Annotated in this window: 56 protein-coding genes and 3 pseudogenes (1 of these 59 cut by a window edge); 34 read left to right on the top strand and 25 right to left on the bottom strand. The window is 71.6% G+C overall.

The window, feature by feature from the left end; all coding sequences use genetic code 11:
• Positions 1 to 1,874: MMPL family transporter (locus ABD127_RS01110; protein ID WP_344196822.1), on the top strand; the 1,874-nt coding region annotated here is incomplete at its 5' end.
• A 4-nt stretch (positions 1,875 to 1,878) separates the two neighbouring features.
• On the opposite strand, the gene ABD127_RS01115 is transcribed toward ABD127_RS01110, so the two are convergent.
• Positions 1,879 to 2,382, bottom strand: a complete 504-nt coding sequence (locus ABD127_RS01115; RefSeq protein ID WP_344196824.1) for a MarR family winged helix-turn-helix transcriptional regulator — start codon at positions 2,380 to 2,382, stop codon at positions 1,879 to 1,881.
• Positions 2,383 to 2,569: 187 nt separating this feature from the next.
• On the opposite strand from ABD127_RS01115, the gene ABD127_RS01120 reads away from it, so the two are divergent.
• From ABD127_RS01120 to ABD127_RS01135, 4 genes are all read left to right on the top strand, one after another.
• Positions 2,570 to 3,739 (top strand): acyl-CoA dehydrogenase family protein, encoded by a 1,170-nt coding sequence (locus ABD127_RS01120; RefSeq protein WP_344196826.1) that lies wholly within the window; start codon positions 2,570 to 2,572, stop codon positions 3,737 to 3,739.
• Positions 3,740 to 3,801: 62 nt separating this feature from the next.
• Complete coding sequence (locus ABD127_RS01125; RefSeq protein ID WP_344196828.1) at positions 3,802 to 4,713, top strand: haloalkane dehalogenase; 912 nt, start codon at positions 3,802 to 3,804, stop codon at positions 4,711 to 4,713.
• Complete coding sequence (locus tag ABD127_RS01130; protein WP_344196830.1) at positions 4,710 to 5,924, top strand: acyl-CoA dehydrogenase family protein; 1,215 nt, start codon at positions 4,710 to 4,712, stop codon at positions 5,922 to 5,924. Before ABD127_RS01125 ends, ABD127_RS01130 begins: the two co-directional genes overlap by 4 nt.
• A gap of 17 nt (positions 5,925 to 5,941) precedes the next feature.
• Positions 5,942 to 7,276: an LLM class flavin-dependent oxidoreductase gene (locus tag ABD127_RS01135; RefSeq protein WP_344196832.1), complete on the top strand. Its 1,335-nt coding sequence runs from the start codon at positions 5,942 to 5,944 to the stop codon at positions 7,274 to 7,276.
• Positions 7,277 to 7,289: 13 nt separating this feature from the next.
• Here the strand turns inward: ABD127_RS01135 and ABD127_RS01140 are convergent, their stop codons facing one another.
• Together ABD127_RS01140 and ABD127_RS01145 are read right to left on the bottom strand one after the other, a co-directional pair.
• Entirely contained in the window at positions 7,290 to 7,607 is a 318-nt protein-coding gene (locus ABD127_RS01140) for a helix-turn-helix domain-containing protein (RefSeq protein WP_344196834.1), read from the bottom strand.
• A gap of 1 nt (position 7,608) precedes the next feature.
• Positions 7,609 to 7,905: pseudogene (locus tag ABD127_RS01145) on the bottom strand (type II toxin-antitoxin system RelE/ParE family toxin); the annotation flags it as partial.
• A gap of 224 nt (positions 7,906 to 8,129) precedes the next feature.
• Here ABD127_RS01145 and ABD127_RS01150 point away from each other — a divergent pair.
• From ABD127_RS01150 to ABD127_RS01160, 3 genes are read left to right on the top strand one after another with little or no spacing between them, the layout of a single operon-like run.
• Positions 8,130 to 8,516 (top strand): VOC family protein, encoded by a 387-nt coding sequence (locus ABD127_RS01150; protein WP_344196836.1) that lies wholly within the window; start codon positions 8,130 to 8,132, stop codon positions 8,514 to 8,516.
• Complete coding sequence (locus ABD127_RS01155; RefSeq protein WP_344196838.1) at positions 8,513 to 8,878, top strand: SRPBCC family protein; 366 nt, start codon at positions 8,513 to 8,515, stop codon at positions 8,876 to 8,878. The genes ABD127_RS01150 and ABD127_RS01155 overlap by 4 nt, the downstream gene beginning before the upstream one ends.
• A gap of 29 nt (positions 8,879 to 8,907) precedes the next feature.
• Positions 8,908 to 9,120, top strand: coding sequence for a hypothetical protein (locus ABD127_RS01160; RefSeq protein WP_344196840.1), 213 nt, complete (start codon positions 8,908 to 8,910; stop codon positions 9,118 to 9,120).
• 29 nt (positions 9,121 to 9,149) lie between these two features.
• Here the strand turns inward: ABD127_RS01160 and ABD127_RS01165 are convergent, their stop codons facing one another.
• Both ABD127_RS01165 and ABD127_RS01170 read right to left on the bottom strand, forming a co-directional pair.
• Positions 9,150 to 9,764 carry an MBL fold metallo-hydrolase gene (locus ABD127_RS01165; protein WP_344196842.1) on the bottom strand — a complete coding sequence of 205 codons (615 nt, stop codon included), beginning with the start codon at positions 9,762 to 9,764 and terminating at the stop codon, positions 9,150 to 9,152.
• Positions 9,764 to 10,864 (bottom strand): S-(hydroxymethyl)mycothiol dehydrogenase, encoded by a 1,101-nt coding sequence (locus ABD127_RS01170; RefSeq protein WP_344196844.1) that lies wholly within the window; start codon positions 10,862 to 10,864, stop codon positions 9,764 to 9,766. The genes ABD127_RS01165 and ABD127_RS01170 overlap by 1 nt, the downstream gene beginning before the upstream one ends.
• Positions 10,865 to 11,007: 143 nt before the next feature.
• Here ABD127_RS01170 and ABD127_RS01175 point away from each other — a divergent pair, with 143 nt between their 5' ends.
• The 3 genes and pseudogenes from ABD127_RS01175 to ABD127_RS01185 all read left to right on the top strand — a co-directional run.
• On the top strand, positions 11,008 to 11,403 hold the full coding sequence (locus ABD127_RS01175; protein WP_344196846.1) for a hypothetical protein: 396 nt from the start codon (positions 11,008 to 11,010) through the stop codon (positions 11,401 to 11,403).
• The gene (locus ABD127_RS01180) at positions 11,396 to 11,785 is read left to right on the top strand and encodes a phage holin family protein (protein ID WP_344196848.1); all 390 of its coding nucleotides are present in this window, start codon (positions 11,396 to 11,398) and stop codon (positions 11,783 to 11,785) included. The genes ABD127_RS01175 and ABD127_RS01180 overlap by 8 nt, the downstream gene beginning before the upstream one ends.
• A pseudogene (locus tag ABD127_RS01185) lies at positions 11,782 to 11,880 on the top strand (DUF3618 domain-containing protein); the annotation flags it as partial. The gene ABD127_RS01180 and the pseudogene ABD127_RS01185, both read left to right, overlap by 4 nt.
• 7 nt (positions 11,881 to 11,887) lie before the next feature.
• Here ABD127_RS01185 and ABD127_RS01190 read toward each other — a convergent pair.
• Positions 11,888 to 12,862 carry an EamA family transporter gene (locus ABD127_RS01190; RefSeq protein WP_344196850.1) on the bottom strand — a complete coding sequence of 325 codons (975 nt, stop codon included), beginning with the start codon at positions 12,860 to 12,862 and terminating at the stop codon, positions 11,888 to 11,890.
• A 78-nt stretch (positions 12,863 to 12,940) separates the two neighbouring features.
• Between ABD127_RS01190 and ABD127_RS01195 the strand changes: the two genes are divergently transcribed.
• Positions 12,941 to 13,807: a LysR substrate-binding domain-containing protein gene (locus ABD127_RS01195; protein ID WP_344196852.1), complete on the top strand. Its 867-nt coding sequence runs from the start codon at positions 12,941 to 12,943 to the stop codon at positions 13,805 to 13,807.
• A gap of 39 nt (positions 13,808 to 13,846) precedes the next feature.
• Entirely contained in the window at positions 13,847 to 14,278 is a 432-nt protein-coding gene (locus ABD127_RS01200; protein ID WP_344196854.1) for an SRPBCC family protein, read from the top strand.
• Between the two features lie 136 nt (positions 14,279 to 14,414).
• On the opposite strand, the gene ABD127_RS01205 is transcribed toward ABD127_RS01200, so the two are convergent.
• The 3 genes from ABD127_RS01205 to helR all read right to left on the bottom strand — a co-directional run bounded on the left by ABD127_RS01205 (position 14,415) and on the right by helR (position 17,627).
• On the bottom strand, positions 14,415 to 14,591 hold the full coding sequence (locus ABD127_RS01205) for a hypothetical protein (protein ID WP_344196856.1): 177 nt from the start codon (positions 14,589 to 14,591) through the stop codon (positions 14,415 to 14,417).
• Positions 14,592 to 14,617: 26 nt separating this feature from the next.
• Positions 14,618 to 15,382, bottom strand: a complete 765-nt coding sequence (locus tag ABD127_RS01210; RefSeq protein WP_344196858.1) for a sigma-70 family RNA polymerase sigma factor — start codon at positions 15,380 to 15,382, stop codon at positions 14,618 to 14,620.
• A 103-nt stretch (positions 15,383 to 15,485) separates the two neighbouring features.
• Complete coding sequence (gene helR / locus ABD127_RS01215) at positions 15,486 to 17,627, bottom strand: RNA polymerase recycling motor ATPase HelR (RefSeq protein ID WP_344196860.1); 2,142 nt, start codon at positions 17,625 to 17,627, stop codon at positions 15,486 to 15,488.
• 208 nt (positions 17,628 to 17,835) lie between these two features.
• Between helR and ABD127_RS01220 the strand changes: the two genes are divergently transcribed.
• Both ABD127_RS01220 and ABD127_RS01225 read left to right on the top strand, forming a co-directional pair.
• Positions 17,836 to 18,405 carry a type 1 glutamine amidotransferase domain-containing protein gene (locus ABD127_RS01220; protein ID WP_344196862.1) on the top strand — a complete coding sequence of 190 codons (570 nt, stop codon included), beginning with the start codon at positions 17,836 to 17,838 and terminating at the stop codon, positions 18,403 to 18,405.
• Between the two features lie 118 nt (positions 18,406 to 18,523).
• Positions 18,524 to 18,826, top strand: a complete 303-nt coding sequence (locus ABD127_RS01225) for a GIY-YIG nuclease family protein (RefSeq protein WP_344196864.1) — start codon at positions 18,524 to 18,526, stop codon at positions 18,824 to 18,826.
• Between the two features lie 65 nt (positions 18,827 to 18,891).
• On the opposite strand, the gene ABD127_RS01230 is transcribed toward ABD127_RS01225, so the two are convergent.
• The 3 genes from ABD127_RS01230 to ABD127_RS01240 form a co-directional block, all read right to left on the bottom strand.
• Entirely contained in the window at positions 18,892 to 21,231 is a 2,340-nt protein-coding gene (locus ABD127_RS01230; RefSeq protein WP_344196866.1) for an ATP-dependent DNA ligase, read from the bottom strand.
• 1 nt (position 21,232) lies between these two features.
• Positions 21,233 to 22,174 (bottom strand): non-homologous end joining protein Ku, encoded by a 942-nt coding sequence (ku, locus tag ABD127_RS01235; protein ID WP_344196868.1) that lies wholly within the window; start codon positions 22,172 to 22,174, stop codon positions 21,233 to 21,235.
• Between the two features lie 73 nt (positions 22,175 to 22,247).
• The gene (locus tag ABD127_RS01240) at positions 22,248 to 22,454 is read right to left on the bottom strand and encodes a hypothetical protein (RefSeq protein ID WP_344196870.1); all 207 of its coding nucleotides are present in this window, start codon (positions 22,452 to 22,454) and stop codon (positions 22,248 to 22,250) included.
• 116 nt (positions 22,455 to 22,570) lie between these two features.
• Between ABD127_RS01240 and ABD127_RS01245 the strand changes: the two genes are divergently transcribed.
• On the top strand, positions 22,571 to 22,789 hold the full coding sequence (locus tag ABD127_RS01245; protein WP_344196872.1) for a hypothetical protein: 219 nt from the start codon (positions 22,571 to 22,573) through the stop codon (positions 22,787 to 22,789).
• A gap of 42 nt (positions 22,790 to 22,831) precedes the next feature.
• On the opposite strand, the gene ABD127_RS01250 is transcribed toward ABD127_RS01245, so the two are convergent.
• Positions 22,832 to 23,299 (bottom strand): MarR family winged helix-turn-helix transcriptional regulator, encoded by a 468-nt coding sequence (locus tag ABD127_RS01250; protein WP_344196874.1) that lies wholly within the window; start codon positions 23,297 to 23,299, stop codon positions 22,832 to 22,834.
• 83 nt (positions 23,300 to 23,382) lie between these two features.
• Between ABD127_RS01250 and ABD127_RS01255 the strand changes: the two are divergent.
• Positions 23,383 to 24,864 (top strand): annotated as a pseudogene (locus ABD127_RS01255) (MFS transporter); the annotation flags it as partial.
• Between the two features lie 71 nt (positions 24,865 to 24,935).
• Complete coding sequence (locus tag ABD127_RS01260; protein WP_344196876.1) at positions 24,936 to 26,501, top strand: LPXTG cell wall anchor domain-containing protein; 1,566 nt, start codon at positions 24,936 to 24,938, stop codon at positions 26,499 to 26,501.
• Here the strand turns inward: ABD127_RS01260 and ABD127_RS01265 are convergent.
• On the bottom strand, positions 26,498 to 27,151 hold the full coding sequence (locus ABD127_RS01265; RefSeq protein WP_344196878.1) for a dihydrofolate reductase family protein: 654 nt from the start codon (positions 27,149 to 27,151) through the stop codon (positions 26,498 to 26,500). The two genes, ABD127_RS01260 and ABD127_RS01265, sit on opposite strands and share 4 nt — an antisense overlap.
• Before the next feature lie 89 nt (positions 27,152 to 27,240).
• On the opposite strand from ABD127_RS01265, the gene ABD127_RS01270 reads away from it, so the two are divergent.
• Positions 27,241 to 28,413, top strand: coding sequence for a YibE/F family protein (locus tag ABD127_RS01270; protein WP_344196880.1), 1,173 nt, complete (start codon positions 27,241 to 27,243; stop codon positions 28,411 to 28,413).
• A 26-nt stretch (positions 28,414 to 28,439) separates the two neighbouring features.
• On the opposite strand, the gene ABD127_RS01275 is transcribed toward ABD127_RS01270, so the two are convergent.
• Positions 28,440 to 29,168, bottom strand: a complete 729-nt coding sequence (locus ABD127_RS01275; protein ID WP_344196881.1) for a DUF429 domain-containing protein — start codon at positions 29,166 to 29,168, stop codon at positions 28,440 to 28,442.
• Positions 29,169 to 29,243: 75 nt separating this feature from the next.
• Between ABD127_RS01275 and ABD127_RS01280 the strand changes: the two genes are divergently transcribed.
• From ABD127_RS01280 to ABD127_RS01290, 3 genes are all read left to right on the top strand, one after another.
• On the top strand, positions 29,244 to 30,035 hold the full coding sequence (locus ABD127_RS01280) for a nuclease-related domain-containing protein (RefSeq protein WP_344196883.1): 792 nt from the start codon (positions 29,244 to 29,246) through the stop codon (positions 30,033 to 30,035).
• Between the two features lie 73 nt (positions 30,036 to 30,108).
• A complete protein-coding gene (locus tag ABD127_RS01285; protein ID WP_344196885.1) occupies positions 30,109 to 31,383 on the top strand; it encodes an HNH endonuclease signature motif containing protein in 1,275 nt (424 codons plus the stop codon).
• 45 nt (positions 31,384 to 31,428) lie between these two features.
• Positions 31,429 to 32,100 (top strand): type 1 glutamine amidotransferase domain-containing protein, encoded by a 672-nt coding sequence (locus ABD127_RS01290; protein ID WP_344196887.1) that lies wholly within the window; start codon positions 31,429 to 31,431, stop codon positions 32,098 to 32,100.
• Here the strand turns inward: ABD127_RS01290 and ABD127_RS01295 are convergent.
• Entirely contained in the window at positions 32,097 to 33,989 is a 1,893-nt protein-coding gene (locus ABD127_RS01295; RefSeq protein ID WP_344196889.1) for a linalool dehydratase/isomerase domain-containing protein, read from the bottom strand. The genes ABD127_RS01290 and ABD127_RS01295 overlap by 4 nt on opposite strands.
• A complete protein-coding gene (locus ABD127_RS01300; RefSeq protein ID WP_344196891.1) occupies positions 33,986 to 34,363 on the bottom strand; it encodes a hypothetical protein in 378 nt (125 codons plus the stop codon). The genes ABD127_RS01295 and ABD127_RS01300 overlap by 4 nt, the downstream gene beginning before the upstream one ends.
• Before the next feature lie 239 nt (positions 34,364 to 34,602).
• Here ABD127_RS01300 and ABD127_RS01305 point away from each other — a divergent pair, with 239 nt between their 5' ends.
• Together ABD127_RS01305 and ABD127_RS01310 are read left to right on the top strand one after the other, a co-directional pair.
• Positions 34,603 to 35,208, top strand: coding sequence for a TetR/AcrR family transcriptional regulator (locus ABD127_RS01305; RefSeq protein ID WP_344196893.1), 606 nt, complete (start codon positions 34,603 to 34,605; stop codon positions 35,206 to 35,208).
• A 24-nt stretch (positions 35,209 to 35,232) separates the two neighbouring features.
• The gene (locus tag ABD127_RS01310; RefSeq protein ID WP_344196895.1) at positions 35,233 to 36,069 is read left to right on the top strand and encodes a sulfurtransferase; all 837 of its coding nucleotides are present in this window, start codon (positions 35,233 to 35,235) and stop codon (positions 36,067 to 36,069) included.
• Here the strand turns inward: ABD127_RS01310 and ABD127_RS01315 are convergent.
• Together ABD127_RS01315 and ABD127_RS01320 are read right to left on the bottom strand one after the other, a co-directional pair.
• Positions 36,066 to 36,932: an alpha/beta hydrolase gene (locus tag ABD127_RS01315; RefSeq protein ID WP_344196897.1), complete on the bottom strand. Its 867-nt coding sequence runs from the start codon at positions 36,930 to 36,932 to the stop codon at positions 36,066 to 36,068. The genes ABD127_RS01310 and ABD127_RS01315 overlap by 4 nt on opposite strands.
• Positions 36,933 to 36,941: 9 nt before the next feature.
• The gene (locus ABD127_RS01320; RefSeq protein ID WP_344196899.1) at positions 36,942 to 37,874 is read right to left on the bottom strand and encodes an AEC family transporter; all 933 of its coding nucleotides are present in this window, start codon (positions 37,872 to 37,874) and stop codon (positions 36,942 to 36,944) included.
• A gap of 140 nt (positions 37,875 to 38,014) precedes the next feature.
• Between ABD127_RS01320 and ABD127_RS01325 the strand changes: the two genes are divergently transcribed.
• Genes ABD127_RS01325 through ABD127_RS01335 form a run of 3 tightly spaced genes read left to right on the top strand, consistent with a single transcriptional unit; the run spans position 38,015 to position 40,485 of the window.
• Complete coding sequence (locus ABD127_RS01325; RefSeq protein WP_344196901.1) at positions 38,015 to 38,911, top strand: 2-hydroxyacid dehydrogenase; 897 nt, start codon at positions 38,015 to 38,017, stop codon at positions 38,909 to 38,911.
• Positions 38,908 to 39,657, top strand: a complete 750-nt coding sequence (locus ABD127_RS01330; protein WP_344196903.1) for a sulfite exporter TauE/SafE family protein — start codon at positions 38,908 to 38,910, stop codon at positions 39,655 to 39,657. The genes ABD127_RS01325 and ABD127_RS01330 overlap by 4 nt, the downstream gene beginning before the upstream one ends.
• A gap of 9 nt (positions 39,658 to 39,666) precedes the next feature.
• Positions 39,667 to 40,485 (top strand): alpha/beta fold hydrolase, encoded by an 819-nt coding sequence (locus ABD127_RS01335; RefSeq protein ID WP_344196905.1) that lies wholly within the window; start codon positions 39,667 to 39,669, stop codon positions 40,483 to 40,485.
• Here the strand turns inward: ABD127_RS01335 and ABD127_RS01340 are convergent.
• Positions 40,482 to 41,825 carry an enolase C-terminal domain-like protein gene (locus ABD127_RS01340; protein WP_344196907.1) on the bottom strand — a complete coding sequence of 448 codons (1,344 nt, stop codon included), beginning with the start codon at positions 41,823 to 41,825 and terminating at the stop codon, positions 40,482 to 40,484. The two genes, ABD127_RS01335 and ABD127_RS01340, sit on opposite strands and share 4 nt — an antisense overlap.
• Positions 41,826 to 41,896: 71 nt before the next feature.
• On the bottom strand, positions 41,897 to 42,772 hold the full coding sequence (locus ABD127_RS01345; RefSeq protein ID WP_344196909.1) for a LysR family transcriptional regulator: 876 nt from the start codon (positions 42,770 to 42,772) through the stop codon (positions 41,897 to 41,899).
• Positions 42,773 to 42,897: 125 nt separating this feature from the next.
• Here ABD127_RS01345 and ABD127_RS01350 point away from each other — a divergent pair, with 125 nt between their 5' ends.
• Genes ABD127_RS01350 through ABD127_RS01370 form a run of 5 tightly spaced genes read left to right on the top strand, consistent with a single transcriptional unit; the run spans position 42,898 to position 47,347 of the window.
• Positions 42,898 to 43,899, top strand: coding sequence for a Bug family tripartite tricarboxylate transporter substrate binding protein (locus ABD127_RS01350; protein WP_344196911.1), 1,002 nt, complete (start codon positions 42,898 to 42,900; stop codon positions 43,897 to 43,899).
• A gap of 8 nt (positions 43,900 to 43,907) precedes the next feature.
• Positions 43,908 to 44,432: a tripartite tricarboxylate transporter TctB family protein gene (locus ABD127_RS01355; RefSeq protein ID WP_344196913.1), complete on the top strand. Its 525-nt coding sequence runs from the start codon at positions 43,908 to 43,910 to the stop codon at positions 44,430 to 44,432.
• Positions 44,433 to 44,441: 9 nt separating this feature from the next.
• Positions 44,442 to 45,947, top strand: a complete 1,506-nt coding sequence (locus ABD127_RS01360; RefSeq protein ID WP_344196915.1) for a tripartite tricarboxylate transporter permease — start codon at positions 44,442 to 44,444, stop codon at positions 45,945 to 45,947.
• Complete coding sequence (locus ABD127_RS01365) at positions 45,944 to 46,333, top strand: universal stress protein (protein WP_344196917.1); 390 nt, start codon at positions 45,944 to 45,946, stop codon at positions 46,331 to 46,333. The genes ABD127_RS01360 and ABD127_RS01365 overlap by 4 nt, the downstream gene beginning before the upstream one ends.
• Before the next feature lie 6 nt (positions 46,334 to 46,339).
• Complete coding sequence (locus ABD127_RS01370; RefSeq protein WP_344196919.1) at positions 46,340 to 47,347, top strand: zinc-dependent alcohol dehydrogenase; 1,008 nt, start codon at positions 46,340 to 46,342, stop codon at positions 47,345 to 47,347.
• A gap of 377 nt (positions 47,348 to 47,724) precedes the next feature.
• On the opposite strand, the gene ABD127_RS01375 is transcribed toward ABD127_RS01370, so the two are convergent.
• Genes ABD127_RS01375 through kdgD form a run of 3 tightly spaced genes read right to left on the bottom strand, consistent with a single transcriptional unit; the run spans position 47,725 to position 51,381 of the window.
• Positions 47,725 to 48,921, bottom strand: coding sequence for an L-talarate/galactarate dehydratase (locus ABD127_RS01375; RefSeq protein ID WP_344196922.1), 1,197 nt, complete (start codon positions 48,919 to 48,921; stop codon positions 47,725 to 47,727).
• Between the two features lie 2 nt (positions 48,922 to 48,923).
• A complete protein-coding gene (locus ABD127_RS01380) occupies positions 48,924 to 50,462 on the bottom strand; it encodes an aldehyde dehydrogenase (NADP(+)) (protein ID WP_344196924.1) in 1,539 nt (512 codons plus the stop codon).
• A gap of 4 nt (positions 50,463 to 50,466) precedes the next feature.
• Entirely contained in the window at positions 50,467 to 51,381 is a 915-nt protein-coding gene (gene kdgD / locus ABD127_RS01385; RefSeq protein ID WP_344196926.1) for a 5-dehydro-4-deoxyglucarate dehydratase, read from the bottom strand.
• A 139-nt stretch (positions 51,382 to 51,520) separates the two neighbouring features.
• Here kdgD and ABD127_RS01390 point away from each other — a divergent pair, with 139 nt between their 5' ends.
• Entirely contained in the window at positions 51,521 to 52,396 is an 876-nt protein-coding gene (locus tag ABD127_RS01390; RefSeq protein ID WP_344196928.1) for a DUF817 domain-containing protein, read from the top strand.
• On the opposite strand, the gene soxR is transcribed toward ABD127_RS01390, so the two are convergent.
• A complete protein-coding gene (gene soxR / locus ABD127_RS01395; protein ID WP_344196930.1) occupies positions 52,350 to 52,817 on the bottom strand; it encodes a redox-sensitive transcriptional activator SoxR in 468 nt (155 codons plus the stop codon). The two genes, ABD127_RS01390 and soxR, sit on opposite strands and share 47 nt — an antisense overlap.
• A 37-nt stretch (positions 52,818 to 52,854) precedes the next feature.
• On the opposite strand from soxR, the gene ABD127_RS01400 reads away from it, so the two are divergent.
• Positions 52,855 to 53,732 carry the 5' portion of an alcohol dehydrogenase catalytic domain-containing protein gene (locus tag ABD127_RS01400; protein ID WP_344196932.1) on the top strand. Its footprint extends 40 nt past the window's final position, so 878 of the gene's 918 nt are visible here — the first part of the coding sequence; the start codon lies at positions 52,855 to 52,857; the stop codon falls past the right edge of the window.

Consider the following 53,732-nt stretch of genomic DNA (forward strand, 5'->3'; position numbering starts at 1 on the left):
TCGCCTCGGCGACGCCGCTGTCGGAGGACGGCCGGATCGGCACGATCTCCTTCACGTTCGACAAGCCCTCGGCGCTCGAGGTCACCCCGGCGATGCAGGACGAGGTCGTCGACCTGATGGACACCGCGCGCGACGCGGGCCTGACGGTCGAGGTGTCCGGCACCGGCATGCAGGTCATGGAGCAGCACGGCGCGTCGTCCGAGCTCATCGGCATCGCCCTCGCGCTCGTGATCCTCGCGCTGACGTTCGGCTCGCTGGTCGCGGCCGGCATGCCGATCTTCACGGCGGCGATCGGCGTGGGTATCGGCATCACCGGCATCACCGCGATGACGGCGTTCGCCGAGGTGCCGTCCAGCACGACGGCGCTGGCGAGCATGCTCGGCCTCGCGGTCGGCATCGACTACGCGCTGTTCATCCTGGCCCGGTACCGAGGCGAGCTCGAGCACACCGACGACCGCGCGGAGGCGATCGGCGTCGCCGTCGGCACCGCCGGCTCGGCGGTCGTGTTCGCCGGCCTGACCGTCATCATCGCCCTCGTCGCCCTCAGCGTCGTCGGCATCTCGTTCCTGACCGCGATGGGCATCGGCGCGGCCGTCACCGTCGCGGTCGCCGTCCTCGTGGCGCTGACGCTGCTGCCCGCGATCCTGGGCCTGCTGAAGTCCAAGGCCTTCGGTGGCACGTTCCGCCGCTACCGTCCGCGCCGTGAGGCCGACGGCAAGATCCTCAACAACGGCGTCCGCTGGGCGCGGCTCCTGGGCAAGGCGCCGATCGCCGCGGTCGTCATCGTGGTCGTCGGCCTCGGTGCCCTCGCGATCCCCGCGAAGGACATGCACCTGGCACTGCCGTCGGACAGCACGGCAGCCCAGGGCACCACGCAGCGCGAGGCGTCCGACCTCGTGACCGAGGCGTTCGGCCCCGGCCGTCTCTCGCCCATGCTGATCGTGGTCGACGCCCGCGACGTTGCCTCGCCCGAGCAGCAGCAGGCCGCGTACCAGGCGGTCGCCGCCTGGGCCGGATCGCAGGACGACGTCACCACCGCGATGGTCGCCACGAGCAACGAGAACGGCGCGATGATCCTGGTCGAGCCGTCCTCGGCCGCCGAGGACACCGCGACCGAGGACCTGCTGCAGACGCTGCGCGACGGTGAGGCCGACATCGAGGCCGAGACCGGCACGACGGTCGGCGTGACCGGCATGACCGCGATCGGCACCGACGTGTCGCAGAAGCTCGCCGACGCGCTGCCGATCTACCTCGCGATCGTGATCGGCCTGGCGTTCCTGCTGCTCGTCATGGTGTTCCGCTCGATCCTGGTGCCCCTGACCGCGACCCTGGGCTTCCTGCTCTCGGTCCTGGCCACCCTCGGAGCGACCGTCGCCCTGTTCCAGGAGGGCATGTTCGGGCTGTTCCCGGGCCAGCCGATCGTGAGCTTCATCCCGATCTTCCTGATCGGCGTGGTGTTCGGCCTGGCGATGGACTACCAGGTCTTCCTGGTGACCCGCATCCGCGAGGCGTACGTCCACGGTGCCTCGCCTCGCGAGGCGGTCGTCGACGGGTTCCGCAACAGTGCGCGAGTCGTCACGGCGGCGGCGCTCATCATGACCGCGGTGTTCGCCGGCTTCATCTTCATGGACGAGCCGATCATCCAGTCGATGGGCTTCGCGCTCGCGGCGGCGGTCATCTTCGACGCCTTCATCGTGCGCATGATGCTGATCCCGGCGCTGATGTACCTGATGGGCGACAAGGCCTGGTACCTGCCGACGTGGCTCGACCGGATCATCCCGAACGTCGACATCGAGGGCGAGAACCTGCACCGTCCACACCTGGCCGGGCACTACGCCGAGGCCGAGGAGAAGAAGGTCAGCGTCGACGCCTGAGGCTTCAGATGCCGCGCAGGTGACGGTCTGCGAACGTCTCGCCGACGAGCTCGATCGAGAGAGTGTCGGCGAGACGTTCCATCATCTCGGCCAGCGTCCCGAGGGCGTCGGGCTGCCAGTCGCGGAACGTCTCCCGCAGCGACACGACGCGGGCCTGGCGCACGGCGCGGACCCGCTCCCGCCCGGCGTCGGTGATGGTCACGACCACCGTGCGGTGGCTCTCGGGGTGACGCTCGCGGGCCACCAGGCCGGCCTCGGCCAGGGGGACGACCCGCCGGGTCGTGGTCGAGGGGCTGAGGTCGAGCGCCTCGGCGATCTCGCCCATCGTGAGGGGCTCGCCGTCCTCGAGGCGGGAGAGCAGCAGGAAGCCGGTGCGGTCGAGCACGAGCCCGTCGGACTCGGCACCGCCGGCCTCGCCGCGGTGGAACCGGTGGAACTCGCCCAGGCGGATCAGCCAGGCGATCGACTCCTGGAGCCGTTCGAGGTCGGGGTCCGCGGGGGAGGTCATGGGGTCATCGTGCCAAGTCCCACGCGCCCGGCGGGGGAGGAGGGGAACGCGCGCGTGTAGCACCCCCACCTGTCATCGGCGGGCTCGTCCCGCGATGCAAGAAGACCCGGGAGCCAGGTCTCGACGTTCGTAATCTCATTTTCACCGCGCAAGTGACGTGCGGTCCGAGACGAGAGAGGGAGCCGACGTGACCCAGCTGACCGAGGTGCTGACCGCCCTCACCCCTGACACCGCCGCCCGCGAGGCGTCCGAGGAGCGTCCGCACGACGTCGTCGACCGGCTGCGCGAGACCGGGCTGCTCCATCTGCGCGTGCCGGCCGAGCACGGCGGCGCGGGTGCGACCCTGCGCGAGACCTTCGCCGCGCTGGTCGACCTCGCCCGGGTCGACTCCAACGTGGCGCAGGCGCTCCGCGCCCACTTCGCGTATGTCGAGGGCCTGCGCTTCACGCCTCCCGGTGAGGGGCGCGACGCGGCCCTCGCGACGATCGTCGGCGGCAGCGTGATCGGCAACGCCATCACCGAGCCGACCGGCGCGGCCGCCGGCGACTTCGCGGGCCTCGCCACGACCTTCACGCCGACCGGTGACGACTGGACCGTGACGGGTACGAAGTTCTACTCGACCGGCACGCTCTACGCCGACCGCGTGTGGGTGTGGGGCGTGACCGACGCGGGCGTGCCCGCCAGCGCGCTCGTACCGCTGGACCGCCCGGGCATCACCGTCGTCGACGACTGGGACGGCTTCGGCCAGCGGGCCAGCGGGAGCGGCACGACCCACTTCGACGCTACCCCGGTGCTCGCGGCCGAGATCGTGCTGCCGGGGGAGGAGCCCCCGCCGCGCCTCGCGATCGGGGCCTTCCTCCAGCTCTGGTTGACCGCCGTGATCGCGGGCAACCTCGAGGCCGCGAGCCACGACGCGATCGCGCTGGTCCAGGGCCGCAGCCGCGGGATCACGCACGGCAACACCGAGCTGCCCCGCCACGACCCGGTGCTGCTGCAGCAGGTCGGCGACATCAGCGCCAAGGCCTTCGCCGCGCGCTCGATCGTGCTCGACGCGGCGACGCTGCTCGACGAGGTCGACGCCCGCCTGCACGGTGGCGAGCTCGACGGCGACGTCGCGCAGCTGGCCGGGCGGCGTGTGGCCGAGGCGAAGATCGCGGTCGAGCGCCTGGCGCTCGAGGCCGCGACGGCCCTGTTCGAGGTCGGCGGCGCGTCGGCCACGCGGACGGTCGCCAACCTCGACCGGCACTGGCGCAACATCCGCACGCTCGCCTCGCACAACTCCACGCGCCTCAAGGCGCAGGTGATCGGCGACCACGTCGTCAACGGCACCGACCTCCCCGACAACACGTACTTCTGACGACACCGCCTTCTGACCACACCGCCTTCTGATTCCCCCCCTGACACCCTGAGGAGAACCCCATGACCGACACCACCGCCCGCACGATCCCGATCGAGGCCTTCGGCCCCGGCGCCCAGAGCGTCGACGTGCCCGTGCTCGACTCCCACCTGCACCACGTCGAGGCCGGCGAGGGCGACCCGATCGTCTTCCTGCACGGCAGCCCGACGAGCTCGTACCTGTACCGGCACCTGTTCGGCCTGCTGGCTGGTCGCGGCCGTCTGATCGCCCCCGACCTGATCGGCTTCGGCGACTCCGGCCGCCCCGAGATCGCGTACGACCTGGCCGACCACGAGCGCTACCTCGACGCTTGGTTCGAGGCGCTCGACCTGCGTGACGTGACGCTGGTGCTGCAGGACTACGGCGCCGCGTTCGGCGTCTCCTGGGCGTCGCGTCACGCCGATCGGGTCAAGGCCGTGCTCCTGGCCGAGCCCGTCATCCGCGACATCGAGTCGAGCGCGCTGCCCGAGGCGTTCGTCGGGGCGCAGCGGGTCATCCGTACCCCCGGTGACGGCGAGAAGTTCGTGGTCGAGGACAACCTGTTCCTGACCGCGGTGCTGCCCGGCGCCTTCCTCACCCCGCTGGCGGAGGCCGACCTCGCGGTCTACCAGGCGCCGTTCCCGACGCCGGAGTCGCGCACGCACCTGATCCGCTTCCCGCGCAACCTGCCGATCGACGGCGACCCGGCCTCGAGCGTCGAGTACCTCGCCCGCAACGAGGCTTGGCTCGCGTCGTCGACCGACGTGCCGAAGACGCTGCTGACCTACGAGCCCGGATTCCTCGTGACCCCGACGATCGTGGAGTGGATCCGCGAGAACGTCGCGAACCTCGAGGTCCACGCGGGCGGCGCCGGCGTGCACTTCGTGCAGGAGGAGCAGCCGCAGGGCATCGCCGACGCGGTCGTCGCCCTGCTGGCGCGGGCGGAGGCGCGATGACCGCGACCGAGGCGGCCCTGGTCGCCGTGCGTCCCGGCTCGGCCGAGCTCGACGAGCTGCTGACGCGCATCGCCGCGGGCGCTGCCGAGCGGGAGGCGAACGAGACGGCTCCGTTCGAGCAGATCGACTGGATCAAGCAGGCGCGCCTGGGAGCGTTCCGAGTGCCCGTGGCGGAGGGCGGTGGGGGAGCGAGCGTCCGCGAGCTCTTCGAGCTCGTCGCGCGCCTGAGCCACGCCGACTCCAACATCGGCCACCTGCTGCGCGCGCACTACGGCACGGTCGAGGACATCCTGCTGTGGCCCGCGTCGCCGCGTCGGGAGAAGTGGCTCGGACGGGTCGTGGCCGGCGAGCTGTTCGGCAACGGCAACAACGAGCTCGGGGCGACGCACGCCGGCGACTACAACAAGTCGACGACCTTCACCCCGGACGCCGAGGGCTTCGTCATCAACGGCACGAAGTACTACTCGACCGGCACGCTCTACGCCGACCACACGTTCGTCACGGGCGTCACGTCCGACGGTCTCCCCGTGCAGGCGTTGCTGTCGCTGGACAACAGCGGCATCCACGTCGTCGACGACTGGGACGGCTTCGGCCAGTCGCTGACCGCGACGGGCACGACCCGCTTCGAGGACGCGCGGGTGGACGCGGAGGACGTCACGCTGCCTCCGGAGGACCTCAGCACGATCCCGCGCTGGCACCTCGGCCCGTTCTACCAGCACTACCTCAACGCGGTCGTCGCCGGGAACGTGCAGTCGGTGCTCGACGACGCGATCACGCTGATCCGTGGTCGCGGCCGCAGCTTCACGCACGGATCGGCCGACCTGCCGCGCGAGGACCCGGTGCTGCAGGAGGTCGTCGGCGAGATCTCGGCGCTCGCGTCGGCGTCGACGGCCCTCGTGCTCGAGACCGCCGACGTGCTGGCGCGCATCCCGGCGACCGTGAGCGACGGTCGCACCGACGACGCGGTCGTGCACGAGGCGGCGCTGCGCGCGTCGCAGGCGCAGGTCGTGCTGCAGGACCTCGGCCTGCGGGCCGCGACGGCCCTGTTCGACGGCGGGGGCGCCTCGGCGGTCAAGCGGTCGGCCAACCTCGACCGGCACTGGCGCAACATCCGCACCGTCGTCTCGCACAACCCCGTGCGCTTCAAGAACCGGGCGATCGGCGACCTGCTGGTCAACGGCGAGACCCTGCCCGACAACACCTACTTCTGAGAGCGAGCCGCCACCCCGTGACCGACGACCGTCGTCAGCTCCACCTGAACCTGTTCATCCTCGCCTCGGGCCACCACGAGGCGGCCTGGCGCTACCCGGCCTCGACCCCGGACCGCATGTTCGATCCCGGGTTCTACGCCGACCTGGCGCGCACGGCGGAGGCGGCGGCGTTCGACGCGGTCTTCCTGGCCGACATCCCGAAGCTCGACGACAACATCGAGTTCAACTCCGCCGGCCGGCTCGACCCGCTCCTCACGCTCGCGACGATCGCGGCCGTGACGGAGCGGATCGGGCTGATCGGCACGGCGTCCACGACGTACTCGCACCCGTGGGCGCTGGCACGGTCGCTCGCCAGCCTCGACCACCTGTCGCGCGGGCGGGTCGGGTGGAACATCGTCACGACCGACTCGCCGGCGGCGGCCCGCAACTTCGGTCTCGACGCCAACCCGGACGCGGCGACCCGGTACGAGCGGGCCGACGAGTACGTCGACGCGGTGCTGAGGCTGTGGGACTCGTGGGAGGACGACGCGATCCGGCTCGACCGGGAGAAGGGCCAGTACCTCGACCCGGCGCGGATCCACCAGCCCGGGATCCGCACCCCGCACGTGCAGGTCGCCGGAGCACTCACGACCCCGCGCCCGCCGCAGGGCTACCCGGTGCTGGTGCAGGCCGGATCGTCGAACCACGGCCGGGCCTTCGCCGCGAAGTACGCCGAGGCGATCTTCACGGCGCAGCAGCAGATCGAGGACGCGCAGGCCTTCTCCGCCGACATCAAGGCGCAGGCTGCGGCGCGCGGGAGGAACCCGGACCACGTCAAGATCCTGCCGGGGCTGAGCCCCATCATCGGCGGCACGGAGGAGGAGGCGCGTCGCCTGCACGCCGAGCTGAACGAGCTGACCGTGCCGGCGTTCGGGCTGATGCAGCTGAAGGACTTCGCCTACATCGATCTCGACCACGTCGGTCTGGACGAGCGCGTGCCGGAGGAGGCGTTCGCCGGTGCAGGCGACGTGACCGACAACAGCAAGAGCCGCACGCAGGTCTACGCCGACATCGTGCGACGTGAGAAGCCGACGTTGCGCGAGCTGCTGCACACGCTCGCGGGAGCGCGTGGGCACCGCGTCCTGGCGGGCACGCCCGAGCAGGTCGCCGACCACGTGCAGACGTGGTTCGAGAACGGGGCCGCCGACGGCTTCAACGTCATGCCGCCGTACCTGCCCGGTGGCCTGGACACGTTCGCCGAGACGGTCGTGCCGATCCTGCGCGAGCGCGGCCTGTTCCGTGAGGGCTACACCGGCACGACCCTGCGCGACCACCTCGGCCTCCCGCGCCCCGAGAACCAGCACGCTGGCTGAGCGGGTGAGTCGGTCAGTCGGTGGACGTCAGGACGAGTCGGCGGTCCCCGAAGGTGGCGGTGACCTCGACTGTTCCGCCCAGGGCCTGGACGTACGCCACGAGGGTGGCGAGCCCGGATCGGTCGAGCCGTCCGGCTTCGAGCGCAGAGATCGTCGGCTGCGTCACGGACAGGCGTGTGGCGAGCTCACGTTGCGTGATGCCGAGCTCCTCACGCAGCTCACGCAGCCGGTATGCCCGTTGCTCGTCGTGGATGCGGGTGGTCTCGAGTGCGACGGTGGACTCGTCGATCGCCCGGCGTGCTCGGACGTCGCTCCAGGGTGTCGTCGGCATGTCACTCCTCATGGTTGGTCGCCTGCCACTCGTCGAACCGTTGGTCGGCCAGGGGTACGGAGTCGTCGTACCACCGCTTCCACCGGCCTGCTTTGTCGCCCGCCACGAGAAGGATCGCCCGGCGTCGGTGGTCGAAGGCGAACAGGATCCTCATCGCCGCTTGACCGGAGACTCCGGGGCGAAGCTCCTTCATGTGGTGGTGACGCGATCCCGCGACCCGGTCCGCCAGGGGCCGACCCAAGGTGGGCCCCTCGGCGGCCAGCACGTCGATCGCTGCGGCGACGCGAACGAAGGAGCTGTCGTCGAGCGAGAGGACCTACGCCTCGACATCCGCCCACAGGTGCACCTCCCACGTTCCACTCATGATAGCCCCTGATCTATATCGCCCCAAGCCGGTGGAGAGGATCGTCGCGGACCGAGCCACCGCACGCGACCGGCTGTCCACAGCTCCGGTGTGGGCCGCGCTGCGGTCGCGCCTCGGCGGGGCCGGGGCTACCGTCGGATCAACCCTCAGGAGGTCCCATGTCGGAGCTGACGCCGTACCTCTGCGTCGCAGACGCCCGCGCCGCGATCGACTGGTACGTCGCCGTGCTCGGGGCCGAGGTCGTGATGGACCCGATCCTGATGGACGACGGGCGCGTCGGTCACTGCGAGCTCGAAGTAGCCGGAGCCCGCTGGATGATGTCGGACGAGTTCGACTCGGCCGGGGTCGCGGCGCCCGCCGCGGACCGGGGAGCCGCCGTGACCCTGCACCTCACGGTCGACGACTGCGACGCCGCAGCAGCCCAGGTCGTCGCGCACGGCGTGACGCTCGACCGGGGCCCGGAGGACGCGGGCCCGGCGGGCCGAGTCGCCGTGTTCCGCGACCCGTTCGGCCACCGGTGGTTCCTCAACACGCCCGCCTCATGATCACGCTGCAGCGCACGATCGCCGCGCACCCGGACCGCGTCTGGACCCTTCTCACGCACCTCGACGCCTGGCCCCTCTGGGGTCCGACGGTGCGCCGAGCCGAGATCGACGGGGAGTTCGTGACCGGCGCGACGGGACGCGTGTGGCCCGCGGTGGGGCCGCCGCTGCCGTTCGAGCTGACGACCGTCGTGCCCGGCCGCCGGTGGTCGTGGAAGGTCGCGGGCGTCCCGGCCACGACCCACGCCGTCGAGGCCTCGGGTGCCGGTGCGCGACTCAGCATGGGCATCCCGGTCTGGGCGCCGGCCTACGCGCCGGTCGTGGCCCTGGCCCTGCGCAGGATCGAGCGGCTCGCGCAGGTGTGAGCCTGCACCCGGCGGGTACCCCCGTAAGCATGAGCACCCAGGATCAGAACCAGGACAAGAAGCTGGACCAGAAGGACGCGAAGGACTGGACCGTGGAGGACGCGATGGCCGTCGACTCGACGCCCGACTCGGTGCGCCTCTCCTCCGACCCGTCCGAACCGGAGCCGGTGCAGCGCAACGACGGTGCCGTCGTCGACCCGGACGTCGAGCAGGACGACCCTGACGAGGACGAGCAGGTCTGACGGAGCGCCGCCGACCAGCGTTTCGAGGCTCAGGCGTCGAGGTTGACCCGCTCGGCGCCGATCGTGGTGTCGTCGCCGTGGCCGGTGTGCACCACGGTCTCGTCCGGCAGGGCGAACAGCTTCGCGCGGATCGAGGCCTCGATCGTGGGTCGGTCGCTGAACGAGCGGCCGGTCGCACCGGGCCCGCCGTTGAACAGCGTGTCGCCGGTGAACACGACGCCGAGGTCGGGCGCGTGCAGGCACACCGCTCCGGGGGCGTGCCCCGGTGTGTGGAGGACCGTCAGGCTCGTGCCGGCGACCTCGATCGCCAGCCCGTCGGAGAGGTCGTGGTCCCAGATGATCGCGTCGCCGTGCGTGAGCTCCCAGACCTCGCGGTCGTCGGGGTGCAGGTAGATCGGTGCACCGGTGCGCTCGCGCAGCTCGGGGGCGAACCGCACGTGGTCGTCGTGGGCGTGGGTGCAGAGGATCGCCGTGATCGTGCGCTCGCCGACGGCGGCGAGGATCGCGTCGACCGAGTGCGGGGCGTCGATCACGACGACCTCGGTGTCGTCGCCGACGATCCAGACGTTGTTGTCGACCTCGTGCGTCTCGCCGTCGAGACTGAACGTGCCGGAGGTGACGGCGTGGTCGATGCGGGCGGTCATCAGAGCACCACGACCGATCGCAGCACGTCGCCGTGGTGCATGCGCTCGAAGGCGGCCTCGACCGCGTCGATGCCGATCTCCTCGGTCACGAACGCGTCGAGGTCGAGCCGCCCCTGGCGGTAGAGGTCGACGAGCATCGGGAAGTCGCGGCTCGGCAGGCAGTCGCCGTACCAGCTGGACTTGAGCGATCCGCCGCGGCCGAACACGTCGATCAGCGGCAGCTCCGGGACGGTCATGTCCGGGGTGGGCACGCCCACGAGGACGACGGTGCCCGCCAGGTCGCGGGCGTAGAACGCCTGCTTCCAGGTCTCGGGGCGGCCCACGGCCTCGATCACGATGTCGGCGCCCTCGGCGCCGGGGTAGGTCTGAGCGGCGATCTCCTTGATCGCCTCGACCGGGTCGACCTTCGAGGAGTCGACCGTGTGCGTGGCGCCGAGCTGCTTGGCCGTCTCGAGCTTCGCGGCGTCGATGTCGACCGCGATGACAGGGCTGGACCCGGCGAGCGCGGCACCCGCGATGGCGGCGACGCCCACACCGCCGCAGCCGATGACCGCGACGGAGCGACCACGCGTGGCACCACCCGTGTTGATGGCGGCTCCGATGCCCGCCATGACGCCACAGCCCAGCAGGCCCACGGCCGCCGCGCGGGCCTCCGGGTCGACCTTGGTGCACTGGCCGGCGGCGACCAGGGTCTTGTCGGCGAACGCGCCGATGCCGAGCGCGGGGGAGAGCTCCGTGCCGTCCTCGAGCGTCATCTTCTGCGTCGCGTTGAACGTGCTGAAGCAGTACTGCGGCTCACCGCGGTTGCACGCGCGACAGTCGCCGCACACGGCCCGCCAGTTCAGCACGACGAAGTCGCCCGGGGCGACGTCGGTGACGTCCTCACCCACGGCCTCCACGACGCCCGCGGCCTCGTGGCCCAGCAGGAACGGGAACTCGTCGTTGATGCCGCCCTCGCGGTAGTGCAGGTCGGTGTGGCACACCCCGCACGCCTGCACCTGCACCACGGCCTCGCCCGGACCGGGATCGGGCACGTTGATCGTGACGAGCTCGACCGGAGCCCCCTTCGATCGTGCGATGACGGCCCTGACCTGCTGCATGTGATCTCCCTCGATCGACGACGTCCGGCCAGTCTGTCAGAGCCGTCTCGGACTGCGACGTGCCGTGATTGGTGCAAGGGTCGAGGGGTACGTCCAGCAGGACCGGCGCGACCGTGACCGTCGGCAGGACCTCGGGAGGAACCATGCTCAGGAAGACGACGATCCTGGGGGCTGCCGCCGTGGGCTACGTGCTGGGAGCACGGGCCGGACGGGAGCGGTACGAGCAGATCGTGTCCGCCGCCGGCCGGGTCAAGAGCGACCCGCACGTGCAGAAGGCGGCCCACCAGGCCCAGGACTACGCCGCGCAGCAGGCGCCCGTCGTGAAGGAGAAGGCGCAGGCCGCGGCGCAGCAGGCGGCCGAGAAGGCCGCGGAGGCCGCGGTGACCGCGAAGGACAAGGTCAAGGACGTCGTGACGTCCGACGACGTGCCCGCGCCCGACACCTCGGTCAAGGGCGCACCGTCCGGCCAGACCCCGAAGGTGCACGGCGACCCGCTGCCCGGCACCCCGGAGAACCCGGCGAAGGCCGACGATGCCTGAGGGCGACGCGCGCGAGCCCACGGTCGGGGAGCTGACGGCCCAGCTCGCCGAGCAGACCGGCCGGCTCGTGCGCGACGAGGTGGAGCTGGCCAAGGCCGAGGTGCGCGAGAGCGTCAAGCACGCCGGCATCGGTGCCGGACTCTTCGGCGCCACCGGACTGCTCGCGGCCTACGGCGTCGGCGCGCTGGTGGCGGCAGCGATCGCCGCCTTCGCCCTCCTGGTCGACGTGTGGCTGGCGGCGCTCATCGTCGCCGGCATCCTGTTCGCGCTCGCCGGGCTCGGAGCCCTGCTCGGCGTGAAGCAGGTCAAGGAGGTCGGCCCGCCGCACACGGCGGAGAACGTCAAGAAGGACCTGGCTGCCGCGAAGGGGGAGCACGCATGAGCGACCGTCCCGGACCCGGATCCTCCGCGAAGGAGATCCGCGCCGACATCGAGCAGACCCGTGAGCAGCTGGCCGACACGGTCGACGCGCTCGGCGCGAAGGTCAGCCCCGCGAACGTCGCGGCCCAGGCCAAGCAGGGTGCGGTCTCACGCGGTCCGCAGCTCGCGGTCCTCGCGGTGACCGTCGTCGCGATCGTGGTGGCCTGGCGGAGGCTCTGACCCCGATCTGACCGGCGAGCATCGCGGTCAGCGCCACGGCGAACCCGAGGCCCTGGAGTGCCGTGAGCGCCTCCCCGACGACGAGGGCGCCGAGCGCGGCCGCGACGAGCGGTGAGAGCAGGCCGAGCAGCGCGGTGGCCGTGACGGGGAGGTGGCGGATGCCGCTGAACCAGATCGTGTAGGCGAGCAGGCCGCCGACGAGTCCGAGCCAGAGGTAGCCGGCGACGGCCCGCCCGTCGATCCCCGAAGGCGCCCCCTCGATCAGCGCGGTCGGCCCGAGCAGCACCAGCCCACCGGCCGTCAGCTGCCATCCTGCGAGGGCGATCGGTCCCACGCCGTCGGGGCGCCCCCACCGCTTGGTGAGCACGACGCCGAGCCCCATCGAGACGGTGCCGGCCAGACCGGCGGCCACGCCCACCGGGTCGAGGGTCGCGCCGGGTCCGAGGACGACGAGCGCGACCCCGAGCACGCCGAAGAGCCCCCACCCCAGACGCCAGGGCGACAGCCGCTCGCCCAGCACGACCACGACGAGCAGGGCGACCACGATCGGCTGCGCCGCGCCCAGGGTGGCGGCGACCCCGCCGGGCAGGCGCCCGGCGGTCACGAAGAGCAGGGGGAAGAACGCGCCGATGTTCAGCGTGCCCAGCACCGCCGACCTCCACCACCAGTCGCCGCGAGGAAGGGTCCGCGCGATCAGCAGGGCGAGGACGCCGGCCGGCAGCGCGCGCAGCAGGCCGGCGAACAGCGGGTGGTCCGGTGGCAGCAGCTCCGTCGTCACGACGTAGGTCGAGCCCCAGACCGCGGGAGCGACGGCGGTCAGGGCCGTGAGCCCGGCGCGCGAGGTGGTCGGTGAGGTCATGCCTCGATGCTCCTGCCTCGCGATGCATGAGTCCAGAACATGCTTGTCATCACATCCATCTGCTATCACGATGGATCCATGGAGCTCCAGCAGCTGAGGTACGTCATCGCGGTCGCGGAGGAGTCGAGCTTCACGCGCGCCGCGGCACAGTGCTTCGTCGTCCAGTCGGCGTTGAGCCACCAGGTGAAGGCGCTGGAGCGCGAGCTGGGGGTGACGCTGTTCGCGCGCACGAGTCGGCGGGTCGAGCTGACGGCCGCGGGCACGGCGTTCCTGCCGTCGGCACGGGAGGCGCTGGTGGCGGCCGAGCGCGCCGGGGTCGACGCCGCTGCCGCCGAGGGTCAGGTCCGCGGACGGCTGACGATCGGCGTCATTCCGACGGTCACGGCGCTCGACGTCCCGGCGGCGCTGGGGGAGTTCCACCGACGTCACCCGAGCGTGCGCATCGGGCTCCGGGTGGCGGGTAGCGACGAGCTCGAGACCGCTGTCGCTGCGGGGGAGGTCGACGTGGCGCTGCTCGGGCTGCCGCGCGGAAGGGAGCCCCGGGGCGTGGCCTGGCGGCACCTCGCCGACGACCGGGCCGTGCTGGCGGTCGCGCGTGACCATCCGCTCGTGGGTCGCCGACGGGTCCGCCTCGCGAATCTCGTGGACGAGACCTTCGTCGACTTCCCCGCGGGCAGCCCGGGGCGCTTGCAGAGCGACGTCGCGTTCGCCGCGGCCGGTCTGCATCGCGACGTCGCCTTCGAGGTCATGCTCGCCGGGCCCATGGTCGACCTCGTCCGCCACGGCCTGGCCGTCGCCCTGCTGCCGTCACGGTTCCTGGACGACGCGGCCGACGACGTCGTCACGATCCCGGTCGCCGACGGACCCACCCGCAGCGAGCACCTCGCCTGGAGCGACTTCAACCCGAGTCCCGCGGCCCAGGCGTTCCTGGCCTCGCTGGCCTGAGCACTGGTTCGTCCGGGCCCGGTCGGGTACTCCGTGCCCATGACCACCATCAGCCGCACGTTCACCGTCCAGCCGACCCCTGCTGTCGTCCTCGACTACCTGAAGGACTTCGCCCACGCCGAGGAGTGGGACCCGGGCACCGAGGAGTGCCGCCAGATCGACGACGGACCGGTCGAGGTCGGGACCCGCTGGCACAACGTCTCGAAGATCGCCGGTGTCTCGACCGAGCTCGTCTACGAGCTGACCGACCTGAGCGACTCCCGCGTCGTGTTCGCCGGCGAGAACGACACCGCGTCGACGACCGACACCATCGAGGTCCTGCCGTCCGGTGCCGGGAGCGAGATCACCTACACCGCGGAGATCGAGATGAAGGGTGCCGCGAAGCTGGCGACCCCGTTCGTGAAGCTCGTGTTCGAGAAGATCGGCACCGACACCGAGGACGACATGGTCACGGTGCTCAACCGCCTCTGACGACGTGAAGCGGCCCCGACAGCCGTGGGCTTGACTGTCGGGGCCTCGGACTGGATATCCCGCGGGACAGCCGGACCGTGTCTGAGTCGTACCCGATCACCCGGACCGCATTCGGCCGGGGACCGGATCGATCTGGTCAGCCGTTCGGGCGGTCGCTCGGGACGGGGTCACCGCCGGGAGATCCGGCCGGGTCGACGTCCGGATCCGGTGCCGGCAGGCCGGGCTCGATCGCCGGGTCCGCCGGCGGGGTCTCGGGGTGTGTCGGCTTGACGGGCGGGTGGTCGGGGTCGGGGTTGGGCGGTGCGACGGTCATGACGTTTCCTCTTCTCCTCGGGTGGATCAGCTGGCGATCGGTGTGTCGTCGACGGCGTCGCGCAGCCGCGCCAGCACCGCCGTGAGTCGACGCGAGACCTGCATCTGGGAGATGCCGAGCTCGTCCCCGATGTCCTTCTGCTTCCGGTCCTCGCCGAAGCGCAGTCGGAGCAGGTGGCGGTCGCGCTCGTCGAGCGCCCGGATCGCCGGGCCCACCGTCGCGAGATCCTCGGCGAGGGCGAGGTTCGGGTCCTCCTGGCCCCAGGACTGTGCGAGGGAGAGGTCGCCGCCCGGCGTCGGCGCGTCCAGCGACCGCGGCGCGTACGCCCCGCTGACGGTGTCGGCCTCGCTCACCTCGGTCACCGGACGGCCGATCGCGACGGCGACCTCGGCGGTGGTGGGCTCGCGGGCCAGCTCCGAGCGCAGGTCGTCGCGCGCCCTCGTGGCTGCCGCCTGCACCTCCTGGATCCGACGGCCGGGGCGGACGACCCACGCGTGGTCGCGGAAGTAACGGCGCAGCTCGCCGAGGATCGTCGGCACGGCGAACGCGATGAACGGGCCCTGGTCGACGTCGAAGCGGCGCACGGCCTGCAGCAGACCGAGGCGGGCGACCTGCTCGAGGTCGTCGTCGGCGACGCCGCGGCCGCGGTAGCGGCGGGCGAGTCGGCGCGCCAGGACCAGGTGGTCCTCGACGACCTGGTTCTCCAGGCGTTCGCGCTCCTGCGGCCGGTGGGTCCTGGCTTCGGTGAGCAGCCGGCGCGACTGCTCCTCGAGGTCGAGTGAGACTGACATGGCACGTCCCGAGGTTCGGACTGGAGCGGCTGCGAGCTCAACCGGGAAGTCCCTTCCACGGAACCACGCGCACCCAACCCCGGCAACCGGACGAGCGCCGACCTCAGTCCAGCACGACGAGCCGCTGTGTCGCGCGGGTCATGGCGACGTAGCGATCGACGGCTCCGGCGACGCCGCCGCCGAACGACTCCGGCTCCAGGAGCACCACGAGGTCGAACTCCAGGCCCTTCGCCAGCTCCGGCGTCAACGACCGGACCCGGGGATCGGCCGGCACCTCGCGTGGCTCCGCAGCGATCACGCACGCGGCGCCGTCGTCGGCCTCGGCGAGCCACGCGGACAGGACCTCGTCGAGATCGGTCACGTCACCGCGGCTCACGGCAACCCCCGTGCTGCGGATCGAGGTGGGCACGTTCGCGTCGGGGAGCGCCGCGCGGATGACGGGCTCCGCCTCGGTCATGACCTCGGCGGGCGTGCGGTAGTTGATCGTGAGGGAGGCGAGCTCGACCTGGGGCAGCCCGACGCGGGCCAGCCGCTCCTGCCACGACTCGGCGAATCCGTGCCGTGCCTGCGCCCGGTCGCCCACGATGGTGAAGCTGCGCGAGGGGCACCGTGCGACCAGCATCTGCCACTCCGCGTCGGTGAGCTCTTGCGCCTCGTCGACCACGACGTGCGCGAAGGGGCCGGCCAGCAGGTCCGGGTCGGCGTCGGGCACCAGGGAGGAGTCGTCGAGCGACGCCTGCAGGTCCTCGCCCTTGAGCATCGACATCAGCATCAGCTCGGAGTCGTCCGTCGCGATCAGGTGGTCCACGACCTGGCTCCTGCGCTCGCGCTCGGCCGCTGCCGTGTCGTCCCGAAGGCGTCGTCGCCCCGAGGCGTCGGGGTCGCCGAGCCGGAGCCTGGCCGCGTCCAGGAGGGGGAGGTCGGCGTCGGTCCAGGCGTACCCGTCCTCGCGCTGGAGCAGGCGCACCTCCTCAGGCGAGAGCCACGGGGCGCACCGTCGCAGGTAGGCCGGCACGGTCCAGAGGTCGGCGACCAGGTCGGCCGGCTCGACGATCGTCCAGGCGCGGTCGAAGACGTCGCGGAGGTCACGGTTCCGGTCGAGCGAGCGCCGCAGCCCTTCGGTCGGTTCCTGCTCGAGCCGGTCGGCGACGATCGCGACCAGGGCGTCCCACACCTGGTCGCGTGCCTCGTTGTGCGGCGTCCCGGGCTCCGCCGCACCGAAGGCCTCGGCCCAGTCCTGGACGCTCAGCCGCACGTCCGCCCACGGCGTCTCGATCGTGAGCGGCGAGGTGGGCGGGTCCTCGTACAGCGCGACGGCCGGCTCGATCGCGCGCAGCAGCCCGATGCCGGACTTCAGACGCGCGACCTCGGCATCCGTCTCGCGACGGGCGCCGCGCCCCTCCGGGACGAGGTCGCGCACGGTGCACGTCTGCACGCCCTCCTCGCCGAGGCTCGGCAGCACGTCCGAGACGTACGCCAGGTACGGCGCGTGCGGGCCGACGAACAGCACCCCGCCGCGGCGGTGGCCGAGGCGCGGGTCGGAGTACAGGAGGTAGGCGGTGCGGTGCAGGGCGACGACGGTCTTGCCCGTGCCCGGGCCGCCGTCGATCACCAGGGCACCCGTGGACCCGGCGCGGATGATCGCGTCCTGGTCGGCCTGGATCGTGCCGAGCACGTCGCGCATGCGGTCCGATCGGCTGCTGCCGAGCGAGGCGATGAAGGCCGACTGGTCGTCGAGAGCGACCTGCGAGGCGAGTCCGTCGGCGGTGAAGGCCTCGTCCCAGTAGTCGCTGACCCGACCCTGGGTCCAGCGGTAGCGGCGCCTGCTCGCCAGGCCCATCGGGTCGGCGTGCGTCGCGCCGAAGAACGGCTCGGCGATGGGGGAGCGCCAGTCGACCAGGAGCTGCTCACCACCCGCCGCGGTCAGGCCGAGGCGGCCCACGTGCACGTGCTCGCCGTCGGTCGTGACCATGCGGCCGAGGCAGAGGTCGACGCCGAACCGACGCAGCACGCGCAGCCGCGACGTCAGGTGGTGGATCTCCTGGTCGCGCTCGAGCGCCTCGGTGCCGCCGCGGGTGGGTCGGCGCCGGGCCGCGTCGAGGCGCTCGGCGTGATCGCTGATCTGCGTCTCGAGCGACGTCGCGATGCGGGCGAAGTGCCGCTCGTCGTCGCCGACGAGGGCGTCGTCGGCCTTCGCCGCGAGCCGCTCGGGCAGGTGGAAGATCGTGTCGTGCGTGTGGGTCATGAAGCCCCGTCTCCCCTCGAATTCCGGTGACAGCCGCACATTCTGCGCCCCGGAGGGGGTCTTGCGGCAAGCCCCCGTTCGCGCTATACCTTGGGAGTGGAGGGGATGGTTTCCCCTCCTTTCGCATGTCCGGGCCGCTCCTTGCGTGAGGGGTAGCGTCGACGGGGTACTCCCTGGACGACCTACCTCGATCAGAAACGGAGCCCCCATGAGCACGCTGAACGGCACGAAGATCCTCGTCCTGACCTCCCAGGAAGGCGTCGAGAAGGCCGAGCTCGAGCAGCCCCTCGCCGCGATCCGCGACGCGGGCGGCACCGCCGTCCACGCCGCGCCGAAGGTCGAGCCGGTGCAGTCGATGGTCGGTGACACCGACAAGGACAGCACCTTCGACCCCGACGTCGCGATCGCCGACGTGCAGGTCGCCGACTACGACGCCCTGGTGATCCCGGGTGGCACCGTCAATGCCGACCACGTCCGGGCGGACGCCGCCTCGGTCGCGCTCGTGACGGCGTTCGTCGAGGCGAAGAAGCCCGTCGCGGCGATCTGCCACGGTCCGTGGGCCCTCGTCGAGGCCGCGGTGCTCCCGGGCAAGACGCTCACGTCGTTCCCGTCGCTGCGCACCGACATCACCAACGCCGGCGGCACGTGGGTCGACGAGACCGTCTTCCACTGCCCCGGCAACGACTGGGACCTCATCACCTCCCGCAACCCCGACGACCTCGAGGCGTTCAACGCGAAGATCGTCGAGGTCGTCGGAGCCCGAGGCCCCCGCATCTGACCGCCTCGCACCTCAGGGCCCGGAACGACCGCCCCCTGAGGTGCGACGAAGGAGCCTCGAAGGGGGCACCTGTGGATGACGACTTTCGTCACAACGCCGGACCCGCTGTGCTGGGCCGATGGCAGCGGTCTACATCCTCCGGTGCGCCGACGGGTCGTACTACGTCGGCAGCACGCGCAACCTCGGGCACCGGCTTCAGCAGCATGCCGATGGCGGCGGAGCGGTGTACACCCGCGACCGACTACCCGTCGTCTGCGTGTGGGCTCAGGAGACTCCGAGCGTCCGTGAGGCCTACGGTTGGGAGCGGAAGATCCACGGGTGGTCGAGGGCCAAGAAGGAGGCGCTGATCGCTGGCGAGTGGGAGCTGCTGCCGCCCCTGTCGCGACGGCGCGGCGGAAAGCCGCCGCCGGAGCAGGGTTGAGGCATGCCCTTCGAGGCTCGTCGTTCCTCCTCGCACCTCAGGGCCCGAAGCCGGTCCGGGCGGGGTCACTCGCGGACGATGTCGGCGGGGTCGACGTCGGTGCGGAGGCCCCGCCAGACGGGGTGGCGCAGGTGGCCGTCGCCGGTGAGCTCGCTGAACACGACCTCGCCGACGATCCGCGGCGTCACCCAGCGGGCGTCCCTCCGCACGTCCGACGGGACCTCGTCGAAGGGTGAGGTCTTGCGCTCGAGTCGGCCGAGTCGGCCGGTGAGGTGCTCGAGGTCGCGCTCGGTGAATCCCGTGCCGACCCGACCGACGTAGGTCAGGCCGCCGTCCTCGGGGATGCCGACCAGCAGCGAGCCGACCCCGCCCGAGCGGCGCCCGTTGCCAGGTCGCCACCCGCCGATCACGACCGACTGCGACCTCTGGTGCTTGAGCTTGACCCAGGACCTCGACCGCCTGCCGGGCAGGTACGTCGAGTCCGTGCGCTTGGCGACGACACCCTCGAGCCCGCGCTCACGGCTCTCGGCGACGGCCTCCTCGAGCGTCCCGGTGAAGGCTGGCGGCACCTCGACGGAGTCCAGGTCGTCCAGCGCCAGCCCGGCCAGCTCCTCCCGCCGTTGCGCGTACCCCTTCGACGTGAGGTCGCGTCCACCGGCGCGGAGCACGTCGAAGACCAGAAACCTCACCGGCACCTCCTCCCGGGCTGCGGCCACGTCCGCCTCGTCGGCGAGCTGGATGCGCCGTTGGAGCAGACCGAAGTCCGGGGCGCCGCCGCGGCCGAGCGCCACGATCTCGCCGTCGAGCACCAGTGGCTTCGCGGGCGCGAGCGTCGCGAGGGCCTCGGCGACCTCGGGGTACGTGCCGGCGACCTGGCGCCCCGTGCGGCTGAGCAGGGCGACGTCGTCTCCGTCGACGACCGCGATCGTGCGCACGCCGTCCCACTTCATCTCGAAGGCCCAGTCGTCCCCCTGCAGGTCGTCGGCGGTGCCGGGCGAGGCGAGCATCGGCTCGACCGCGTGCCGCGAGGCGACCCGGGCGCGGGAGCGTGGCTCCATGGCGTGTGCGAGCCAGTTCTTGCCGGTGCGGACGAGAGCGATCCGACGCTCGCCGCCGAGCCCGCCGCCGTCGCGACCGGACAGCGTCACGATGACCTCGCCGTCGTTCCACTTCTCGGTCTCGTAGGTCCCGTCGTCCCAGATCAGCGACTCGCCGGCCCCGTACTCGCCCTTCGGGATCGTGCCCTCGAACGTCGCGTACTCGAGCGGGTGGTCCTCGGTCGGCACGGCCAGCCGGTTCCGCCTCGGGTCGTCCGGCACGCCCTTGGGCAGGGCCCAGCAGCGCAGCACGCCGTCGCGCTCCAGACGGAGGTCCCAGTGCAGGCTGCTCGCGTGGTGCTCGTGCACGACGAAGATCCGTCCCTCGCCGGAGCCGGTCGGGCGGCCCTTCGGCACCGGCTCGGGGGTGCGCCCGGCGTCACGCTTGGAGCGGTAGGCCTGCAGGCGGTCGGTCTCCTCGACCTCGTGACCCAGCGGCGCCAGCGGGTCCTTGCGCCGCCGCATCCGCGCGAGGACCTCGTCGAGCCGCAGGTGTCGCAGGTCGGGGTCGCCCAGCTCGCGCCACGTGCGGGGCACCGCGACGAACGGCTCGTCGCGGCCGCGCAGCGAGTAGGGCGCGATCGTGGTCTTCGCCCCGTTGTTCTGGCTCCAGTCGACGAGGACCTTGCCCTTCCGGTCGGACTTGCGCATCGAGGAGACCACGAGGTCGGGCAGCTCCTCCTCGAGCGCCTCCGCGACCCGCTTGGCGAAGGCGTTGATGCCGTCGGCGTCGTTCGTGCCGTCGAGCGCGGCGTACAGGTGGATGCCCTTGCTGCCGCTCGTGACGGGGACCGGGTCGAGGCCGATGTCCTTCAGCAGGGCGCGGGCGCGCTTGGCGACCTCGACGCACTCGGCCAGTCCGACGCCCGGCCCTGGGTCGAGGTCGAGCACGAGCCGGTCGGGGTTGAGGTGCTCACCACTCGCACCGACCCGCCACTGCGGCACGTGCAGCTCGAGCGCCGCGACCTGCCCCGCCCACGCCAGCGCCGCCGGCTCGGCGAACAGCGGGTACGTCGTGGTGCGGGCCTTGTGCTCGATCGGCACGCGTGGGATCCAGTCCGGCGCGGAGTCGGGGAGGTTCTTCTCGAAGAACACCTCGCCGGGCCTGCGCTCCGTGCCGACACCGTCGACCCATCGCTTGCGCGTCACGATGCGGCCCGCGACGTGCGGCAGGAGGTAGGGCGCGATCGTCACGTAGTACTCGATGACATCGGCCTTGGTCGTGCCCGTGGCCGGGTAGAGGACCTTCTCGGGGTGGGTCAGCCGGAGCTGCCGACCGCCGATCTCGGTCGTGACGGCCGCGGCCACGTCACGCAGACTTCTTCTTGGCTGCGGCCTTCTTCGCGGCGGTCTTCTTCGCGGGCGCCTTCTTGGCGGCGGTCTTCTTGGCGGCGGTCTTCTTCTTCGCCGGCGCCTTCTTGGCGGTGCTCTTCTTGGCGGGGGCCTTCTTGGCCGGCGTCTTCTTCGTGGCGCTCGAGCGCTTCGAGAGGCTGCGCTCGAGCGCGTCCATCAGGTCGATGACGTTGTCGCCGGCGTCGTCGCCACTGTCGTCGGTCACGAGCACCTCGGCGTCGTCACCCTTCTCGAGCTTCTGCGCGATGAGCTCGCGCAGCTGCTCCTGGTACTCGTCGGTGAACGCGCTGGGGTCGAAGTCGTCCGAGAGCGACTCCACGAGCTGCGACGCCATGTCGCGCTCGCGCTCGGAGATCTTGGGCGTGCTGCCGAGCACCTCGAAGGCGGGGGAGCGCACCTCGTCGTCCCACAGCATCGTCTGCAGCACCAGGACGTCCCCGCGCACGCGCAGGGCGGCGAGCCGGGTCTTGCGGCGCAGCGCGAAGCGCACGATCGCCGTGCGATCGGTGTCCTCCAGGGCGCGCCTCAGCAGCGTGTAGGGCTTGAGCGCCTTGTCCTCGGGCTCGAGGAAGTAGGCCTTGTCGAGCCGCAGGATCTCGACCTGGTCGGCCGGGACGAACTCGACCACCTCGATCTCGTGGTCGCGCTCCGCGGGCAGCAGCTCGAAGTCCTCGTCGGACAGCACGACCCGGCGGCCGCCCTCCTCGTACGCGCGGTCGATGTCCTCGTACGAGACGACCTTGCCGCACTCCTCGCACCGGCGCTGGTACTTGATCCGGCCGCCGTCCTTGGCGTGCACCTGGTGCAGGGGGAGGTCGTGGGACTCGGTGGCGCTGTAGACCTTCACCGGCACCGAGACGAGGCCGAAGCTGATCGCGCCCTTCCAGATCGCTCGCATGTCAGTAGTGAACCGCGAAGTCGCAGCGGTCGCTCGCCGGCCGGCAGGGGGCGCCGGCCGGCGAGGACCAGTCTCAGAGGCGCTCGTCGCCGTCGCGGTCGGATCCGCTGGCGGGCTCCGGCGGCTCGGCGGGGCGCCCGTCGTCGTCCAGCTCGCTCGCGTCGGGCGAGGGCTGGGTCGGGGGCTCGTCGCTGTCGGGCTCGGTGTCGGGGGACGTCTTCGGGTCGACGGGCGCCGTGCCGTCGGTGCCGGGTCCGGCGTCAGGGTGGGAGGCGTTCATCGGGGTCTCCTCGAGCTCGAGCGGAAGGGGGTCGCGTGAGGAGTACCCGCGATCGACGGGCGCACGCATCCGCCTCTTCGGTGCATGACCTGCGCCCCACGGGGTACACGCCGGGCATGAGCACTTTCACCGATGACCAGCTCGAAGCCATCCAGAACGTCGTCGACCGCGTCGCGAGCTACCAGGACGGCGCGCCGTCGGGGACCGTCGCGGAGGAGCTCCGCAAGGGGTTCGACGAAGCAGGCGTGACGGTGGAGGAGGACCAGCTCGATCGACTTGCGCAGGCGATCGACGCTGCTGACGGTGACGTCACCGCCTCCGACGTCCTGGGCTGACCCCCTCCTACCGGGTCCGTCCAGCGCGAGCCCCGTTCCCGGTCACCGACCGGGAACGGGGCTCGTCTCGTCCACCGCCGTGCCGTAGGCGTCGACGAACGCGACGAAGTCGTCCAGGAACGTCGCGCGCCGATCGGCGGGGACGGCGGCGAGCGCTGCGCGCACGTACCCGAGATGGCGGTCGAACGACCGGGAGAACAGCTCCCGCCCCTCGTCGGTCACGACGAGCGGGCGGGCGTGCTGTGCATCGGGGTCGGCGCGCGCCACGAGGCCGTGACCGAGCGCGGCGTTGACCTGACGGTTCACGGTGGACTGCTCGAGGCCCAGCCCGTCGGCGATCTCGCGCATCGTCCGCGGGGTGCCGTCGGACAGCAGCCACAGCAGGCGGCGGTCCGCGACCCGGATCTCGGCAGTGTCCTCGGCGGACCGCTGGGCGCGCTCGAGCGTCGCGATCGTGATGATCGCGACGCCCTCGGGGGAGTCGCGCAGATCGTCTGTGACCCGGGCCATGTCACTCCTCAGTGGTTCTTCCGTGCAACGATGTGTAGTCTACATATTGGTCGTGCCGCACTGGCACGCCCCAGACTTCCCGAAGGACCTCCATGAGCGCCAGCACCTCCACCCGGCGGGTCTTCTCACCCTCCGCGGTCATCGCCATCCTCTGCATCGGCAGCCTCTCCGGCGCCCTGATGCAGTCGCTCGTCATCCCGATCCAGAGCGAGCTGCCCCAGCTGCTCGGCACCGACGCCGGCAGCGCGTCGTGGGCCGTCACCGCCACGCTCCTCGCCGCCGCGGTCACGATGCCCGTCAGCGGTCGCCTGGCCGACATGTACGGCAAGAAGCGCGTGCTCGTCGCCTCGGCGGGGATCCTCGCGGTCGGCTCGCTCATCGCCGCCCTGTCCAGCACCCTGGCCCCGTTCCTCGTCGGCCGTGCCCTGCAGGGCGTCGCGATGGGCTACATCCCGGTCGCGATCAGCCTCGTCCGCGAGGTCGCCCCGAAGGAGAAGGCGGCCGGCGCAGTCGCAGCGGTCAGCGCCACGCTCGGCGTCGGCGGTGCCCTCGGCCTGCCGCTCGCGGCCTGGATCGCGCAGGACTACTCCTGGCACGGGCTCTTCTGGGTCTCGACCGGCCTCGCACTCGTGGTCCTGGTCCTGACCGCCGCGGTCGTGCCGACGGTGCGTGACTCCCACCCCGCACACATCGACGTCGTGGGCATCCTCGGCCTCGCGGTCGGACTCAGCGCCGCCCTGATCGGCGTCAGCAAGGGCTCGACCTGGGGCTGGGGCTCGCCCGAGACCGTGGGCTCGATCCTCGGCGGCGTGCTGGTCCTGCTCGCCTGGGGCGTGTACGAGCTGCGTCACGACGACCCCCTGGTCGACCTGCGCACCACCTCGCGCAAGCCCGTCCTGTTCACGAACCTCGCGGCCCTGCTGATCGGCTTCGGCATGATGGCGCAGGCCATCGTCGTCCCGCAGCTGCTGCAGCTGCCCGAGGCGACCGGCTACGGCCTCGGCCAGTCGATCCTGGCGGCCGGCCTCTGGATGGCGCCGGGCGGATTCATGATGCTGGTGTTCGCGCCGGTGTCCAGCCGCCTCATCACGACGGTCGGTGCGCGCATCACGCTCTCGATCGGCGCCGTCGTCATCAGCGCCGGCTACGTCCTGGCCCTCGGCCTGATGGACGCTCCGTGGCAGCTCATGGTCGCGTCGATCGTCGCCTCGGCCGGCGTCGGCATCGGCTACGCGGCCATGCCGACCCTGATCCTCGACAACGTCCCGGCCCGCGAGGCCGGCTCGGGCGTCGGCGTCAACGGCCTGATGCGCTCGGTCGGCACCACGATCGCGGGCGCCGTCATGGCCGCGATCCTGACGAGCCGCACGCTCGAGCTCGGCCCGGGCGTCACGGTGCCGGACGAGAGCGCGTTCCAGCTCTGCTTCCTGGTGGGTGCCGGCGCCGCGCTGGCCGGTGCGCTCGTCGCGCTCCTGGTGCCGAAGCTCCGCCGTCCCGACCCGGAGGCGCAGCAGCCGTCCGTGGATGCCGACGAGAGCGGAGAGCTCGCGCCGGTCAGCGTCTGAATGACCCGTGGCGGTGGTAGTTTTCGCCGGACGACGAGCGCCGACTCCTCGCACCTGCTCGGGAGTCGACCATGAGACCTGTCCGCCTGCTCATCGCGCTGCTCGCCGTGCTGCTGATGGCCACCATGGCTCCCGCCATGGCCGCCCCGGCTCCGACGATCACGGTCGACCCGACCATCACGAGCCGTTCGGCGTACCGGGTCATCGGAGTGCCGGTGAGCGCCGCGAACCTCACGGGGACGTCGGCCGACCTGCTCCTCGACGGCGAGCTCGTGCGGAGCCTGCCGGTCGCTGGGGACGGCACGATCACCCTCGACCACGTCACGTTCCCGACGATCACGCGGGGCCAGCACACGCTGGGTCTGCGCCAGGGCGGCGCCGTCGTCGCGTCGGCGGCGATCACGGTGGCGTTCGACCCGTTCGAGGTCGTGCCGCGGCCGATCTGGATCACCGCCGAGAAGCTGCGTGATGAGGGCGTCGTCCTCTCCGGCCAGAACCTCGGCGTGCGCACCAACTTCATCGCCCAGGTCGCGTCGGTGCGGCGCGAGGCGCAATCCGACGTCAACGGTCGGCTCGAGTTCACCATCAGGACCGAGGACGAGCTGCTCGCGCCGGGCCTCTACCCGGCCGGAGTGTTCGAGCAGCCCGGCAACGACCCCAACCGTCTGAGCTATCGCAACCTGCGCGTGACGGTGCTCGACGCCGTCACGCGCGACCGCGGAACGGTCGTCGAGGGCAGCGGCTTCGCTCCCGAGTCGGAGGTCCAGCTGCTCGTCGGAGGTCAGGTCCAGGGCTCGGCCGTCCCGAACAGCGACGGCGTGGTGCGCATCGACGCGCCCGTGACCGCCACGGTCGACGTGACCCTCCGCGGCCCGTCCGGCGAGGTGACGCGCTCGCTCAGCCTGACCCGCCGCGCCGACCTCACCGCCGAGCCGACCCCTGCCGAGGTCGCCGAGGCCGCACGCATCATCCAGGCGGCCCAGGACCTGCAGGCGACTTCGCAGACGTTGAAGGAGCGGGTCGAGGAGGTGGCCCAGACCTCGGGAGCCTCGTCGTCGACGGCGCCGGTCCCGGTCATCCTGCCGAACGGGCTCATCCAGGACGAGATCCGCGCGGTCGAGAGCATCTACGGCACCTATCCGGGCGCCACGACGACCCAGACGGCCGGTGGCACCCTCTCGATCAACGCCGGCGGCCTGCAGTCGCAGATGAGCTCGCAGGTCGACCGGGAGAACGCCCGGATCCGTGAGCTCCTGGCCCGGACGCAGTCGGGGTCGACCCCCGACCTCGATGCCCTCCTGGCCGAGATCGCCGAAGCAATGAGGAACACCGAGGCGGCCCAGAAGGCGGTCATCCGAAGCTCGACCCCGGAGCTCATCCCCGGTGCGCTGTCGGCCAACGGCGTCGCGACCGTGCCGGTCCCGAGCAGCTTCCGCGGCCTGCACCAGGTCGCCGTGGTCGACCTGGCCACGGGCATCGTCACGGTCTCGCAGCAGTTCCAGGTCGCGACACCGGCCGACGGGACGCTGCCCAACACCGGGTCCGACGTCGGTCCGGCGTGGATCGCTGCCGGCGCGCTCGCGGCCGCGGCGGGCGCCGTGCTGCTCGTCTCCGGTCGCCGTCGCCGGTACAGCTAGGGGGCCAGGACCTTGCGCGTGAACGTCACGTGCGAGGTGCCGCTCTCGGCCGCCTCGGAGCGGACGTCGAAGTCGGCCTCGAGGCCGCGCAGGTCGTCCCACAGCGAGATGCCGTGGTTGAGCACGATCGGCGCGATCGCGACGTGCAGCTCGTCGACCAGCCCCGCCCGCAGGTAGTCCTTCACGACGGTCGGGCCGCCGCCGATGCGCACGTCCTGGCCGTCGGCGGCAGCCATCGCGAGGTGCAGCGCGTCCTGTGGCTCGGCACTGATGAAGTGGAACGTCGTGCCGCCCTCCATCTCGAGCGTGGGACGCTCCCGGTCGGTCAGGACGAAGACGGGCATGTGGAACGGCGGGTTCGGACCCCACCAGCCCTTCCAGTCGGGGTCGTCACCGTAGAGGTCGAGGCCGAACTTGTGGGCGCCCATGATCTCGGCGCCGGTGCCCTCGAAGTAGCGGCGGGCGTAGGCGTCGTCGACCCCGGTGGTGCCGGTGTCGTTCTTGCCGAAGACCTGTTCCTGCATCGTGCGCGTCGCGAGGTAGGCGGCGACGAGGTGGCCCCAGTCCTCGCCGAACGGCTGCTCCGGCGTGCCGACGGGCGGCGCGGCGATGCCGTCGAGCGAGATGTTCAGGTCGGCGCGCACGCGCATGGCAGCTCCTTCAGGGCCGGTGGTGGTCCCAGCGTCGGGTCGGGCAGGGTGTACGTCAACCGCTGCCCCGCCCGAGAGGATCTCGCCCGATGACCGGAGGTCACTCCCACAGCCGACGAGCGGCGCCCGAGCCGGCACGGCTGCGGAGGGTCGCGGTCGTCGTGATCGCCCCGATCGCGGTGCTCACGATCGCGGCGATGGTGTGGCTGTGGCCGTCGGGCGGTGTGACGGGGGCCGAGGACGTCGCGGGGGAGCAGGTCGACGGGCAGGTCGTCGCGATCGCCGCGGAACCCTGCGCCGACGAGCTCGTCGAGGAGACGAACGGCTGCGGCACGGCGCAGGTGCGGCTCGACTCCGGGCCGGAGGAGGGCAGCACGATCGAGGTCGACCTGCCCAACGGCAGCGGGGCTCCGACGATCGCCGAGGGCGACGCGGTCGTCGTGCTCGTGAGCGACACCCCCGACGGCGACCTCTACTCGGTCGTCGACCACCAGCGCGGCCTGGAGCTGTGGGTGCTCGTGCTCGTGTCGGTCCTGGCCCTGCTGGCGTTCGGGCGGTGGCGCGGGCTTCGCGCCGTCGGCGGGCTGGCGGTGACGTTCGGCGTGCTGCTGTGGTTCATCGTCCCGGCGATCCTCGACGGGGAGCGGCCAGTGCTCGTGGCTCTGGTCGGGTCGGCGGCGATCATGCTGTCGGTCCTGTACCTGACGCACGGGTTCACGTTGACGACGACGGTCGCGGTGCTCGGCACGATCGCCAGCTTCGTGCTGACCGGCCAGCTGGCGGCCGTCTCCGTCGGGGCGCTGCACCTGACGGGGGTCACCGACGACCTCTCGATGGCGGTCGGCTCGACGTACGACGTCGACATGAGGGGGCTGCTGCTGGCCGGCATCGTGATCGGCACGCTCGGCGTCCTGGACGACATCACGGTGACCCAGGCGGCCACGGTCGACGAGCTCGCACAGGCCAACCCGGAGTACGGGGCGCTCGAGCTCTACCGGGCCGCGACGCGGGTCGGGCGGGCGCACATCGCGTCGGTCGTGAACACGATCATCCTGGCCTACGCCGGGTCGTCGCTGCCGGTCCTCGTGCTCGTCATCGCCGACAACGGCTCGCTCGCCGAGGTCGTGACCGACCAGTTCCTCGCGCAGGAGATCGTGCGCAGCCTCGTCGGCACCCTCGGCCTGATCGCCGCCGTCCCGATCACCACGGGCCTCGCGGCCGTGGCCCTGCGCCGCCAGCGAGACGAACCGTCGCCCGCCTGACCGGAGGTACCGCCCGGGTGGACCCGTCAGGGACCGGGCGGGGGAGGCGCGACGACGTAGCCCTCGGCGAGGGTGCCGTAGACCTGGAGCGCCTCGCGACGGTGGTGCCAGAGCCAGGCGACGTGCGCGCACAGGATCGCGTCGACCTCGTCCTCGATGCGGGTCAGGTCGCCGCGTGCCGGCGTCTCGACGAGGCGCACGATCTCGGTCCACCGGGGCGACTCCTGGAGCCGAAGCTCGCGGAGCGTCTCGAAGTGGGTGACGAGCTGCAGGAAGCCGGCGCGTCGGTCCGGGCCTTTCTTGTAGAGGATCCGACGCGGCAGCGAGAACAGCCCGATCATCGCGGCGTGGGGGTAGACCTCCAGGCACACCGGGACGCCGCGACCCGTGTCGCGGTCCGGGTCGACGCTCCAGCCGTGTCGTGCGGCCAGCAGCTCGGCGCGTGGCGGGTCGAACCACGGAATGCTCCGGTTCGAGGGGTACGCGGACGCCCCGAACCGGCCGAAGGCGCTGCCGATGAGCCGTTCGGCCGGTCGGGAGCCGGTGGCGTTCGGGACGACGAGAGGCGCGTCCACGCCGACCACCGTGGGTGCCGGTGCGTGCTCGGCGAGCCAGGCGTCGATCTCGTCGTCGGACCGCACGGCGGCGGAGGCGACGAGTCGCCCGCTGTCGTCGACGGCCGCGAGACCCGTGCGGTTTCGCGACGCCCACGCGAGATCGATGCCGACGAATCGGCGGGGCGTGGTGGACGGCACGATCCCACGATATCGACGTCGAAGAGCGCTCTCGCGTGGTTGAATCTGCGCACCAACCAGGACGAGGGAGACGTCATGGGACAGTTCGATCCGTACTCGAGGCATGAGCTGAGGAAGATTCGACGCGCATGGCTGTGGCGTCGGCGTTGGCTGATCGCGGCGGGCATGGCGCTGATGGTCGCCATGGCTTTGGCCATGGAGGTTTGGTACCGCTTCGCAGGCGTCTCGGGGCCTGTTCGCTGGTACGTGTCCGGTGCCTTCCACGTGGGGGCCGTGGCGGCGATCCTGCACTTCCTGATGCTCGCGTTCCTGGCGCAGGACCCGGCGGCGATCCGACACCTTCGTGGTGCCTGGGGCGAGGAGGCGACGAGGGAGGAGCTCAAGCGCGCTCGGTGGCGGAGGAGCATCTGGGGATGGGTCGACAGCGTCCCGTTGCAGTACGGCGACATCGACCATCTCGTGGTGACCCGACACGGCGGGCTGGTGGCGATTGACTCGAAGTGGAGCAATGAGGCTGATGCGGATCGGCGTCGGGCGATGGCGGCAGCGGCATCACGGGTCAAGCAGCGCTCGGAGGCTGTGGTTCGGACCGTCTTGAAGTCGGAGCGCGGTGATCACCGCGCCCACGGAAGCCACGTCACCGTCCAACCTGTCGTGGTGGTCTGGGGTGCGCTCCAGAACGAGGTGCCGGAAGGCGCGCGCCTCGATGGCGTCGAGTTCGTTGCCGGTCGAGAACTGGTCAGATGGTTGAAGGCGCTGGATGGCGAGCCGGTCGACCGTGCGGCTGGGCGGGACTTGATCGAGCGGTTGGTCACGTTCCGTGAGAGCACATCGTCGGCCATCGCGGCTCGCGCTGAGCGTGTCTAGACGCGCCTGGGTCGTGGCCAAATCCCTGCAACGACGGGCGAAAAGTGTCGGTGGGGGTCACTAGGTTGGGGGCATGAGCAACGGCGTGGCGACGGTGGCGGACCTGATGGGTCTGGCGCGCGATCGAGCGATGGCCGAGGCTGCGGAGTGGCAAGCGATGCTGGCGTTCCATGACGCCGAGCTGGCGCGGATCGAGGCGATGGAGGTCTCGTCGATGCGCAAGCTGGTGGAGCGCTCCGGCATCGCGGTCGAGCTGGGTCAGGCGCTGAGCATGTCGCCGGGGCGGGTCTCGCTGCGCCTCGGGTCGGCCGATCGGCTCCGTGACGAGGCGCCACTCACCTGGTGGGCCTTCGGTCGCGGGCGCATCGATGCCGCGCGGGCGCGAGAGATCTCGTCGACGTTGGAGAAGCTGGAGCGGCCGGAGTCGCGTGAGCTGCTCGACGGAAGCGTGGTCGCGTACGCGTCGAAGCACACGGTGGTCGAGCTGCGGCGGTGGTTGAAGCGGTTCGTCAACCGGGTCGAGGCCGACCTGGCGATCGAGCGCGCCGACGCCGAGCGCGAGAAGCGGCACGTCGAGCTCGTGCAGGTCGACGACGGGATGGCGTGGTTGAACGCCTACCTGCCCGCGCACCAGGCCGCGGCGATCGCGTCACGCCTGCGACGTGGGGCGATCGCGGCGCGCACGGCCGAGGCCGACCACGCCGCAGCGGAGGGCACCGAGCAGGCGCCGCGGCGGACGCGCTCCCAGATCGAGGCGGACCTGCTGGCCGCGTGGCTGATGAGCGCCGACGACAGCCAGACCGCCCGCGGCAAGGGGATGGCGATCGACATCGCCGTCCTGGTCGACGCGCCCGTGCTGACCAGCCTCACCCAGGGTCACGCGGCTGCGGCTGACGGCTCGTGGGAGGTCCCCAGCGACTGGGTCCTCGACTCGGCGTTGACCGGAGACGCGTTCTGGCACCGGCTGCTGGTCGACCCGATCACCCGCGACACGCTCGCCCACGACTATCCCGGCTACAGCCCACCAGCCGTCCTGAAGCGCGCAATCGTCCTGCGCGACGGCGTCTGCTCCGGCCCCGGCTGTCTCCGACCGGCCGAGACGTGCGACCTCGACCACCGAGAACCCTGGCCCGAGGGCCCCACCAGCGGAGAGAATCTCGACCCCAAGTGCCGACGCGACCACGCGCTCAAGGGCCACGGGGTCCTGGCTGAGATCCTCGCTCGCCACCACCGGGCCCGCGCCTCCGACCAGGCCGAGGCCGACCGTGGTCTGCCCCGCCACCAGTCCAGCGTGTTCGAGAACCGGCTCGCCCGCTGGCTCACCGCCTACGACGAGGACGCCGCCTGACCTCGTCGCCTTGCGGGTTCAGGCGGCGTGGTTAGCGTGGAAGACATGACTTCTCGTGCAGCACTGCTCGTCCTCACCAGCCACGACGACCTCGGTGGCGTGCGCAAGACCGGCTACTTCGTCGGCGAGGCCGCCCACCCGTGGAAGGTCTTCACCGACGCCGGCTACACGGTCGACTTCGCCTCGATCAAGGGTGGACAGCCGCCCGAGGACGGCCGTGACGAGGACGACCCGGTGCAGGCCGAGTTCCTGAACGACGACGCCGTGCAGAAGCAGCTGTCCGAGACGCGTCGCCTGTCCGAGGTCAGCGCCACCGACTACGACACCGTCTACTTCGTCGGCGGTCACGGCACGATGTGGGACTTCCCGGACGACCCTAGCGTCGCCTCCGTCGCCCGCACGATCTACGAGAACGACGGCGTCGTCGCGGCGGTGTGCCACGGCCCGTCCGCGCTGGTCGGCATCACGCTGGGCAGCGGCCGCCCGCTCGTCGCGGGCAAGAAGGTCGCCGCCTTCACGAACGACGAGGAAGAGGCCGCCGGCCTCACCGACGCCGTCCCGTTCCTGCTGCAGACCCGCCTCGAGGAGCTCGGTGCGACCGTCGAGGTCGGCCCGAACTTCGCCGAGAACGTCGTCGTCGACGGCCGCCTCGTCACCGGTCAGAACCCGCAGTCCGCAGCCGGCGTCGCCCGCGAGGTCGTCGCGACGCTCGACTAGTAGACCCGCACCTCGAGCCGCTCGCCGAGGTCGACGGTCACGATCGCGCGGCCCTCGGAATCGGCCGTCGCGGTCGACGTGGCGGCACCGGTGACCTGGTACTCGCGACCCGGCACCAGCCGCTCGATCGCCAGGTCGGTGCGCACCGGCCCCGCGCCGGGCAGCAGGACGAGGTCCAGGGCCTGGCCGTCGGTGACCGCCTTCGCGACCAGCACGTCCGGGTAGGCGCACTCCGCCAGGACCGGTCCGGTGCGCCACGCCTCGGGCGTGCCGTGCGAGACGAGGTCGCGCAGCCCGTTCTCGCGACCGAACCGCCCCAGGGAGGCGTAGAGGTTCGCCAGGCCCGACGACCGCTCCATCCGGCGCACCCCGCCGCGATCCTCGATCGGCTCGCGCTCGTCGAGGGTCCGCTGCGCGGCGGCCGCGTACTCCTCGTCGCCCAGCTCCCGTGCCGCCATCATCGTGACGACGTGGCCGAACGTGTCGCGCAGCATCAGGTAGTTGCCCGGGTCGAGGTTCTTGGTCGCGAACGTCGGCAGGTGCAGGATCCCGTCGCGGATCTCGAGCCCCCGCTTCAGCAGCCACCACGTCCGCAGCGACAGCTCGGGCAGCGCCGCGTGCATCCAGTAGGTCGTGGTCGTCTGCACCGACGGGCTCGCCCAGAAGTTCCACGTCATGCCAAGATGCGCGGCCCGCACGCCGAGCAGCTTGCCGTCGGGCCGCACGAACTCGCGGTCGTACGCCGCCTGCAGCTTCGGCTGCACCTCGGTCGCGTACGCCGTGCCGTGCAGGCGGTCGTGGCTCACGAGCGTGTTGATCCCGAACGTGTTGCAGACCGTGTAGATCCAGTTCGGCTCGCACGGGAAGAGCGTGTAGTCCGAGGCGTTCATGTTGCGGTGGATCGACGACGCGAGGCTGCCGAAGCTGTGGTCGTAGGTGCGCTTCGCGTTCCAGCGGAAGGCCAGTGCGCCGGGCTGGGAGTAGCGGTCGTCGTTGAGCGTCTCGTACATGCCGATCTGCAGACCGTAGAAGCCCGTCAGCATGATGTTCTCGGAGTTCTCGACCGGCTCCGGGTCCCACTTCAGGTTGCCCCAGGCGTTCTCGTGCGCCCAGTACGCCCACGCCCGACGGACGAGCATCTTCTCGATCGCGTTGCGCTGCGCCTCCGCCAGGTAGCCGCCGAAGGCCGGGGTGCGTGTGAACTGCGCCATCGAGAGCCCGTAGGAGAGAGCGTTGAGCTGGTAGCGCAGCGCAGCCTCGCGGTACTGGTCGAGGTGGGTGAACCCCGTGAACTCGTCGACCGGCTGCAGGGCCAGGTCCAGGCCGAAGCGCAGTCGCGCGAGGTCCTCCGCGGAGCTCTCGGCGACGGGCAGGCCGGCGGCCAGGTCGGGGGCGCCGCCCACGACGAGCCCCGCCGTCGCCAGCTCGCGGTTCAGCGCGGCACCGACCCGCACCTGTGCGCGGTGGCGGGCGAGGTGCACCAGGAGGCCCAGGACGATGAGCGTCGGACCGACCGCCAGCGTCAGCCCGACGTGGTCGAGGTCGTCCGCCGAGGCAGCGCCCCACCAGGCGGTGCCCGCGAGCACGAGCGGCGGCACGATCGTGGCACCGAAGAACCACCAGACCACCAGGCCCAGCACGAAGATCGCCAGCACGACCGCGGCCATGACGAACGAGCCCGAGGCGACGAAGCCGCCACCGGGCCAGATCAGGCCGAGCGCCGCAGCGCGCCAGCCGTCGCCCGTCGCGGCCCCGGCGACGACCAGGACGATGAGCCACAGGGCGGTGTAGACCCCGATCGATCGGGTGATCCGCAGCTGCGTCGTCGGACCGAACGCGCCGTCGGGGACGGGAATCAGCAGCGGACGCTGCTCCAGGGTGCTGGTCATGAGGGGACTCCAGATCGTGCGGGGGTGGGGGAGGCGAGGAGTGCAGGCCACCAGCGGGCCAGGCCCACGGTCATGGCGGCGAGGCCGAGCAGGTGCAGCGCGACGTCGAGGACGGGGGAGTAGGTGCGGCCGAGCAGGTGGGCGTCGACCATCATCACGGTGGTCCACGTGGCGCCGGCGACCATGAGCGCACGCCAGCCCTCGCGGGGGCGGCGAGACGCGGGCACGAGCAGGAGGATCGCCACGAGGGCGGCGGCCCAGATCAGGTCACGGGCGAGCCAGTGCAGGTGCGCGCCGCTGGCGTCACCGAGCAGCTCGGCCGTGCCGACGTAGGCCAGCACGGCGAGCGCGCCCGCCGGTCCGGCGGCGATCACGGGCCTCTGCGCGACGGGTCGTGGCGCCCGTGCCGGTGCTGCAGTTCCGGGGGCCGATCGGCGGGCCGGGGGCGGGAACGGTTCGGGTGCCGGACCTCGTCCGAACCGCCAGGCACGACGGATCCACGAGATGAGCAGCGCAGCAGCCAGGCAGCAACCCATGTGACCCACCTCTCTCTGACACGGTTGCGTGTCAGAATGCAGTCCCGGAGTGGAGTTGTCAATGGAAGGATGTCGGCGTGAGCACCCCACCGGTCGAGCGCCGCTACCGCGGCGTCAGTGCGGAGGACCGTCGGTCCGGCCGCCGCGAGAAGCTCGTGGAGGCGGGGCTCGACCTGGTCGGGCAGCGCGGGGTCTCGGCCGTCACCGCCGAGTCCGTCGCCACCGAGGCCGGGCTCACCAAGCGCTACTTCTACGAGAGCTTCGCCGACCGCGACGTCCTCCTGCGTGCGCTCGTCGACGACCTGCTCGGCGACGTGCAGGTCGCGATCGCCGAGGCGCTGACCGGCACCCCTGACGACGTGGGCGCCCGCATCAGCGCCACGGTCCGCGCCCTCGTCGACACGCTCGCGGCCGACCCCCGACGCGCCCGCCTGTACGCCGAGACCGGGGCGCACGACGCGCTGCGCACGCGCCGTGAGGAGGCGCTCGACGACTACGCGATGCTGCTGATGGTCGACGTCCTGCGGGGTGACCCCACCGATCCGCACCTGCGCCTGACGGCACGCCTCGTCGTGGCCGGCACGACCGACGTCGTCAGCCACTGGCTCGCCGGCGATCTCGACCTCACGCGCGACGAGCTCGTCGCCGACGTCTCAGCCATCGGCGTCGCGCTCGCTCCGTAGCCGGAGGTCCCTAGGCTCGGGAGCATGACCTCCTCGCACCCGCGCCTCGTCGACGCCCAGTGGCTCCACGACCACCTGTCCGACTCCTCGATCCGCGTCGTGGACGCCACGGTCCACCTCACGTTCGACGAGGACGGTGCCCACACCGAGTCCGGTCGCGAGACGTACCGCGAGGCCCACGTGCCCGGCGCGACCTTCGCCGACCAGCTGACCGAGCTGACCGAGCACGACGGCGAGGCCGGGTTCGCGGCGGTGGCCTCGGCGCGGTTCGCCGAGGTCGTCGGTGGACTCGGCATCGGCCACGACAGCACCGTGGTCGTGTACGACCACGTCAACAGCATCTGGGCGACGCGCCTGTGGTGGCAGCTCACGTTCGAGGGCCATGACGACGTCGTGGTGCTCGACGGCGGACTGGCCGCCTGGCAGGGGGCCGGCTTCCCGGTCGAGGCCGGTGACGCCTCGTACCCGGCCGCCACGTTCACGCCGCAGCGCCGCCCCGAGCGCATCGCGTCGACCGCGCAGGTCGAGGCCGCCACGAGCGACGACGCCGTGCTGCTCGTCAACTCGCTGAGCCGCGACTCCTTCGCGCAGGGCCGCATCCCCGGCAGCGTCAACGTCCCGTTCGACGAGCTCGTCGACGCGTCGGGCCAGCTGCGCAGCCTCGACGAGCTGCGTCCGCTGTTCGAGTCCGTCGGGGCCCTCGACCCCGGCGTCGCACCCGTGACGTACTGCGGTGGCGGCATCGCCGCCACGGCGGTCGCCTTCGCGCTGCAGGGTCTCGGCCGTGACGACGTCGCGATCTACGACGGCTCGCTGAACGCGTGGACCTCAGACCCGGAGCGCCCGCTCGAGCGTGGCTAGCCCCGCATGAACTCCGCGATGAGCTTCACGGCGCGGCGGGCCTCGGGGGTGAAGGTCGCGGCGGGGTAGACGTGGAAGCCGGACGGCTCGACTCGGAACCGCAGGTCGACCCCGGCGTCCATCGCGCGCTCGCAGAACTTGAGCGTGTCGGCGAGCAGCACGTCGTGCCCGCCCTGCAGGACCAGGGTGCGGGGCAGCCCGGTCGGATCGGCGAAGATCGGGCTCACCCGGGTGTCCGTGACATCGTGCGGGCCCGCCCACTGCTGGCCTGCCCACGCGGCGCCGGGGATCTCGAGCATGGGGTCGATCTCGACCAGGCCGGGCGCAACCGGGTTGGAGGCGGACGGATCGAGCCAGGGCGCGATCAGCACCAGGCCGTCGACGTCCTGCCCGTGCAGCGCCAGGCCGACCGACAGGCCGCCGCCCGCGGAGTCGCCGCCGAGGAACACGGGTCGGCCCGCCGCGCGTCGGCGCACGGCCTCGATCACTGGCGGCACGAACGCGAAGGCGTCGTCGACGGTGTGCTCCGGGGCGAGCCCGTACAGCGGCACCGTGACCGTCGCGCCGGTCTGCGCGACGACCTTGCCGAGGAACGCCCAGTGCGCCGGGATGATCGCCGCGATGTAGGCGCCGCCGTGAAGGTAGACGAGCTCGGTGCCGGAGCCCTTCTCGCGCGGGGTCAGCGTGATGACCGGGAAACCGCCGACGGTCTCCTCCTCGACGTGGCACGAGCGGAGCAGTGCCCGCGACACGGCGGCGGGGGCGTCGCGCTCGGCGACCCGCTTCTGCGCCGTCTCGACCGAGGTGAGCGTCTTGGGGCGGCGGGCCAGGACGGCGCGGGCCAGGGACATCGTGAGCGACATGACGACAGGCTAGGTGAGCAGGGCCGTGATCACGGCGACGGCGGGCACCGACAGCAGGGTCGACATGAAGATCGCGTCCCGCGCGAGCACCGCCGAGCGTTCGTACCGGCTGGCGATCACGAAGATGTTCTGGGCCGTCGGCAGCGCCGCGATGACGGTGACGGCGAGCAGCTCGGCGCCGTCCAGGTCCAGCGCGTACCGCGCCACGGCGTACGCCACGAGCGGCTGCACGACCATCTTGAGCGACACGATCGTCCACAGGTGGGCCGGTCGGTCGCCCGCACCCGGTCGCGGGCCGAGCCGCAGCGAGATCCCGTAGGCGATCAGCATCCCCGGCACCGCCATGCCGCCGACCAGCTCGAGCGGATCGTGCACGACCCGCGGCATCGGCGTCGACGTGACCGAGAGCGTCACGCCGATGATCGAGCCCAGCGTCAGCGGGTTGCGGAACGGGCGGGAGACGACCTGCCACCACGAGAGCCGGCGTTCGGCGACCGCGATGTCCAGGATCGTCAGGCCGAGCGGCTGCAGCAGCAGCATCTGGAGCAGCAGCGCGGGGGCCACCAGGGCCGCGTCGCCGAGGACGTACGCCGCGATCGGCAGGCCGAGGTTTCCCGCGTTGACGTAGGACGACGACAGCGCGCCGACGACCGTGTCGGCGAGGCCCTGGCGGAACACGAAGACCGCGAGCAGCGCGTAGATCACCACCACGACGCCGACCGCGGCGACGGTCGCGACGAGGTTCGAGGAGAGGACCGTCGACACGTCGGCCGACGCCAGCACCGTGAGCATGAGCGCCGGGCTGGCGACGTAGAACGCGAGCTTGCTCAGCAGCTGCTGGGCCGCCAGGTCGAACAGGCCGACCCGGGCCAGGATCCAGCCGAGGGCGATGACGGCGATGATCGTCGCGAAGCCCTCGACGACACCTGTCACTCGTCCCATGATCCTCCACCGCTGGCCCGCGCGTGACCGTGGGAGGGGTTCGAACCGCATCGGCATCACGTGATGCCGGTTGGTCATCGCCGTCTCGTCGTCGCGAGGTCGTGACGGTGGTCACGGGCATCGTTGCTAGCGTCGTGACCATGGCGTCTCCTGTGCTCCTGGCCCACCCGCTGCAGGCCGATCTGGCCGCCGACCTGGTGCGCCTGCACGGTGCCGTCTCGGACCCGGCCGACGACGTCCGCGTCGCGGTGACGACCTCCCGCTTCGGCCTCTCGGCCGAGGAGATCGCGGCACTGCCGGGGCTCGAGGCGATCGTGAGCTTCGGGGTCGGCTTCGACTCGATCGACCTCGACGCGGCCCGCGATCGGGACATCGCGATCGCGACGACGCCCGGCGTGCTCACCGACGCGGTCGCGGACCTCGCGGTCGGGCTGCTGATCGACTCGGTGCGTCAGGTCAGTGCCGCTGACCGGTACGTGCGCGACGGCCGGTGGGCCGCCGGCGGCACGTATCCGCTCACGGGCCACGTCACGGGCCGCAAGGTCGGCATCGTCGGCCTGGGCCGGATCGGGACGGCGATCGCCGACCGCCTGGCCGGGTTCCGCTGCGAGATCGGGTACCACAACCGCTCGGTGGCCGACGTCCCGTTCGCGTACCACGCGTCGGTCGCCGAGCTCGCGGCCTGGGCCGACGTGCTGGTGCTCGCCGCCCCGGGAGGCGGCGACCCGATCGTCGGCGCGAACGAGCTCGCGGCGCTCGGGCCCCAGGGGCACCTGGTCAACATCGGACGCGGTGGCCTCGTCGACGAGCCCGCCCTGGTCGCGGCCCTGACCGACGGCACGATCGCCGGAGCCGGTCTCGACGTCTTCGCCGACGAGCCGCACGTGCCGGAGGCGCTGTGGGCCCTCGACAACGTGGTGCTGGTGCCGCACGTCGGCTCGGCGACGCAGCAGACCCGCCGCGAGATGGCCGATCTCGTGCTCGACAACGTCGCGGCATTCCTGGAGCGGGGCGAGCTCGTCACGCCGCTCAGGTGAGCGAGGCGCTGCTGGTCCTCGCGGGGATCGGTGCGGGGCTGTGCGGCTCGGTGGCGGGGCTCGCGTCGCTCGTGAGCTACCCCGCCCTGCTGGCGTTCGGGCTGCCGCCGCTCGTCGCGAACGTCACCAACACGACCGCGATGGTCGGCACGGCTGCCGGGGCGATCGGTGGCTCGCAGCCCGAGCTCAAGGGGCAGGGGCGCCGCGTCGGCGTGCTCGTCGTGCAGACGTTCCTCGGCGGGCTCCTCGGGGCAGCCCTGCTGCTCTCGATGCCGGCCGAGGCCTTCGAGGCCGTCGTGCCGTGGCTCGTCGCGCTGGGCTCGGTGCTGCTGCTCGCGCGCGACCGGATCCGTGCCTGGGCGGTGCGTCGTGCCGAGCGACGTGAGGGCGTGCCCGGACCGCGGTGGACCGGCCCGCTGCTGATGGTGCTGGTCGGTGTCTACGGCGGCTACTTCGGGGCGGGCGTCGGCATCATCGCGCTGGCGATCCTCGCGGTGCGCCACTCCGAGCCGCTCGCGATCACCAACGCCGTCAAGAACGTCGCGACGGGCGTCTCCAACCTCGCGGCGGTCTGCGTGTTCGTCGTGGTCGCGGACGTCGACTGGTCGGCCGCGCTGCTGCTCGGTGCCGGAGCCGTGGTCGGTGCTGCTGCCGGCCCGTGGGTCGTGCGGCGGGTGCCGGAGAAGCCGTTCCGGATCGCCGTGGCGATCGCCGGTCTCGGGCTCGCGGTGCGGCTCGCGCTCTAGCGTGGGGGCATGGAACCGGACATCGTCAGCATCGACGGGGTGGAGACCGCGACGTGGGTCCTCGGGTCCGAGGGGCCGTCCCCGGACGTCGTGCTGTGCCACGGGACCCCGTGGTCGGCCGAGGTGTGGCGACAGGTCGGGACGCGTCTCGCCCAGGGTCGACGGGTGCACCTGTGGGACATGCCGGGGTACGGGCGGTCCTCGATGGACGCCGACGTCCCGGTCGACCTCGCGTCGCAGATGGCGCGACTGCCGCGCCTGCTGGACCACTGGGGGCTGGAGTCGCCCGACGTCGTCGCGCACGACATCGGGGGAGCGGTCGCGCTCGGCGCCCACCTGCGACACGGCGCTGAGTACCGGCGCCTGGTGCTGTGGGACGTCGTGACCCTCGACCCGTGGGGATCGCCCTTCTTCCGCCTGGTCGCCGAGAACGCCGACGTGTTCGCCGCCCTGCCACCGGCACTGCACGCCGCGCTGGTGCGCGAGTACGTCGCGGGCGCCGCGAACCACGCGCTGTCCGACGCGTGGGTCGAACGGCTCGCAGCACCGTGGGTGACCGAGCCGGGGCAGGCGGCGTTCTACCGGCAGATCGCGGCCCTCACGCCCGCGGACACCCGTCCCGTGGTCGAGCGACTCGCCTCGGTGAGATGTCCTGCCGCGATCGGGTGGGGGCAGGCGGACCCGTGGATCCCGGTGGAGCAGGCTGGCCGCCTTGCCGACGCGCTTCCGGGCGACGTGCCGATCGCGACCCTCGAGGGGGTCGGGCACCTCGCGCCGGTCGAGGCGACCGAGGCGGTGGCCGACGCCGTCGAGGCCTGGCTCGCCTAGCGCACGAGGCAGGGGCGCTTGGAGTCGAACTCCCAGCCCGGGACGAGGTACTGCATCGCGACGGCGTCGTCGCGGGCGCCGAGGCCGTGCTCCAGGTAGAGCTCGTGCGCGGCCTGGACCTTGTCCTCGTCCAGCGTGACGCCGAGGCCGGGCGTCGTGGGCACCTCGATCGCACCGCCCACGATCTGTGGGGGAGCGGTCGTCAGCCCCTGGCCATCCTGCCAGATCCAGTGGGTGTCGAGCGCCGTGATCTCGCCCGGCGCGGCCGCACCGACGTGGGTGAACATCGCGAGTGAGACGTCGAAGTGGTTGTTGGAGTGCGATCCCCAGGTCAGGCCGAAGTCGTGGCACATCTGCGCGACGCGCACCGAGCCGCGCATCGTCCAGAAGTGCGGATCGGCCAGCGGGATGTCGACCGACTGCTCGCGCACGGCGTGCGCCATCTCGCGCCAGTCGGTCGCGATCATGTTGGTCGCGGTGGGCAGGCCCGTGGCGCGGCGGAACTCCGCCATCGTCTCGCGCCCCGAGAAGCGGCCCTCGGGTCCGCACGGGTCCTCGGCGTAGGCCAGGACGTCGCGCAGGCTGCGCCCGATCTCGATCGCGTCGGCCAGGAGCCAGCCGCCGTTGGGGTCCAGCGTGATGCGGGCGTCGGGGAAGGCCTCCTTCAGGGCGCGTACGCTCTGCGCCTCCTCGTGGCCGGCGAGCACGCCGCCCTTGAGCTTGAAGTCGGTGAAGCCGTAGCGCTCGGCGGCGGCCCGGGCCAGGCGCACGACGCCGTCGGGATCGAGCGCCTGCTCGCGCCGGACGCGCTCCCACGCGTCGGACCCGGCGGGCTCGCGCAGGTAGGGCAGGTCGGTCGCGTCGGGGTCGCCGACGAAGAAGAGGTAGCCCAGCATCGGCACGTGGGTGCGCTGCTGGCCCTCGCCGAGCAGCTCGGCGACCGGGACGCCGAGGTGCTGGCCGTGCAGGTCGAGCAGGGCCGACTCGAGCGCCGTGACGGCGTGGATCGTCGTGCGCTGGTCGAAGGTCTGGACGCCGCGGCCGCCCGCGTCGCGGTCGGCGTAGGTCGCGGCGACCTCGCGCAGGAGCGAGCCGTAGCGGGCGACCGGCTGGCCGACGAGCAGGGCGGCCGCGTCGTCGATCGTCTGGCGGATCGACTCGCCGCCCGGCACCTCGCCGACGCCGGAGCGACCGTCGCTGTCGGTCACGATCGCGAGGTTGCGCGTGAAGAACGGCCCGTGGGCGCCGCTGAGGTTCAGCAGCATGCTGTCGTGGCCCGCGACGGGGACGGCCCTCACGCTGACGATCGTGGGTCCCGGGGTCGCGCGCAGTGCTGTCATGCGCGTCACACTACGAGGCTGCGCGATTCCCGTCCAAGATCAACTCCGGATCGAGTGATGCGCGAGCGGTATCAGTTCTCGAGGGCGTCGAGGACCGTCTGCAGGGCCGGGTTGTCGGAGTCGCGCGGCCACAGCAGGTGCAGCTCGGCCTGCTGGTCGGTCACGCCGCGCAGCGACAGGTAGGTGACGCCCTCGATGTGCAGCCCCTGGGCCGACTCCGGCACGAACGCGACGCCGCGGTGTCCGGCGACGAGCCAGGTCATCGTCAGGATCTGGCTCACGGTGTGCACGACGTTCTGCTGGCCGACGGGCACGATCCGCACGACCAGGTTGTAGAAGTACCGTGCCTTGGTGGGCGAGTGCATGATGAGCGGTTCCTGCACCAGGTCGTCGGCGGTGACGTCACGGTCGAGTGCGGTCATCCAGTGCCCGTCCGGCACCGCCAGGACCATGTCCTCGGTGTGGAGCAGGCGCGAGGCGAACTGCTCGGTGTCGAACGGTGGACGGGCCAGGCCGAGGTCGAGCTCGCCCGACTGGAGTCCGGCGATCTGCTCGGCCGTGACCATCTCGTACAGGTCGAGGTCGATGTCCGGCGCGGCGTCGGCGGCTGCGTTGAGCACGCGCGTCAGCGTTCCGTACGTCGACGCGGCGGTGAAGCCGATGCGCACCGTGCCGGCGGACCCGGCGGCGATGCGGCGCGCACGATCGGGCGCCACGTCGGCCAGCGTCAGCAGGCGCCGCGCCTCGCTCAGGAAGGCGGCGCCGGCCGGGGTCAGGGCGACCTTGCGGTTGTCGCGGTCGAGCAGACGGACCCCGACGGAGCGCTCGAGCTTCTGGATCTGGCGGCTCAGGGGAGGCTGGGTCATGAGCAGCCGCTCGGCCGCGCGACCGAAGTGGAGCTCCTCGGCGACGGCGACGAAGCCGCGCAGCTGGTCGAGTGAGAACATGATGCAGGCAAGGTATCACCTCATGTTCCATTGGGCTTGGACATGCATGACTCGGCTACCTAAAGTCGCCACGTGCCCAGCGGAGTGACCCCGCTCACACGGGCCCGGACGAAATGGAGACACCCATGACCGCATCCCCCACGAAGCGTCTGCGGACGCTCGCCGGAGTGGCGGCCCTCGCCCTCGGCCTGAGCGCCTGCGGTGGCGGCAACCTCGGGTCCGACGACTCGGGCGAGAACTTCCCCGACGGCGCGATCAACCTGACCGTCGGCCAGGACCCGGGCGGCAGCACCGACCTCATCGCGCGTGCGCTCGCCAACCCGGTCTCGGACGACCTCGGCGTCGAGGTGCCGGTGCTCAACCGGCCCGGCGCCAACGGCGCGCTCGCGGCCAAGGAGCTCGCCAGCAAGTCGCCCAACGGCCAGGAGCTCATGGTCATGAACCTCTCGCTCGTGGCCATCACGAGCCTGACGGTCCCCGAGGACGACGCGATCAACCTCGACGACTACACCGTCATCACCGGCATCAGCGAGGACGACTACGTGCTCGTCTCCAACGCCGACAGCGGCCTCAACACGGTCGACGACCTGAAGGCCGCCGGCGCGCTGAACTACGCGACGACCGGTACCGGCACCGGCAGCCAGCTCTCCTCGGCGCTGCTCTTCCAGCTCGCCGAGATCGACGGCACCGCGGTGCCGTTCGACGGCGGCTCGCCCGCGCTGACCGCCGTGCTCGGCAACCAGGTCGACGTCGCGAGCATCCAGCTCGGTGAGGCCATGCCGCAGATCCAGGCCGGCACCATCACGCCGATCGTGACCTTCGCGGCCGATCGCAACGAGTTCCTCGACGACGTGCCCACGGCGGTCGAGGAGGGCTACGAGGTCGAGGTCGCCCAGGCGCGCGCCATCGTCGGACCGAAGGACATGTCCGAGGACGTCGTCACGCAGCTGCGCGACGCGTTCACCAAGGCCTTCGAGACGCAGGCCTACCAGGACTTCAACGAGGCCAACCTGCTCCGCCCGCAGGAGCTCGACGGTGACGAGCTCGCCGAGGCCTGGAACCAGTCCGCCGAGACCTACCGTCAGCTGACGGAGGAGTACGGCATCGACCTCGGGTCGACCAAGTGAGCTCGCCGATGACGCCGGACCACGCCGAGACGACCCAGGCCGAGCCTGAGTCCGTCGAGGAGCTCGTGGCGCAGTGGGAGGACGAGAAGCCTCCCGCCGCCGGCCCGGTCACCAACATCGCGACCGGTGCCCTCGTGGCCCTGCTCGGGGTGGCCGGCGTCATCGGCTCCCGCTCGCTCGGGCTGGGCAGCGCCTCGCAGCCCGGCCCGGGCACCTGGCCCCTCGTGATCTCGGTCGGGCTGATCCTGCTGGGCCTGCTGCTCGTGGTCCGCGCCCGCACCGCGGGCTTCGGCGAGAAGTTCAGCGTCGACAGCTGGCGCGTCGCCTCCGGCCTCGCCTCGATGATCGCGTTCACGCTGCTGATCGGGAACATCGGGTTCGAGATCCCCGCCGCGCTCCTGGCCTTCTTCTGGCTCAAGGTCCTCGGCAACGAGGGCTGGCGATCGTCGCTCATCGGCGCCGTCCTGATGCCCGTCGTCTTCTACCTGATCTTCGTCACCGGCCTGTCGACGAACATCCCCCACCTCTTCTAGGACCCCACGATGGACTTTGCACCTGTCATCGACGGCTTCGGGGTCGTCCTCCAGCCCGAGAACCTGCTCTACTGCCTGATCGGCGTCACGGTCGGCATGCTGATCGGCGTGCTGCCGGGCCTCGGCCCGGCCGCCACGGTCGCGATCCTGCTGCCCATCACGCTGACGGTCGAGCCCGTCACGGCGATCATCATGCTCGCGGGCATCTTCTACGGTGCCCAGTACGGCGGCACGATCACGTCCGTCCTGCTCCGGTTGCCCGGTGAGGCGTCGTCGGTCGTCACGGTCTTCGACGGCTACGCGATGGCCCGGCAAGGACGGGCCGGGGCCGCGCTCGGCATCGCCGCGATCGGCTCGTTCGTCGGCGGCACGCTGGCCATCATCGGCCTGACGTTCTTCGCCCCGCTGGTGGCCTCCTTCGCCCTCGACTTCGGCCCGCCGGAGTACACGATCCTCGCGATCCTGGGCATCCTGCTGGTCGCGTCGGTCGGCAGCGGCACGCTGGTCAAGGCGCTCATCGCCGCAGCGATCGGCCTGCTCCTCGCCACGATCGGCCGCGACGGCTTCACCGGCTCGGAGCGCTTCACCTTCGACGTGCTCCAGCTCAGCGACGGCATCGACTTCGTGCCGATCGCGATGGGCGTGTTCGGCCTCGGCGAGATCCTCTACAACCTCGAGGACCGCCACAACAACACCAAGGCGCCCACCAAGGTCACCAAGGTGCTGCCCAGCAGGGCCGAGCTCAAGCAGTCCTCCGGTGCGATCGGCCGCGGGTCGGTCATCGGCTTCTTCCTCGGCATCCTGCCCGGCGGAGGCGCGGTGCTGTCGTCGCTCGCGGCGTACGCCTACGAGAAGAAGCGCTCCAAGAACCCCGAGCGCTTCGGCCAGGGTGCGATCGAGGGCGTCGCCGCTCCCGAGTCGGCCAACAACGCCGCCGCGACCTCGTCGTTCATCCCGCTGCTGACGCTCGGCATCCCGGCCAACGCGACGATCGCCGTGATCTACGGCGCGCTGCTGATCCAGGGCGTCACGCCCGGCCCGCAGCTCGTCGAGGACAACCCGGACATCTTCTGGGGTGTCGTCAACTCGATGTACATCGGCAACGTGTTCCTGCTGATCATGAGCATCCCGCTCATCGGGATCTTCGTGAAGATCCTGCAGGTGCGCGCCGCGATCCTGGCCCCCATCACGGTGCTCATCACGCTGATCGGCGCCTACACGATCGCCAACAGCGTCTTCGACATCTTCCTGGTCTGCCTGTTCGGCGCGATCGGCTACCTGATGAAGAAGGTCGGGCTCGAGCCCGGGCCGCTGGTCCTGGCCTTCGTGCTCGGCGTGCTGCTGGAGACCGCGCTGCGCCGCTCGCTGATCCTGTTCGGTGGCGACCCCACCGGCTTCATCGGCCGGCCCATCTCGGGCACGCTGGTCGCGATCCTCGTTGCGGTGATCGCGTTCCCGCTCATCGCGAAGCTGTGGAAGAGCAAGAGCAAGACCAAGGAGAAGGAGCTCGTATGACGGTCCTGGTGGGATACCTCCCCAACGCCGAGGGCGAGGCCGCGTTCCGGGCCGGGCTCGAGGAGGCGGCGCGTCGCTCGACCTCGCTCACGGTCGTGAACTCCCCGCGATCGGGTGCACCGGTGACGAGCTCGCAGGCCGACGAGGCAGCGCTCGCCGCGCTGGTCGCCTCCGCTGCCGAGGCGGGCGTCGAGCTCGCCGTCCGGCAGGACCACCACGAGGACGACCTCGCGGCCACGATCCTGGCGATCGCCGACGAGGTCGACGCCGCCGTCATCGTGATCGGGCTGCGCCACCGCTCGGTCGTCGGCAAGCTCCTGATGGGCAGCGCCGCGCAGCGGATCCTGCTCGACAGCGAGCGCCCCGTGCTCGCCGTCAAGCCCTAGCTCCTGATGCGCGCCGCGTTCATGCGGCAGGCCGGGGTCGTGGAGGTCGCTGACTTCCCCGACCCCGTGCCTGCGTCCGGTGAGGTCCTGGTGCGGATGCACCACGCCTCGATCTGCGGGTCCGACACCCACGTCGTGCTCGACGGCTTCCACCGGCCCGAGCGCTTCGGCGAGCCCGGCTACCCGGGGCACGAGGGCGTGGGGGTCGTGGAGGAGTCGCGGTCCGAGCGCTTCGCCGTGGGGGACCGGGTGCTCACGGTGCCGCCCGGCTGGCTGGGCGCGTGCTTCGCCGAGCTCCAGGTCGTGCCCGAGGCCTACCTCGTGCCGGTGCCCGACGGGGTGACGCTGCAGCGCGGACTCATGGCGCAGCAGCTCGGCACCACGGTCTTCGCGATGAAGAAGTTCGTCCGTCCCGACGTCGACCCGGCCACCGGGACGGCGGTCGTGATCGGTGCCGGGTCCGCGGGGCTGTACTTCGTGCAGCACCTGCGCCGGCTCGGGTACGCGCAGGTCGTCGTGTCCGAGCCCGACCGGGAGCGGCGGGCACTCGCGCGGCGGCTCGGTGCGACGCGGATCCTCGACCCGACGACCGAGTCGCTCGTCGACGTCGTCGCCCACCTCACCGACCACGTCGGTGCCGACCTCGTGGTCGAGGCCGCGGGCTACGACGCCCTGCGCGCCGAGGCGATCGAGATCGTCCGCCACAGCGGCACCGTCGGGTTCTTCGGCTACCCGGAGGTCAGCGGTGACGCGCCCTACCCGTCGTTCCTGGCCTTCCGTCGCAACGTGTCGATCGAGTGGGTCAACGGCGCCCAGCTCGAGCCCGGCCTCGCGTCCTTCCACGAGGCGATGGGCCTGATCGCGGCGGGCGACATCGCGGTCGACCACTGCCTCGAGCGCTTCCTCGACCTCGAGGACGTGGATGCGGCCGTGCGCCTGGCCAAGCGCCGTGGCGAGGGTGCCGCGAAGATCAACCTCACGATGCCGGCCGGACGGGTCACGTCCGCTGGTTGAGGTGTGAGTGCCCGCTAGGGCGCGAGCCTCGAAACCACGGTCGGATCGGCACGGCAGAACCCACGGACAAGCAGCATGGACCGCGAAAGGCTCCGGGCCCTCCACCCCCGGGCGACCGCACGATGTGGTCACGAAGGTCCCGATTTCGGCCCGAATTCGATGCCGAACTGACCACATCTTGCAGGTCCGCCGAGAAGTGACCACTTTGGGCCCATTTTTACGGCCAGAATGGGCCCAAAGTGGTCAATTCTCGGCGGAGCCCACCGCTGTGGTCCATGCCGCTTGTCCGTCAGTGCCGGAGGCGTTCACCTGACCGCGGAACGCACGAGGCCCCCTCCACTCGCGGGGTGGAGGGGGCCTGCTCGGGGGGCGGTGCGTCAGGCGCGCTTGCCGAACTCGTGCGTGGCGACGGTCCAGGCGCGGGCCTGCTCGGAGAGCGTGAAGCCGAGGCCCGGGCGGTCCGAGACCCACATGCGGCCGTCGCGCGTCTCGAGCGACTCGTTGAACAGCGGGTCGAGCCAGTCGAAGTGCTCGACCCACGGCTCGATCGAGTAGGCCGCCGCGAGGTGGACGTGGATCTCCATCGCGAAGTGCGGGGCCAGCTCGAGCTGCTTGGACTCCATGATCGTCGTCAGCTTGAGGAACTGCGTGATGCCACCGATGCGCGGGGCGTCGGGCTGCACGATGTCCTGGGCACCGACCTCGATGAGGTGCAGGTGCTCGGCGACGCTCGCCAGCATCTCGCCGGTCGCGATCGGGGTGTCGAGCGAGCGACGCAGCTCGGCGTGGCCCTCGGCGTCGTACGCGTCGAGCGGCTCCTCGATCCAGACGAGGTTGAACTCCTCGAAGATCCGGCCCATGCGCATCGCGGTCGCGCGGTCCCACTGCTGGTTCGCGTCGACCATGAGCGGCACGTCGGGGTCGAGGAACTCGCGCACGGCCGTCACGCGGGCGACGTCGGTGCGCCAGTCGGGCTGGCCGACCTTGAGCTTGATCGCGCCGATGCCGGCGTCGAGCGAGGCGGCGGCGTTCTCCTTGACCTGCTCGATCGGCGTGTGCAGGAAGCCGCCGGAGGTGTTGTAGGTGCGCACGGAGTCGCGGTGCGAGCCGATCAGCTTGGCCAGGGGCAGACCCGCGCGCTTGGACTTGAGGTCCCACAGCGCGACGTCGAACGCGGCGATCGCCTGCGTGGCCAGACCGCTGCGGCCGACCGAGGCGCCCGCCCAGCTGAGCTTGACCCACAGCTTCGCGATGTCGCTCGGGTCCTCGCCGATCAGCACGTCGCCGATCTCCTTGGCGTGGGCGAACTGGCCCGCGCCGCCGGCGCGCTTGGAGTACGAGAAGCCGACGCCCTCGTGGCCGTTCTCGGTCTGGATCTCCACGACGAGGAACGCGACCTCGGTCATGGGCTTCTGGCGACCCGTCAGGACCTTCGCGTCGCTGATGGGCGTCGCGAGCGGCAGGATCACCGACGAGAGCGTGATGTGGGCGATGCGGTCGACCGTTCCCGGGCCGGAAGACGCGGCGATGATCGCGGCGTCGGGGCCGGACAGGGCGCTGGTGGTGGCGGTCATGGTCACTCCTGGGTGGGGGCCGGCTCGAGGCGGCCGTCGACGGTGCGGGGGACGCTGTAGGGATTCTCGTCCCGCAGCTCGGGGGGCAGGAGCGCCGCGGGGACGTCCTGGTAGGCGACGGGACGCAGGAAGCGCTCGATCGCACGGCTGCCGACCGACGTGGTCGCCGGGGCCGAGGTGGCGGGGAACGGGCCGCCGTGGACCATCGTGTGGCCCACGTCGACGCCGGTGGGCCAGCCGTTGACGAGCACGCGGCCCGCGACGAGCTCGAGCTCGCCGATCAGGTCGCGAGCGAGGTCGTCGTCGCCCTCGCCGAGGTGGAGGGTCGCGGTGAGCTGGCCCTCCAGGCGCTCGGCCAGCTCCGGCAGCCGTGCCGGGTCCGCGACGCGCACCACGAGTGCGGCCGGGCCGAACATCTCGTCGTGCAGGTTCGGGTTGGCGTCGAGCACGGCGTCGGTCGTCTCGAACAGGCGCGGCGTCGCGGAGACCGGGACCTCAGGGGCCGCGCCGGCGCCGACCTGCGTGACGCCGTCGGTGCCGCCCGTGCGGTCGGTCGCGGAGTCGAAGGCGGCCGCGATGCCCGCGGTCAGCATGGGACCGGCCGCGACGTCGGTGAGCGCGTCGCTCGCGACCTTCACGAACTCGTCGGCACCCGCGCCGTCGGCCACGAAGACCAGGCCGGGCTTGGTGCAGAGCTGGCCGGCGCTGCCGGTCAGGGAGGTCACGAACCCGCGCGCCACCTCGCCCGCACGCTCCTCGAGCGCGCCGGGGAGCAGAAAGACCGGGTTGACGGCCGACATCTCGGCGTAGACCGGGATCGGCACGGGGCGGGCCTGGGCGGCCGCGACGAGGGCGAGTCCACCGCCGCGCGAGCCGGTGAAGCCCACGGCCTTGATGCGGGGATCGGTCACGAGCGCGGTGCCGAGCTCGTGCGTCGTGCCCTGCAGGAGCGAGAAGACGCCCTCGGGCAGCCCGCTCTCGGCGACGGCAGCGCTGATGGCGCGACCGACGATCTCGGACGTGCCCGGGTGCGCCGGGTGGCCCTTGACGACGACGGGGCAGCCCGCAGCGAAGGCCGAGGCCGTGTCGCCGCCGGCGACCGAGAACGCGAGCGGGAAGTTGCTGGCGCCGAACACGGCGACGGGGCCGACCGGCACCGCGCGCTGGCGCAGGTCCGGGCGGGGGAGCGGAGCGCGGTCCGGCAGCGCCGGGTCGATGCGCACGTCGCGCCAGGCGCCGTCTCGCACGACCTTCGCGAACAGGCGCAGCTGGCCGACCGTGCGGCCGGTCTCGCCCTGCACCCGCCCGAGCGGCAGGCCCGTCTCGGCCTGCACCGTCGGCCACAGCTCGTCGGTCGAGGCCTCGATGTGGGCGGCGACCGACTCGAGGAACGCGGCGCGCACCTCAGGGGTCGTCGCACGGAAGGCCGGGAAGGCGGCGGCGGCCTTGAGCGTGGCCGCCTCGACGTCGGCGGGACCGTGCTCGGGGAACGCGGGGCCGACGGGCTCGCCCGTCGCGGGGTTGATCGCGGTGAACGTCATGCGGTCAGGACACCTTCTTCACGAGGTCGGTGAGCTCGGCGAGCTGGCTGTCGGACAGGTCGGTGATGGGCGGACGCACCGGGCCGGCCGTGCGGCCGACCGCGGTCATGCCCGCCTTGACGATGCTGACCGCGTAGCCCTGGCCCTGGTTGCGCAGGTTGCAGTAGGGAATCACGAAGTCGTTCAGCGCCGTGCGGATGTGGTCGGTGTCGTTCGCGCGGACCGCGGTGTAGAAGTCGAGCGCGAACTGCGGCACGAAGTTGAAGATGGCCGACGAGTAGGTCGTCAGGCCGAGGCTCAGGTAGGGGAGCGCGAACATCTCGGCGGTGGGCAGGCCGCCCACGTAGAGGAGGCGGTCGCCGATCTGGCTGTAGATGCGGGTCATCTGGTCGACGTCGCCGCCGCCGTCCTTGAAGCCGATCAGGTTCGGGCACGCCTCGACGAGACGGGCGACGGTGACGTCGTCGTAGATCGCGTTCGCGCGGTTGTAGATGATGACGCCGAGGGAGGTCGAGTCGCACACGGCCTTGACGTGCTGGAACAGCCCCTCCTGACCGGCTTCGGTCAGGTACGGCGGGAACAGCAGGATGCCGGCCGCGCCGGCCGCCTCGGCGGCCTGCGACAGCTCGATCGCGGTGCGGGTGCCGTAGCCGGCCGGGGCCAGCACGGGCGTGCCCGCCGGGGCGCTCTCCACCGCGGCGGAGACGACCTGGACGACCTCGGGGGTCGTGAGCGAGAAGAACTCGCCGGTGCCGCCGGCGGCGAACAGGCCCGCGGCGTCGTACTGGCCGAGCCACTCGATGTTCTCCCGGTAAGCGGGCTCGTCGAAGGCGAGGTCGTTCGTGAAGTGCGTGACGGGGAACGAGAGCAGTCCCTGCCCGAGGTGGGCAGCGAGCTCGGTGGGCGTCAGCGTGGTCATGGATCTCCCTCGACAAAGGTGTGGCGTTCACCACAGACCCTAGGAACGGGATTGATCCACGTCCAACACTCTTACTGGATGGATTGATGCGTGAAGGGTATTGACCGGGTTCGTTCCTCCGGGCGTTTACGCTGGCGCCGTGGACGAGCTGCCGGGCGGTGACGCGACCTCGCTGGAACGGCGGATCCTCGCGTGGGCGCGAGGTCGGCTGGAGGGTGCACCGTCGACCGGCTGGCGCGGGTACCTGGTCGAGTTCCTCGTCTTCGGGATCAAGCAGGCCTGGGCCTGCGTCTTCGGCGCCCTGATGCTGCTCGTGCTGGTCGTGACGGCCGTGGCGTATCCGGAGGCTGCCGCGCTCGACCGCAACGACCTGCTCGTGCTCCTGGCCGTCGCGATCCAGGTCGGCATGGTGCTCGGACGTCTGGAGACGGGTCGTGAGCTCTGGGTCGTCGTGCTGTTCCACGTCGCCGGCACGGGCATGGAGCTGTTCAAGACCTCCGTCGGCTCGTGGAGCTACGAGGGTGGCGGCGTCCTGCACCTCGGGGCCGTGCCGCTGTACAGCGGCTTCATGTACGCCGCGGTGGGCTCGTACCTGGTGCGCGTCATGCGACTGTTCGACCTGCGGTTCACGCGGTACCCGCCGCTGTGGGCCACGGTGCTCGTCGCCGCGGGCATCTACGCGAACTTCTTCACGCACCACTACGTCATCGACCTGCGGTACGTCCTGCTCGCCGCGGTGCTGCTGCTGTGGGGCAGGTGCGTCATGCACTTCCGCGTGCACCGGCACGTGCTGCGGATGCCGGTCGTCGTCGCGTTCGCCCTCGTGGCGTTCTTCATCTGGATCGCGGAGAACGTCGCCACCGCGGCCGGGGCGTGGCTCTACCCGAGCCAGCTCGACGGCTGGGAGGTCGTTCCGTTCACGAAGTTCGTCTCGTGGTTCCTGCTCATGATCATCTCGGTCGTGCTGGTCACGTTCGTGTACCGGCCGAAGGAGCCGGAGGCTGCTCGAGCCTGACCGGTCCGGGCCCACGCTCCGCGAGCTCGTCGCCCGGGTTGTAGAGCGTGCAGGAGCGCAGCGAGAGGCAGCCGCAGCCGATGCAGCCGTCAAGGTCGTCGCGCAGGGACTCGAGGCGCGCAATGCGGTCGTCGAGCTGGGTGCGCCACGAGCGCGAGAGGCGGGTCCAGTCGGCCTTCGTCGGCGTGCGGCCCTCGGGCAGGGTCGCCAGGGCGGCGGCGATGTCGGCGAGCGGGATGCCGATCCGCTGCGAGACCCGGATGAAGCCGATCCGACGCAGCACGTCACGCCGGTACCGGCGCTGGTTGCCGGCGGTGCGCTCGCTCGTGATCAGTCCGTTGCGCTCGTAGAAGTGGAGCGCCGACACGGCGACGCCGGAACGGCTCGAGACCTCGCCGGGGGAGAGCATCGTGGTGGTCATTTGACCTCAACCATACTTGAGGTTGTTGCATCGGAACATGCGCGCGATCAGACAGCACCGGTTCGGCCCTCCCGACGTCCTGCAGCTCGAGGAGCTGCCCACCCCCGAGCCCGCCGAGGGGCAGGTCCGCGTCGCCGTCGAGGCCGCGGGCGTGCACCTGCTGGACACGTCCATCCGCTCGGGCGATCCCAGCACCCCGATGGGCGTGCCTGACCTGCCGATGGTGCCCGGCCGGGAGGTCGCGGGCGTCGTCGACGCGGTCGGCCCGGGGATCGAGCCGGACTGGGTCGGGAGGCGGGTGGTCGCGCACCTCGGGATGGCCAGCGGCGGGTACGCCGAGCGTGCGGTCGTCGCCGCCGATCGCGCCTACGCGGTCCCGGACGGCATGTCGGCGGAGGTCGCGGTCGCAGCGGTCGGCACGGGCCGCACGGCAGCCGGGATCGTCTCGCTGGCGGGCCTCACGCCCGACGACGTCGTCGCGGTGACGTCGGCGGCCGGCGGGCTCGGGGTGCTGCTGGTGCAGGCCGCCCGGCACGCGGGTGCCCGGGTTCTTGGCCTCGCCAGCCCGTCGAAGCGCGACCTCGTGGAGCACCTCGGCGCCGAGTTCGTCGTCGACGACGGCGACGTCCCCGACCTCACCCTCGTGCTCGACGGCGTCGGTGGAGCCGTCGGCCGACGGCTGTTCGCCCGCCTGGTGCCCGAGGGTCGACTTGTCCGCTACGGCTGGTCGTCGGGGGAGCAGAACGAGTACGGCGACGCCGGTCCACGCGTGGTCGACGTGCTCGGCCCCTACATGGTGGAGAACCTCACGCGGTTCGAGCGGGAGGCGATCGACGCGGCCCAGGACGGCACACGGGTCCCGCTCGTGACGTCCTTCGCGCTCGCTGATGCTGCCGAGGCGCACCGTGCGCTCGA

The sequence above is a fragment of the Aeromicrobium alkaliterrae genome (assembly GCF_039529015.1).
Lineage (GTDB): Bacteria > Actinomycetota > Actinomycetes > Propionibacteriales > Nocardioidaceae > Aeromicrobium > Aeromicrobium alkaliterrae.

Bases quoted from the DNA above. Each gene is read 5' to 3' on its own strand.
- ABD127_RS01365 (WP_344196917.1), top strand. From the start codon at position 45,944: ATGACGGTCCTGGTGGGATACCTCCCCAACGCCGAGGGCGAGGCCGCG.
- ABD127_RS01220 (WP_344196862.1), top strand. From the start codon at position 17,836: ATGAGCACGCTGAACGGCACGAAGATCCTCGTCCTGACCTCCCAGGAA.
- ABD127_RS01350 (WP_344196911.1), top strand. From the start codon at position 42,898: ATGACCGCATCCCCCACGAAGCGTCTGCGGACGCTCGCCGGAGTGGCG.
- ABD127_RS01250 (WP_344196874.1), bottom strand. From the start codon at position 23,299: ATGGCCCGGGTCACAGACGATCTGCGCGACTCCCCCGAGGGCGTCGCG.
- ABD127_RS01155 (WP_344196838.1), top strand. From the start codon at position 8,513: ATGATCACGCTGCAGCGCACGATCGCCGCGCACCCGGACCGCGTCTGG.
- ABD127_RS01205 (WP_344196856.1), bottom strand. From the start codon at position 14,591: ATGACCGTCGCACCGCCCAACCCCGACCCCGACCACCCGCCCGTCAAG.
- ABD127_RS01320 (WP_344196899.1), bottom strand. From the start codon at position 37,874: ATGGGACGAGTGACAGGTGTCGTCGAGGGCTTCGCGACGATCATCGCC.
- soxR (WP_344196930.1), bottom strand. From the start codon at position 52,817: ATGACCACCACGATGCTCTCCCCCGGCGAGGTCTCGAGCCGTTCCGGC.
- ABD127_RS01210 (WP_344196858.1), bottom strand. From the start codon at position 15,382: ATGTCAGTCTCACTCGACCTCGAGGAGCAGTCGCGCCGGCTGCTCACC.
- ABD127_RS01225 (WP_344196864.1), top strand. From the start codon at position 18,524: ATGGCAGCGGTCTACATCCTCCGGTGCGCCGACGGGTCGTACTACGTC.
- ABD127_RS01315 (WP_344196897.1), bottom strand. From the start codon at position 36,932: ATGTCGCTCACGATGTCCCTGGCCCGCGCCGTCCTGGCCCGCCGCCCC.
- ABD127_RS01375 (WP_344196922.1), bottom strand. From the start codon at position 48,921: ATGACCGCCACCACCAGCGCCCTGTCCGGCCCCGACGCCGCGATCATC.
- ABD127_RS01115 (WP_344196824.1), bottom strand. From the start codon at position 2,382: ATGACCTCCCCCGCGGACCCCGACCTCGAACGGCTCCAGGAGTCGATC.
- ABD127_RS01340 (WP_344196907.1), bottom strand. From the start codon at position 41,825: ATGACAGCACTGCGCGCGACCCCGGGACCCACGATCGTCAGCGTGAGG.
- ABD127_RS01270 (WP_344196880.1), top strand. From the start codon at position 27,241: ATGACCGGAGGTCACTCCCACAGCCGACGAGCGGCGCCCGAGCCGGCA.
- ABD127_RS01380 (WP_344196924.1), bottom strand. From the start codon at position 50,462: ATGACGTTCACCGCGATCAACCCCGCGACGGGCGAGCCCGTCGGCCCC.
- ABD127_RS01130 (WP_344196830.1), top strand. From the start codon at position 4,710: ATGACCGCGACCGAGGCGGCCCTGGTCGCCGTGCGTCCCGGCTCGGCC.
- ABD127_RS01195 (WP_344196852.1), top strand. From the start codon at position 12,941: ATGGAGCTCCAGCAGCTGAGGTACGTCATCGCGGTCGCGGAGGAGTCG.
- ABD127_RS01310 (WP_344196895.1), top strand. From the start codon at position 35,233: ATGACCTCCTCGCACCCGCGCCTCGTCGACGCCCAGTGGCTCCACGAC.
- ABD127_RS01160 (WP_344196840.1), top strand. From the start codon at position 8,908: ATGAGCACCCAGGATCAGAACCAGGACAAGAAGCTGGACCAGAAGGAC.
- ABD127_RS01290 (WP_344196887.1), top strand. From the start codon at position 31,429: ATGACTTCTCGTGCAGCACTGCTCGTCCTCACCAGCCACGACGACCTC.
- ABD127_RS01325 (WP_344196901.1), top strand. From the start codon at position 38,015: ATGGCGTCTCCTGTGCTCCTGGCCCACCCGCTGCAGGCCGATCTGGCC.
- ABD127_RS01260 (WP_344196876.1), top strand. From the start codon at position 24,936: ATGAGACCTGTCCGCCTGCTCATCGCGCTGCTCGCCGTGCTGCTGATG.
- ABD127_RS01285 (WP_344196885.1), top strand. From the start codon at position 30,109: ATGAGCAACGGCGTGGCGACGGTGGCGGACCTGATGGGTCTGGCGCGC.
- ABD127_RS01295 (WP_344196889.1), bottom strand. From the start codon at position 33,989: ATGACCAGCACCCTGGAGCAGCGTCCGCTGCTGATTCCCGTCCCCGAC.
- ABD127_RS01245 (WP_344196872.1), top strand. From the start codon at position 22,571: ATGAGCACTTTCACCGATGACCAGCTCGAAGCCATCCAGAACGTCGTC.
- ABD127_RS01175 (WP_344196846.1), top strand. From the start codon at position 11,008: ATGCTCAGGAAGACGACGATCCTGGGGGCTGCCGCCGTGGGCTACGTG.
- helR (WP_344196860.1), bottom strand. From the start codon at position 17,627: ATGACCCACACGCACGACACGATCTTCCACCTGCCCGAGCGGCTCGCG.
- ABD127_RS01125 (WP_344196828.1), top strand. From the start codon at position 3,802: ATGACCGACACCACCGCCCGCACGATCCCGATCGAGGCCTTCGGCCCC.
- ABD127_RS01345 (WP_344196909.1), bottom strand. From the start codon at position 42,772: ATGTTCTCACTCGACCAGCTGCGCGGCTTCGTCGCCGTCGCCGAGGAG.
- ABD127_RS01240 (WP_344196870.1), bottom strand. From the start codon at position 22,454: ATGAACGCCTCCCACCCTGACGCCGGACCCGGCACCGACGGCACGGCG.
- ABD127_RS01170 (WP_344196844.1), bottom strand. From the start codon at position 10,864: ATGCAGCAGGTCAGGGCCGTCATCGCACGATCGAAGGGGGCTCCGGTC.
- ABD127_RS01280 (WP_344196883.1), top strand. From the start codon at position 29,244: ATGGGACAGTTCGATCCGTACTCGAGGCATGAGCTGAGGAAGATTCGA.
- ABD127_RS01335 (WP_344196905.1), top strand. From the start codon at position 39,667: ATGGAACCGGACATCGTCAGCATCGACGGGGTGGAGACCGCGACGTGG.
- ABD127_RS01190 (WP_344196850.1), bottom strand. From the start codon at position 12,862: ATGACCTCACCGACCACCTCGCGCGCCGGGCTCACGGCCCTGACCGCC.
- ABD127_RS01165 (WP_344196842.1), bottom strand. From the start codon at position 9,764: ATGACCGCCCGCATCGACCACGCCGTCACCTCCGGCACGTTCAGTCTC.
- ku (WP_344196868.1), bottom strand. From the start codon at position 22,174: ATGCGAGCGATCTGGAAGGGCGCGATCAGCTTCGGCCTCGTCTCGGTG.
- kdgD (WP_344196926.1), bottom strand. From the start codon at position 51,381: ATGACCACGCTGACGCCCACCGAGCTCGCTGCCCACCTCGGGCAGGGA.
- ABD127_RS01200 (WP_344196854.1), top strand. From the start codon at position 13,847: ATGACCACCATCAGCCGCACGTTCACCGTCCAGCCGACCCCTGCTGTC.
- ABD127_RS01150 (WP_344196836.1), top strand. From the start codon at position 8,130: ATGTCGGAGCTGACGCCGTACCTCTGCGTCGCAGACGCCCGCGCCGCG.
- ABD127_RS01180 (WP_344196848.1), top strand. From the start codon at position 11,396: ATGCCTGAGGGCGACGCGCGCGAGCCCACGGTCGGGGAGCTGACGGCC.
- ABD127_RS01355 (WP_344196913.1), top strand. From the start codon at position 43,908: ATGACGCCGGACCACGCCGAGACGACCCAGGCCGAGCCTGAGTCCGTC.
- ABD127_RS01370 (WP_344196919.1), top strand. From the start codon at position 46,340: ATGCGCGCCGCGTTCATGCGGCAGGCCGGGGTCGTGGAGGTCGCTGAC.
- ABD127_RS01360 (WP_344196915.1), top strand. From the start codon at position 44,442: ATGGACTTTGCACCTGTCATCGACGGCTTCGGGGTCGTCCTCCAGCCC.
- ABD127_RS01140 (WP_344196834.1), bottom strand. From the start codon at position 7,607: ATGCCGACGACACCCTGGAGCGACGTCCGAGCACGCCGGGCGATCGAC.
- ABD127_RS01265 (WP_344196878.1), bottom strand. From the start codon at position 27,151: ATGCGCGTGCGCGCCGACCTGAACATCTCGCTCGACGGCATCGCCGCG.